Annotated in this window: 55 protein-coding genes (1 of these 55 running past the window's edge); 32 read left to right on the forward strand and 23 right to left on the reverse strand. The window is 54.0% G+C overall.

All coding sequences use genetic code 11. From position 1 onward, the window contains the following. From pilM to HOJ95_01000, 12 genes are all read left to right on the forward strand, one after another. Positions 1–762: pilus assembly protein PilM (gene pilM, locus HOJ95_00945; protein MBT6393246.1), on the forward strand; the 762-nt coding region annotated here is incomplete at its 5' end. Next, on the forward strand, positions 759–1,850 hold the full coding sequence (aroB, locus tag HOJ95_00950) for a 3-dehydroquinate synthase (GenBank protein MBT6393247.1): 1,092 nt from the start codon (positions 759–761) through the stop codon (positions 1,848–1,850). The genes pilM and aroB, both read left to right, overlap by 4 nt. Before the next feature lie 117 nt (positions 1,851–1,967). Next, positions 1,968–2,468, forward strand: coding sequence for a 3-dehydroquinate dehydratase (locus HOJ95_00955; protein ID MBT6393248.1), 501 nt, complete (start codon positions 1,968–1,970; stop codon positions 2,466–2,468). After that, positions 2,465–3,535, forward strand: a complete 1,071-nt coding sequence (locus HOJ95_00960; protein MBT6393249.1) for an aminopeptidase P family protein — start codon at positions 2,465–2,467, stop codon at positions 3,533–3,535. Before HOJ95_00955 ends, HOJ95_00960 begins: the two co-directional genes overlap by 4 nt. Positions 3,536–3,564: 29 nt before the next feature. Next, positions 3,565–4,131, forward strand: a complete 567-nt coding sequence (gene efp, locus HOJ95_00965; GenBank protein MBT6393250.1) for an elongation factor P — start codon at positions 3,565–3,567, stop codon at positions 4,129–4,131. 196 nt (positions 4,132–4,327) lie between these two features. Further along, the gene (locus tag HOJ95_00970) at positions 4,328–5,458 is read left to right on the forward strand and encodes a branched-chain amino acid ABC transporter substrate-binding protein (protein MBT6393251.1); all 1,131 of its coding nucleotides are present in this window, start codon (positions 4,328–4,330) and stop codon (positions 5,456–5,458) included. Positions 5,459–5,539: 81 nt separating this feature from the next. Further along, on the forward strand, positions 5,540–6,445 hold the full coding sequence (locus tag HOJ95_00975) for a branched-chain amino acid ABC transporter permease (protein ID MBT6393252.1): 906 nt from the start codon (positions 5,540–5,542) through the stop codon (positions 6,443–6,445). Between the two features lie 6 nt (positions 6,446–6,451). After that, the gene (locus HOJ95_00980; GenBank protein MBT6393253.1) at positions 6,452–7,636 is read left to right on the forward strand and encodes a branched-chain amino acid ABC transporter permease; all 1,185 of its coding nucleotides are present in this window, start codon (positions 6,452–6,454) and stop codon (positions 7,634–7,636) included. Further along, positions 7,633–8,406 carry an ABC transporter ATP-binding protein gene (locus HOJ95_00985; protein ID MBT6393254.1) on the forward strand — a complete coding sequence of 258 codons (774 nt, stop codon included), beginning with the start codon at positions 7,633–7,635 and terminating at the stop codon, positions 8,404–8,406. The genes HOJ95_00980 and HOJ95_00985 overlap by 4 nt, the downstream gene beginning before the upstream one ends. Beyond that, the gene (locus HOJ95_00990; protein MBT6393255.1) at positions 8,399–9,103 is read left to right on the forward strand and encodes an ABC transporter ATP-binding protein; all 705 of its coding nucleotides are present in this window, start codon (positions 8,399–8,401) and stop codon (positions 9,101–9,103) included. Before HOJ95_00985 ends, HOJ95_00990 begins: the two co-directional genes overlap by 8 nt. A gap of 80 nt (positions 9,104–9,183) precedes the next feature. Then, positions 9,184–9,798, forward strand: coding sequence for an NIPSNAP family protein (locus HOJ95_00995; GenBank protein ID MBT6393256.1), 615 nt, complete (start codon positions 9,184–9,186; stop codon positions 9,796–9,798). Positions 9,799–10,033: 235 nt separating this feature from the next. Continuing rightward, positions 10,034–10,651 (forward strand): NIPSNAP family protein, encoded by a 618-nt coding sequence (locus HOJ95_01000; protein MBT6393257.1) that lies wholly within the window; start codon positions 10,034–10,036, stop codon positions 10,649–10,651. A 74-nt stretch (positions 10,652–10,725) separates the two neighbouring features. On the opposite strand, the gene HOJ95_01005 is transcribed toward HOJ95_01000, so the two are convergent. The 4 genes from HOJ95_01005 to HOJ95_01020 are packed head-to-tail and all read right to left on the reverse strand — an operon-like array spanning position 10,726 to position 14,649. After that, positions 10,726–11,529, reverse strand: a complete 804-nt coding sequence (locus tag HOJ95_01005) for an undecaprenyl-diphosphate phosphatase (protein ID MBT6393258.1) — start codon at positions 11,527–11,529, stop codon at positions 10,726–10,728. 27 nt (positions 11,530–11,556) lie between these two features. Beyond that, positions 11,557–12,687: an NTP transferase domain-containing protein gene (locus tag HOJ95_01010; protein MBT6393259.1), complete on the reverse strand. Its 1,131-nt coding sequence runs from the start codon at positions 12,685–12,687 to the stop codon at positions 11,557–11,559. Between the two features lie 2 nt (positions 12,688–12,689). Further along, a complete protein-coding gene (locus HOJ95_01015) occupies positions 12,690–13,277 on the reverse strand; it encodes a DedA family protein (protein ID MBT6393260.1) in 588 nt (195 codons plus the stop codon). Further along, positions 13,270–14,649, reverse strand: coding sequence for a phosphomannomutase/phosphoglucomutase (locus HOJ95_01020; protein MBT6393261.1), 1,380 nt, complete (start codon positions 14,647–14,649; stop codon positions 13,270–13,272). The genes HOJ95_01015 and HOJ95_01020 overlap by 8 nt, the downstream gene beginning before the upstream one ends. Positions 14,650–14,905: 256 nt before the next feature. Between HOJ95_01020 and HOJ95_01025 the strand changes: the two genes are divergently transcribed. The 20 genes from HOJ95_01025 to secF all read left to right on the forward strand — a co-directional run bounded on the left by HOJ95_01025 (position 14,906) and on the right by secF (position 34,131). Next, on the forward strand, positions 14,906–15,604 hold the full coding sequence (locus tag HOJ95_01025) for a 1-acyl-sn-glycerol-3-phosphate acyltransferase (GenBank protein ID MBT6393262.1): 699 nt from the start codon (positions 14,906–14,908) through the stop codon (positions 15,602–15,604). 2 nt (positions 15,605–15,606) lie between these two features. Next, positions 15,607–16,146, forward strand: coding sequence for a DUF721 domain-containing protein (locus HOJ95_01030; GenBank protein ID MBT6393263.1), 540 nt, complete (start codon positions 15,607–15,609; stop codon positions 16,144–16,146). Then, positions 16,143–17,891: a tetratricopeptide repeat protein gene (locus HOJ95_01035; GenBank protein MBT6393264.1), complete on the forward strand. Its 1,749-nt coding sequence runs from the start codon at positions 16,143–16,145 to the stop codon at positions 17,889–17,891. The genes HOJ95_01030 and HOJ95_01035 overlap by 4 nt, the downstream gene beginning before the upstream one ends. A 14-nt stretch (positions 17,892–17,905) precedes the next feature. Then, positions 17,906–18,751 carry a hypothetical protein gene (locus tag HOJ95_01040; GenBank protein ID MBT6393265.1) on the forward strand — a complete coding sequence of 282 codons (846 nt, stop codon included), beginning with the start codon at positions 17,906–17,908 and terminating at the stop codon, positions 18,749–18,751. Beyond that, positions 18,748–19,653: a 4-(cytidine 5'-diphospho)-2-C-methyl-D-erythritol kinase gene (gene ispE, locus HOJ95_01045; protein ID MBT6393266.1), complete on the forward strand. Its 906-nt coding sequence runs from the start codon at positions 18,748–18,750 to the stop codon at positions 19,651–19,653. Before HOJ95_01040 ends, ispE begins: the two co-directional genes overlap by 4 nt. Positions 19,654–19,896: 243 nt before the next feature. Then, positions 19,897–20,859, forward strand: a complete 963-nt coding sequence (locus HOJ95_01050; GenBank protein MBT6393267.1) for a ribose-phosphate pyrophosphokinase — start codon at positions 19,897–19,899, stop codon at positions 20,857–20,859. A gap of 44 nt (positions 20,860–20,903) precedes the next feature. Then, positions 20,904–21,587: a 50S ribosomal protein L25 gene (locus tag HOJ95_01055; protein MBT6393268.1), complete on the forward strand. Its 684-nt coding sequence runs from the start codon at positions 20,904–20,906 to the stop codon at positions 21,585–21,587. Between the two features lie 31 nt (positions 21,588–21,618). Further along, positions 21,619–22,164: an aminoacyl-tRNA hydrolase gene (locus tag HOJ95_01060; GenBank protein ID MBT6393269.1), complete on the forward strand. Its 546-nt coding sequence runs from the start codon at positions 21,619–21,621 to the stop codon at positions 22,162–22,164. A 94-nt stretch (positions 22,165–22,258) separates the two neighbouring features. After that, on the forward strand, positions 22,259–24,253 hold the full coding sequence (locus HOJ95_01065) for a sodium-translocating pyrophosphatase (GenBank protein MBT6393270.1): 1,995 nt from the start codon (positions 22,259–22,261) through the stop codon (positions 24,251–24,253). 169 nt (positions 24,254–24,422) lie between these two features. Then, positions 24,423–24,800 carry a 30S ribosomal protein S6 gene (gene rpsF / locus HOJ95_01070; GenBank protein ID MBT6393271.1) on the forward strand — a complete coding sequence of 126 codons (378 nt, stop codon included), beginning with the start codon at positions 24,423–24,425 and terminating at the stop codon, positions 24,798–24,800. A gap of 30 nt (positions 24,801–24,830) precedes the next feature. Then, entirely contained in the window at positions 24,831–25,280 is a 450-nt protein-coding gene (gene ssb, locus HOJ95_01075; GenBank protein ID MBT6393272.1) for a single-stranded DNA-binding protein, read from the forward strand. A gap of 34 nt (positions 25,281–25,314) precedes the next feature. Continuing rightward, positions 25,315–25,587, forward strand: a complete 273-nt coding sequence (locus HOJ95_01080; GenBank protein MBT6393273.1) for a 30S ribosomal protein S18 — start codon at positions 25,315–25,317, stop codon at positions 25,585–25,587. Positions 25,588–25,604: 17 nt separating this feature from the next. Further along, entirely contained in the window at positions 25,605–26,240 is a 636-nt protein-coding gene (locus HOJ95_01085; protein MBT6393274.1) for a 50S ribosomal protein L9, read from the forward strand. A 275-nt stretch (positions 26,241–26,515) separates the two neighbouring features. After that, the gene (gene dnaB, locus HOJ95_01090; GenBank protein ID MBT6393275.1) at positions 26,516–27,901 is read left to right on the forward strand and encodes a replicative DNA helicase; all 1,386 of its coding nucleotides are present in this window, start codon (positions 26,516–26,518) and stop codon (positions 27,899–27,901) included. Then, positions 27,898–29,115 (forward strand): alanine racemase, encoded by a 1,218-nt coding sequence (alr, locus tag HOJ95_01095; protein MBT6393276.1) that lies wholly within the window; start codon positions 27,898–27,900, stop codon positions 29,113–29,115. The genes dnaB and alr overlap by 4 nt, the downstream gene beginning before the upstream one ends. Positions 29,116–29,129: 14 nt before the next feature. Further along, complete coding sequence (locus tag HOJ95_01100) at positions 29,130–29,873, forward strand: ABC transporter ATP-binding protein (GenBank protein ID MBT6393277.1); 744 nt, start codon at positions 29,130–29,132, stop codon at positions 29,871–29,873. Continuing rightward, the gene (tgt, locus tag HOJ95_01105; GenBank protein MBT6393278.1) at positions 29,870–31,072 is read left to right on the forward strand and encodes a tRNA guanosine(34) transglycosylase Tgt; all 1,203 of its coding nucleotides are present in this window, start codon (positions 29,870–29,872) and stop codon (positions 31,070–31,072) included. The genes HOJ95_01100 and tgt overlap by 4 nt, the downstream gene beginning before the upstream one ends. A gap of 150 nt (positions 31,073–31,222) precedes the next feature. Then, complete coding sequence (gene yajC / locus HOJ95_01110) at positions 31,223–31,561, forward strand: preprotein translocase subunit YajC (GenBank protein MBT6393279.1); 339 nt, start codon at positions 31,223–31,225, stop codon at positions 31,559–31,561. Between the two features lie 99 nt (positions 31,562–31,660). Continuing rightward, a complete protein-coding gene (secD, locus tag HOJ95_01115; protein MBT6393280.1) occupies positions 31,661–33,208 on the forward strand; it encodes a protein translocase subunit SecD in 1,548 nt (515 codons plus the stop codon). Further along, entirely contained in the window at positions 33,208–34,131 is a 924-nt protein-coding gene (gene secF / locus HOJ95_01120) for a protein translocase subunit SecF (protein ID MBT6393281.1), read from the forward strand. The genes secD and secF overlap by 1 nt, the downstream gene beginning before the upstream one ends. An 84-nt stretch (positions 34,132–34,215) precedes the next feature. Here secF and HOJ95_01125 read toward each other — a convergent pair whose 3' ends face one another. From HOJ95_01125 to mrdA, 19 genes are all read right to left on the reverse strand, one after another. Next, positions 34,216–34,521, reverse strand: coding sequence for a TlpA family protein disulfide reductase (locus tag HOJ95_01125; GenBank protein ID MBT6393282.1), 306 nt, complete (start codon positions 34,519–34,521; stop codon positions 34,216–34,218). Positions 34,522–34,557: 36 nt separating this feature from the next. Continuing rightward, on the reverse strand, positions 34,558–34,827 hold the full coding sequence (locus HOJ95_01130) for a hypothetical protein (protein ID MBT6393283.1): 270 nt from the start codon (positions 34,825–34,827) through the stop codon (positions 34,558–34,560). Positions 34,828–34,974: 147 nt separating this feature from the next. Beyond that, positions 34,975–36,183 (reverse strand): argininosuccinate synthase, encoded by a 1,209-nt coding sequence (locus HOJ95_01135; GenBank protein MBT6393284.1) that lies wholly within the window; start codon positions 36,181–36,183, stop codon positions 34,975–34,977. Next, complete coding sequence (argF, locus tag HOJ95_01140; protein MBT6393285.1) at positions 36,173–37,111, reverse strand: ornithine carbamoyltransferase; 939 nt, start codon at positions 37,109–37,111, stop codon at positions 36,173–36,175. The genes HOJ95_01135 and argF overlap by 11 nt, the downstream gene beginning before the upstream one ends. Beyond that, positions 37,108–38,301, reverse strand: coding sequence for an aspartate aminotransferase family protein (locus tag HOJ95_01145; GenBank protein ID MBT6393286.1), 1,194 nt, complete (start codon positions 38,299–38,301; stop codon positions 37,108–37,110). The genes argF and HOJ95_01145 overlap by 4 nt, the downstream gene beginning before the upstream one ends. Positions 38,302–38,330: 29 nt before the next feature. Beyond that, positions 38,331–39,206 (reverse strand): acetylglutamate kinase, encoded by an 876-nt coding sequence (gene argB / locus HOJ95_01150; GenBank protein MBT6393287.1) that lies wholly within the window; start codon positions 39,204–39,206, stop codon positions 38,331–38,333. 247 nt (positions 39,207–39,453) lie between these two features. Beyond that, positions 39,454–40,812 carry an ATP-dependent protease ATPase subunit HslU gene (gene hslU / locus HOJ95_01155; GenBank protein ID MBT6393288.1) on the reverse strand — a complete coding sequence of 453 codons (1,359 nt, stop codon included), beginning with the start codon at positions 40,810–40,812 and terminating at the stop codon, positions 39,454–39,456. Beyond that, a complete protein-coding gene (gene hslV, locus HOJ95_01160) occupies positions 40,812–41,345 on the reverse strand; it encodes an ATP-dependent protease subunit HslV (protein MBT6393289.1) in 534 nt (177 codons plus the stop codon). Before hslV ends, hslU begins: the two co-directional genes overlap by 1 nt. Before the next feature lie 5 nt (positions 41,346–41,350). Next, positions 41,351–42,346 carry a tyrosine recombinase XerC gene (locus HOJ95_01165; protein MBT6393290.1) on the reverse strand — a complete coding sequence of 332 codons (996 nt, stop codon included), beginning with the start codon at positions 42,344–42,346 and terminating at the stop codon, positions 41,351–41,353. Continuing rightward, positions 42,322–43,647 carry a methylenetetrahydrofolate--tRNA-(uracil(54)-C(5))-methyltransferase (FADH(2)-oxidizing) TrmFO gene (gene trmFO, locus HOJ95_01170; protein ID MBT6393291.1) on the reverse strand — a complete coding sequence of 442 codons (1,326 nt, stop codon included), beginning with the start codon at positions 43,645–43,647 and terminating at the stop codon, positions 42,322–42,324. The genes HOJ95_01165 and trmFO overlap by 25 nt, the downstream gene beginning before the upstream one ends. Next, on the reverse strand, positions 43,644–46,211 hold the full coding sequence (gene topA / locus HOJ95_01175) for a type I DNA topoisomerase (GenBank protein ID MBT6393292.1): 2,568 nt from the start codon (positions 46,209–46,211) through the stop codon (positions 43,644–43,646). Before topA ends, trmFO begins: the two co-directional genes overlap by 4 nt. Next, positions 46,192–46,695, reverse strand: coding sequence for a DUF494 family protein (locus HOJ95_01180; GenBank protein MBT6393293.1), 504 nt, complete (start codon positions 46,693–46,695; stop codon positions 46,192–46,194). Before HOJ95_01180 ends, topA begins: the two co-directional genes overlap by 20 nt. Before the next feature lie 72 nt (positions 46,696–46,767). Continuing rightward, positions 46,768–47,946, reverse strand: a complete 1,179-nt coding sequence (gene dprA, locus HOJ95_01185; protein MBT6393294.1) for a DNA-protecting protein DprA — start codon at positions 47,944–47,946, stop codon at positions 46,768–46,770. Between the two features lie 278 nt (positions 47,947–48,224). Next, a complete protein-coding gene (locus HOJ95_01190) occupies positions 48,225–48,893 on the reverse strand; it encodes a class I SAM-dependent methyltransferase (GenBank protein ID MBT6393295.1) in 669 nt (222 codons plus the stop codon). Between the two features lie 394 nt (positions 48,894–49,287). After that, positions 49,288–50,109 carry a tol-pal system protein YbgF gene (ybgF, locus tag HOJ95_01195; GenBank protein ID MBT6393296.1) on the reverse strand — a complete coding sequence of 274 codons (822 nt, stop codon included), beginning with the start codon at positions 50,107–50,109 and terminating at the stop codon, positions 49,288–49,290. 50 nt (positions 50,110–50,159) lie between these two features. Further along, positions 50,160–51,740: an Rne/Rng family ribonuclease gene (locus HOJ95_01200; GenBank protein MBT6393297.1), complete on the reverse strand. Its 1,581-nt coding sequence runs from the start codon at positions 51,738–51,740 to the stop codon at positions 50,160–50,162. Then, the gene (locus HOJ95_01205; GenBank protein MBT6393298.1) at positions 51,730–54,531 is read right to left on the reverse strand and encodes a TIGR03960 family B12-binding radical SAM protein; all 2,802 of its coding nucleotides are present in this window, start codon (positions 54,529–54,531) and stop codon (positions 51,730–51,732) included. The genes HOJ95_01200 and HOJ95_01205 overlap by 11 nt, the downstream gene beginning before the upstream one ends. Positions 54,532–54,694: 163 nt before the next feature. Continuing rightward, on the reverse strand, positions 54,695–55,849 hold the full coding sequence (gene rodA, locus HOJ95_01210; GenBank protein MBT6393299.1) for a rod shape-determining protein RodA: 1,155 nt from the start codon (positions 55,847–55,849) through the stop codon (positions 54,695–54,697). Further along, a protein-coding gene (mrdA, locus tag HOJ95_01215; protein MBT6393300.1) for a penicillin-binding protein 2 crosses the window boundary here: on the reverse strand, positions 55,846–57,671 show its 3' portion. The gene runs 79 nt beyond the window's last position; only the last 1,826 of its 1,905 coding nucleotides appear in the window; the start codon falls outside the window, past its right edge; the stop codon is at positions 55,846–55,848. Before mrdA ends, rodA begins: the two co-directional genes overlap by 4 nt.

The raw sequence follows: 57,671 nt of genomic DNA on the forward strand, positions 1-57,671 counted from the left end.
GAGGAGGCGGTGGCGGCCGAGGCGGATCAAATTCTGCCATTTTCCATCGATGAGGCACGCCTGAGAAGTCAAAAAATTAGAAAGGTCGAGGTGGACGGTGAGACGATGGACGAATATCTAATCATCGCCGTAAGGAAAAAAGCGATTGCCGACACGATCGATCTCTTCAAGCATCTGAAATTTGAGCCCATGCTCGTTGATTTGAATTTTCTTGCCATTGAAAGTGCTTATGCTCTTTCGGGGATGGATGAGGACGGTGAGCCCACAGCTCTTGTAGATATCGGTGCCTCTGAAACGATGATTCATATTGTTCAGGGGAGCCGTACTCTGATGACTCGCTATGTGCCTTTGGGTGGTGCATCTGTTACGCAAAAAATAGGTGAAAATTTAAAAGTAAATAGGCTTGAAGCCGAGGGAATTAAAACGGGCTCAAAACCATCTCCGAGCCCTCGGGCGGTGGCCGACGCGATTCGCTCTGAGGTCGAACGTCTTGCGCGTGAACTTGGTCGAACCTATCAGATGCATGCTCAAGCATATCCAGAGTTTCAGGTTCGGCGGATGGTGCTGAGTGGTGGTGGGGTTCACCTTGACGGACTGCCAGGCTATTTGGCTGCTTCTCTCGATATTCCCGTCGAACTAATCGAGCCTTTTCGAAAGGTGGATGTGCCCTCCAATTCATTTGATCCTGATTTCGTTGACTTGCTGTCACCCATCGCCGCTGTTGGGGCGGGGTTGGCTTGGCGTGCTATGGCTGCGGCATGAAAAACGTACGGGTAAATTTTGGGGATCGCAGCTATACGATCACAATCGGTCGCGGTGCGCTCAATAATCTGGGAAGTGCAGCAAAAAAATATTTTCCAGGTGGTCGCGCGCTAGTTGTCACAGATAAAAATGTGGGCCCTTTGCTGGGTGAGAGGGTGCTTGAATCGCTCAAGCAAGCCGGATGCGATGCCGCACTTTATGCTGTGCCTCCGGGTGAGCGGAGTAAGTCGCTTGTCCAACTGTCGAAAATATTTGACCGGCTCGCTGCACTGAAAATTGAGAGGGGCTGCGGTGTTGTTGCTCTGGGGGGCGGGGTGGTTGGCGACCTCGCCGGTTTCGCGGCGGCAACATATCTCAGGGGGCTGCCATATATCCAGGTTCCAACGACGCTGCTGGCCCAGGTGGATAGTGCCGTTGGTGGGAAAACCGCCGTTGACCACAAGGCGGGGAAAAATCTTATTGGTGCGTTTTATCAGCCGGCTGCTGTGTTCGCAGAATTGGGTGCCTTCAGGTCACTCCCCGAGCGACACTATCGCGCAGGCCTTGCCGAGGTCGTTAAGCATGCTGCGATAGGTGATCCTCGGCTCTTTAGTTTTCTTGAGAAAAATGCCGCTCGGGTGCTCAGGCGCGAGGTGGCGGTGATGGCGCATGTTGTGGCCGTGAATTGCCGCCTCAAGGCACGCGTTGTCGAGGCCGACGAGCGTGAGTCGGGCCTCCGTGAAACCTTGAATTTTGGTCACACCCTTGGCCATGCCGTTGAGTTGATGGCTGGCTACTCGGACAGTCTTTTTCATGGAGAGGCCGTGGCCATTGGAATGTCGGCGGCGGTGCGGCTGTCCTTGGCCGCCGGGCGTTGTCGTGAAGATGATGTTGAGCGCCTGATAGCTCTCATTGAGCGTTTTGGGCTACCCACGGGCATGAAAAAGCCCCCCGAGACGCGGGTGCTTAGGGCTGCCTTGGCCCGTGATAAGAAAACAAGGAAAGGTCTTCCAAAGTTCGTTCTCATGGATAAAATTGGTGGTGTGAGCACGGGACAAGAGGTTCCGGCCTCTCGGTGGCGGGCGGCGCTGGCGCTTGCTCGGCGGTAATTCCATCGTCCCCGGTGGCTGCATTCCTGGCCCCCGCTCTCTCGTTGACGATTCGGCCACCACTGGCCTACCATCCCCATTCTTAAGGTCGATTCTTGCTATATGGAAGGTGACGAGTTGCGAATTTTATTGTTGAACGGCGCGAATTTGAATCTCCTGGGAACAAGGGAGCCCGAAATTTACGGCGATACAACGCTAGCTGATCTTGAAGCCTCGCTCGCGGTTGTTGCACGCGCCGAAGGGGTGGAACTTGATTGTTTCCAGTCTAATGTCGAGGGTGAATTAGTGGACGCACTCCAGCGCGCCGGGGGCGCATTGGCCCCTGAGCAGGGGAAGCCTCCCGCTGGACGGTGCGCTGCATGCATTTTTAATCCGGGTGGATATACCCATACGAGTGTTGTGCTTAGGGACGCCATCGGTGGCCTCGACCTTCCTGTTTACGAGGTGCACATCTCGAACGTACTCACCCGCGAGGAATTTCGTCATCTTTCGATGATCGGCCCCGTATCGGCGGGCTCGTTCATTGGACTTGGCAACTATGGTTATCTCTCGGCACTACGAGCGGCTATCGACAAAAATGTAAAGGGAGAAGAGTTTCCACCGAGCGAGGCGAGATGAGCGAGCGTCTTAAGGCCCTACGGCGAAAAATGCGGAGGGAGGGCGTCTCAGCTCTTGCGGTGACTGATCTTCGGAATCTCCGCTATCTGACAGGCTTTACTGGAACTGCCGGTGGATGTTTCGTGACAGAGCGCTCGGCGGTGTTTATCACCGATTTCAGATACCGCTCCCAGGTTTCCCGCCAGGTAGATAAGGCATTTAAATTTTCTGAGCATAATCACCCGATCATTGGAATTGCTGCCGAGGCGAAAAAGAGCAGGGTGAAAACCCTTGGGTTTGAGGAATCGGCTCTTACCTACAATTTATATAGCCGGCTCAAGAAAGAGGTTCGAGGCGTTCGGCTAGTGCCTGTCCAAGGTCTTGTGGAGGGGTTGAGGCTCCTGAAAGATAAAAAAGAAGTGCGTCTCCTCCGTCGGGGAGCGAAGCTGAATAAAGAGGCGCTCTCGGAGGCTGCGTTGATGATGGGCCCCGGCGTTACAGAACTAGAAGTCTCTCTAGCGCTCGAGGTGGCTATGCGAGAGCGAGGGGCTAGTGGTCCGGCCTTTGATTTTATCGTGGCCTCGGGGACGCGGGGGGCGCTTCCGCACGGGGTCGCCTCGAGCCGATCTTTGCGTCGAGGAGATTTGATTACTATAGACTACGGGGCCGTGGTGGAAGGCTACCACGCGGATACAACCCGAGTTTTTTCGCTTGGAGAACCATCGAAGAAAGCCCAGAGAATCTACGATATTGTTCTCAAGGCGCAAATGGCGGCGGTGGATACCGTTGGTCCGAATGTGAAATGCGGTGATGTGGATGAGGCTGCTAGGCGCGTAATTCGGGAAGAGGGTTTTGGTAAGTTTTTTGGGCACGGTACGGGACACGGAGTGGGGCTGGACATTCATGAGGGCCCTCGTCTTGGGCCGGGTGTCGAGGAGCGCCTCAAGCCGGGTATGATGGTTACAATTGAGCCGGGCATCTATCTGCCGGGCTGGAGCGGCGTTCGCATCGAGGATATGGTGCTTGTCACGGAGAGGGGCAAGGAAGTTCTTACAAGAGCCATTACAAAGGACCTGGTTGTTTTATAGCGTATTATACGCAAGGAGATTGATGGCTTATGCCTTCGACAAGCGATTTTAGAAACGGTCTCAAAATCGAGATGGATGGCACACCGTTTATCATGGTTGAATTTCAGCACGTCAAACCGGGCAAGGGGGGTGCCTTTGTTCGAACGAAGCTCAAGAACCTCAGGTCAGGACGCGTCATCGAGAAAACTTTTCGCTCCGGCGAGTCGGTGGAAGCCGCCGATATCGACCAAAAAGAGATGCAATACCTCTACCGGGACGGAGACATGTTTGTTTTCATGGACACCTCGGACTACGACCAAACCTCTCTTACAAAAGAAAGTATTGGTGAGGGCGTCAAATGGCTCAAGGAAGAGTCGGTTTGTGACATCATGTTTTATAAAGGTGACGCAATTTCGGTCGATCTCCCAACATTTGTCGAGTTGGCTATTGCAGTAGCTGAGCCCGGCCTGAAAGGTGACACGGCGGCCGGGGCCACGAAACCTGCTGAACTAGAGACGGGCGCTACGGTGAACGTCCCGCTATTTCTGAACGAGGGCGATATTCTCAAGATCGACACCCGAACAGGAGAGTATATCGAACGGGTAAAATCGTCCTGAGTGGCCATGGTTGCCATCTCGGGGGAACTGGTTTTTTCTTGCCTTCGTTGAAACGCATGTTATTATTTTGATATTCCTGGGCAGATAATGTTTCTGCCTGATTGTAGAATCTTAATGCAATTCACGGGTGTTGGCCGGATTTAGCCTATTCCGATTCGAAGCCGGTCTTAAAAAATGGATTGAATGGAGGTCATAAATGTACCGGACGATAATTCGCATAGTTGTTTCCATGGTGTTTATGGCACTCCTGGCCCTTCCCTCGGGAGCGGGAGCTGCGGTGATAAAGATTGGTGTAGCTGGTCCGCTCACTGGAGATCAGGCTGCATTCGGGGAGATGTTGAAAAACGGGGCGCTCCTCGCCGTATCGGAGTGGAACAATAAGGGCGGGGTATCGGTCGGCGGCAAGAAAATGAAGGTGGAAATTCTCTGGGGTGATGACAGGCACGACCCCCGTGAAGGTGTTTCCATAGCGCATAAGTTTGTGAACTCTGGCGTGGTGGGTGTAGTCGGCCATTTCAACAGTTCTGTCTCCATCCCCGCCTCGACGGTATATGCCGAGTCCGGTGTTGTTCAGATTACCCCCGCATCGACGAACCCCAAGCTGACCGAGCAAAATTTCAATACCGTGTTCCGTGTTTGTGGGCGGGACGATCAGCAAGGAGAGGTGGCCGCCGCTTTCATCGTGGGCAAACTCAAAAAAACACGAGTGGCCATTCTCCACGATAAGACGACCTATGGGCAGGGTCTTGCAAACGAGACAAAACGTTTTCTTGAGGCCAAGGGAGTCAAGCCGGTTTTCTACAGCGGAATTATTCAGGGCGACAAAGATTTCTCGCCCGTGCTCACAGCGATGAAACAGAAAAATCCCGAAGTCGTTTTCTTCGGAGGTATTCACCCCGAGGCTATTCTTTTGGTCAAGCAGATGCGCGAGCACCTTGGCATTAAGGCTGATTTCGTCTCGGGAGACGGTGTGTTTGTCGATGAGTTCTACAAGATTGCCGGAAAATCCGCCGAGGGCAGTTATCTCACCTTCACGCCCGATCAGGCCAAGATTCCCGCCGCTAAAGGTATTATCAAAAAACACCGTGAGCGATTCGGAAAAGAGGTCGGCGCCTACACGATATACAGCTACGTGGCGGCCAACATGATTCTCTCCTCTATCGCCGAGACGGGTTCAACCAAGGGCGCGAAGATGGCGAAGTACATGCGGAGCAAGGTGTGGAGTACGGCGCTGGGTAAGATTCAGTTCAACAAAAAGGGCGACGTGCTTGAGAGTCCATATGTCTTTTGGCAAGTGCGGGGGAGTAAGTTTGTACAGATCGATTAAGAAGGCACGAGGTATGAATTCATAAACAAAAAGGGGAGACTGAAAAGTCTCCTTTTTTTGTGACTTCAAGAAAGGTGCCGCATGTTTACGCAGCAGCTTGTCAATGGCGTTGTCGTTGGTGCCGTCTACGCCTTGGTTGCGCTGGGCTATACGCTAGTCTACGGAATTCTCAAGCTCATTAATTTTGCCCACGGCGAAATCTACATGATTGGCGCCTACATTGGCATTGCGACTCTCTCCGTTCTAGGCTCGATGGGTATTACCCAATTTTCCGTCGCTCTTACCATTGTTCTCGTTTTTTTTATTCCTATGATTTATTGTGCCGCCTATGGCGTTACCATGGAGCGAGTCGCCTATCGGCCACTTCGAAACGCGCCTCGGCTCTCTCCACTTATTAGCGCCATTGGCATGAGTATTTTTCTTCAAAACTACGTTCAAGTTGCACAGGGGGCCCGGGACAAGGCGTTTCCCAACCTTCTTGCGCTGGGCGGTTTCGAGCTATGGGGCGCCTACATCAGCGGCCTGCAAATCTTTATTCTCTTGACGGCGTTAGGCATCATGGCCGCGTTACAGTTGTTCATCCAGAAAACGAAACTAGGTCGGGCCATGCGGGCGACCGCCCAGGACCGCACCATGGCCTCCCTCGTTGGTGTGGACGTTAATCGGGTCATCGCCGCCACCTTTGCCATCGGCTCGGCTCTTGCCGCCATCGCCGGGGTGATGGTGGGCATGTACTACGGTCTTGTTAATCACTACAGCGGTTTCATTACAGGGATGAAGGCATTCACGGCGGCTGTACTTGGCGGTATTGGCAGTGTGCCAGGGGCGCTTCTGGGTGGATTTTTACTCGCTATGCTTGAGAGCTTTTGGGCGGGCTATGTTTCGGCCATCTATAAAGATGTATTCGCCTTCGCCGTGCTGGTCGTCGTTCTCATCTTCCGGCCCGAGGGTCTTCTCGGCGCTTCGGAAAATACGGATAGGGGGTAGCGCGGCATGCGTATGGCATCGGTTCCCCTTGTCGGTCTCTGGTTCGCTTTTCTGGCGCTTCCCCTTTCTGGGCCCCGGGGAGCCATTGGTATTGGAATTGCCTGTGCGATATGTGTCTTGATCGTACATATCTTGCGGGCCGCCTTGAAGGCAGGACCCATAGCAGAGCGAGCCGCCCGTCTTCAAAGAGGGGCCGCACGATTTTGGGAGCGCTTCGAGGAGACGATACGCAACAAAAAATTCGCGCCTTTTTTCCTCCTCGGCCTTTTGCTGCTTCCATGGATGCTTGATCGATATTCAACGGATGTTCTTGTCGTCACGGGTATTTACGTTATGCTCGCCCTCGGGCTTAACGTTGTCGTGGGTTTTGCCGGTTTGCTCGACTTGGGTTATGTCGCTTTTTATGCTGTGGGTGCATATACATATGCACTCTTGAACGCATGGATTGGATTGTCTTTTTGGCCTGCACTTTTTGCGGGCGGTGCCCTGTCAATGATTTTTGGAATTCTTCTCGGCATACCGGTGCTTCGGCTCAGAGGCGATTACCTTGCCATCGTGACGCTCGGTTTTGGCGAAATCATCCGTCTCGTACTCAACAACTGGGACGGCTTGACCAATGGGCCGAACGGCATCCTCAATATAGGTCGCCCCTTCATTGGGACTCATAAACTTTATCAACCGATGCATTTTTTCTACCTCGTTGTTGTGCTCTGCTTTATTACGTTGTTCGTCGTTGGTCGTCTGAACCGTAGCCGCCTTGGCCGTGCCTGGGCGGCCCTTCGTGAAGATGAGACGGCGGCCGAGTGCATGGGCATTAACATTACCTATACCAAGCTGACCGCCTTCGCCTTTGGTGCCACTTGGGCAGGTGTGGCGGGAGTCGTGTTCGCCGCCAAGCAGACATTCGTATCGCCCGAGAGTTTTAATTTCTTCGAATCGGTGATTATCCTCTGCATGGTGGTGCTCGGCGGTATGGGCAGTATTCCGGGCGTCATACTCGGGGCGCTGGTGCTCACGGTGCTGCCCGAGGCGCTACGCGATTTGACCCTCTATCGCCCTATGATTCTCGGTGGGTCAATGGTTCTCATGATGGTTCTTCGGCCCCAGGGATTTATCAAGATGAGTGGCCAGCGTCTTTCTGTTGATAAGGCCCGGCTACCCGATGCGGCTCGCGAGGAGGGTGGCGCATGAGCGGCGTACGGCTTTTGGAATGCGCTGGGCTCACTAAGCGCTTCGGGGGTGTGATGGCGCTCGAATCTCTTGATTTTGAAGTGAACGAAGGCGAAATTTTGAGTCTAATCGGACCAAATGGCGCAGGAAAAACAACCGCTTTTAACGTGATCACAGGCATGTCTCCCCCAACCGAAGGGGATGTCCGACTGCACGGCGAAAGTCTCGTCGGCCTTAAACCGGATGCTGTTGTGCGGTGCGGTATCACGCGGACCTTTCAAAACATCCGGTTGTTCCGCGGAATGAGCGTTATGGAAAATGTGCTGGTAGGTCGGCACAGCAAGTTGAAAACGGGGCCTGTTGGCGCCGTTCTGAGGACTCCTGGCGCTATTGAGGAAGAGCGATCAGCTGTTGAATTTGCTTTGGCGCTTTTGTCTTTTGCAGGCATCGCGTCTCACGCCACAGATCGTGCCGGAGCGCTTTCCTATGGGGACCAGCGTCGTCTCGAAATCGCCCGGGCCTTGGCGAGCGAGCCCCAGCTTATTCTTCTCGATGAGCCCGCCGCCGGGATGAATCCCCGTGAGAAGAGCGAACTGAACGAATTGATGCTCGCCATCAGAGCGCGCGGGGTGACTGTGCTTTTAATAGAGCATGATATGAAGGTCGTCATGGGCATCTCGGACCGCATCGTCGTCATCGATCATGGCGAAAAGATTTTCCAAGGGGATCCGGCAGACGTTAGGCGGGACCCCAGGGTTCTCGAAGCTTATCTGGGGGCTTCGTATGCTTGAAGTGGATGACATTCATTTCTACTACGGGCAGATTCATGCGCTTCAGGGGGTGTCCTTTGAAGTCAGGCCGGGCAAGGTTGCTTGCCTGATCGGAAGTAATGGGGCGGGAAAATCTACGACTCTGATGTCGATCAGTGCGGTGAATCCTGTGTCGCGAGGCGCTATCCGCTTTGAAGGAGAGCCAATACATGCCCTCAAGCCTGAGCACATTGTCCAGCGAGGTATATGCCAGGTGCCCGAGGGGAGACGTATATTCCAGACACTCTCGGTGCTCGAAAATCTTGAGATGGGCGCTTTTCTTCGGAATGACGCTGAGGAGGTGAGCCGGGACCTGGATCATGTATATTCCCTGTTCCCAATTCTTTTTGAGCGCCGCCGCCAACGGGGGGGCACGCTCTCTGGCGGGGAGCAGCAGATGCTCGCCATTGGCCGGGCACTCATGGCGCGGCCAAGGCTCCTTCTACTTGATGAGCCCTCGCTTGGTCTGGCACCTAAGATTGTCGAGACAATTTTCGAGGTATTGGGAAAAATTAGGGAAGAGGGAACCGGCATTTTCCTCGTCGAGCAGAATGCGCACATTGCCCTTGGTTTCGCCGATTGGGGTTATGTCATGGAGGGTGGGCGCATTGTCATGAGTGATCGGCCCGAGGTCTTGCGCAACTCTCCCGAGGTCCGAGAGGCGTATCTGGGCGAGTAGTTAATTGTTAAGGCGCATCTCCCGCCGACGGATGGCGGGTTGTCCGACACAGAAGTTCATTTTTTGAAAAGGAGAATTCGATGATCTACGAGTTGCGGATTTATACGATTAAACCGGGCACCACGCAGGAGTATTACGAAAAATTCCACGAGTCTTTTGAGGATCGACAGAAGCTCTCTCGAATGATCGGAATCTTCCATACTGATGTCGGCGACCTGAACAAGATTATGCACATTTGGGAGTACGAGGACCACGGCCAGCGGGCCCAAATTCGCGCCGAAACCTCTAAGCACGAGTGGTGGCCGCCCCCCATCGGCCATCTGCTTGAGAACCAGACCACCAAGATCGTGACCACGCCGCCGTTTCGTCCAGAGCCTCGTCTCGGCGAGTACGGAAGCGTCTATGAGGTGCGCACCTACTCCGTCATACCGGGAAAGATTCCCAACGTAATTGAAAAATGGACCGAGAATCTGCCGCCTCGTGAGGAACTCTCCCCGCTCGCTGCCCTGTTTATGACCGAATCCGGGCCGCTTAACGAATGGATTCACATGTGGGCCTATAAGGACATGAATCATCGCACCGAGATGCGCGATAAAAGCCGCGAGCTGCCCAACTGGCCTCCCGGCTCAAGGCCCTTCCTCCTCAAGCAGAACTCTGAGATTTGGGTGCCGGGCCCCTACTCGCTCATGAAATAGAGCGGGGTGTTTGAGTAGCTTAGAGCAAGATCGTTATCAACTAGCCCTCGGTCTTTAATGTAAAGGCCGGGGGCGTTTTGTATTACCTCTGGCGCGGGCTCCTCAGTTTCGCTATTCTTAGGCGTGCACATTAATAATTTTTTTTACGGGGAGGGCGGACATTTGTCCGGGCGCGAGCCGCCACCTCCCCGGGCGATTTGTGGTTTTATGCCGATTTATTTAAAGGAGATTTTCGATGATCTACGAGATTCGTACCTACACCGTTCCCCCGAGAGGGGTTCCCGAGTATTACGACAAATTTGGCGAAATCTTTGAGCGTCGCCAGGCCATCACCCGTATGGTGGGTATGTTCCATGCTGATTTTGGCCAGCTCAACCGCATTATGCATATCTGGGAGTACGAGAATGCGGCCCACCGTGAGGAGACCCGACGGGCCGTTGCCGAGCACGAGTGGTGGCCGCCCCCGACAGGTCATCTTCTCAGGAAACAAATTACAAAAATTGTGATGACCCCCGCCTTTCGGCCCGAGCCCCGCCTCGGCGAATACGGAAGCGTCTATGAATTCAGAACCTATACGCTGTTTCCAGGCAAGCTGGGCGAGATGGCAGAAAAGTGGACCCCAAACATCGCTGCCCGTGAGGAACTCTCGCCGCTCTCGGCCGTGTTCATGACCGAGTCGGGGGAGCTTAATCAGTGGATTCATGTCTGGGCCTACAAGGATGCGAACGAGCGCAATGAAATTCGTGAAAAGACAAAGGCGATGCCCAACTGGCCCTCGCCAGCCACGGGTGAGCTCATCGAGTCGCAATTATCCGAGATTTGGATACCAGGTCCCTACTCGCTCATGAAATAGCCTGCGATTTGGAGAAAAAAGCCCCCTCCTGGGTCAAATAGGAGGGGCTTTTTTCGTTGGTTGTGTAGACCTCATTAAAAAATAAATGTCCCTACTATCCCCAAAGTCCCCAGCGCCCAACAGTAGTAGGCAAAGCCCCTGAAATATCCCCGCTGCACGTGCCGAAGCAGCCAGCGTAGCGCAATGACGCCAGCGAGGGCGGCGGCGACGGTGCCGATGATGAGGGGAATCATGTCCGATGGTGAGGCGTCGGCGAGGTGTTTCGCCTTGAGGACGAATGCGCCTCCGATAGCGGGAATCGAGAGCAGGAAGCTGAAGCGGGCGGCCATCTCGCGGTCAATACCACGAAAGAGGGCCGAGGTGATTGTCGAGCCTGAGCGCGATATACCGGGAATGATGGCGAGGGACTGAAACAGGCCAATGATGAGGGCGTCTAGCCAGGAAATCTCCGCCTCGCTCTTACCTCCGGTTTCGGAGAATTTTGAGAAGAAAAGAAGGGTGCCCGTGGCGATGAGTCCGAGCGAAGTCATGCGCGGGCTGGCGAAGAGGCTTTCGATAAAATCGTCGAAAAAAATACCCACCATTCCGGCGGGGACCGAGGCAAAGATGATGAGCCAGGCGGTGCGCAGGGAGGCGCGATCCTCGTTCTTGCCGATGAGGGATAACAGCCAGGCCTTGACGATACGCCAGGCATCCTTTCCGTAAACGGCCAGAACGGCAACAAGGGTTCCCATGTGAACAAGGATGTCGAACAAAAGTTGGGGTTTTGCGAATCCAAGGATTGCCTGGCCGAGGACGAGGTGGCCCGAACTGCTGATAGGCAAAAATTCGGTCACCCCCTGAAGGATGCCCAGCAGTACCGCATCAACCCATCCGATAGCCTCGTTCATGTTCGCTCCCCAGGGCTAGAGGTGTTGCCCGAGTCCCTTGGCCTTTAGTTGTTTAACAAGATCGCCCACGGATTGTGCGCGGTCTGCATGGCACAGTAAAAGGGCGCCTTGTGTTTCAATCACGATGAGATTTTCCACGCCAAGTGCTGCGATGAGTGGTTTAGACGAGCGAACAATAAGCCCTCGCGTCTCATCGGCCAAAACGTTCCCCTCATCGGGGATCATCCATAGATTCCCCTTCTTATCGAGGGGTAAAACTTCCCGGAGCGCTGCCCAGCTACCAACATCATTCCAGCCCATATCGGCGGGCAGGACGATAATATCGCGTAATTTTTCCATCACGGCATAGTCGATGCTAATCGATTCGGCCGCCTTGAAGGCGCGGGCGAACTCCGCAGCTTTTCTTTTGTTTAGGGCCCGGGCGGCTCGCTCTATGTGGCGAGAAGTTTCCGGTAGGCGGCGCCCGATCTCCTCAATGGCCCGTTCGGCACGCCAGATGAAAATTCCGCCGTTCCAGTAAAAGTGACCAGATGAAACAAATTTCCTGGCCCGGGCAAGGGTAGGTTTCTCCGTGAAGCGGCGGACGCCGTAGGCCTCTGTTTTTCCGGGTACCGGTAGTTTTTTCCCTCGTTCGATATAACCGTAGCCGGTTTCGGGGCCGGTGGGCTTAATGCCGAGGGTGACGACTGCATCGCGCTCCCCTGCGAGGCGGGCCGCCGCCCGTATAAGCCGTCTCAAGGTTCCGGGCCGGGCAATGTGGTGATCGGCAGGGAAAGCGGCCATCACTGCGCCGGGCTCGCGCCCCTCGATGATATGTGCCGCGAGGCAAAGGCAGGGAGCAGTGTTTCGTCCCTCGGGCTCAAGAATGACATTTCGCCGAGGAATGTCGGGGACCGTTTCAGCGATAAGGCGGCGATGTGCCACCGATCCGATGATGAGAATGCGCTCGGGCGGCACAAGGCCATTCATACGATTAGCCGATTGCGCCAGCAGAGATGCGGCTGTCTTTTTTTCTGACTTTTTTCCGGGCGGAAGTCCGCCTGGCGGCAAGAATTGTTTCGGGCGCCCGGCGCGGCTCTCGGGCCAGAAGCGCGTTCCGCTTCCGCCAGCCATGATGACGGCCCAGATTGGGGGTGTCTTTGGCATCGCTATTTCACCAGTTTAAGGAGTAGGAAACCGCCCGTTAGTAGGGCAATGAAAACAAAAGTTAGTATATTGAAATAGTGATCGATGAAGCTTCGGATGGGCCCTCCGAAATGTTTGATTAGTCCGGCTACGATAAAAAAACGGGCCGATCGGCTGACCACCGAGGCTAGAACGAACACTAAAAAACTGATACGGAAAGCCCCGGCCGATATGGTGAATACTTTGTAAGGAATCGGTGTGAAACCAGCGACGCCGACAGCCCAGGCGTCGTAGGTGCGAAAGTAGGTCTGGACGAGGAGGTATTTATCCATCGCCCCGTAGAAATCGAGTATTGGTTTTCCAATTACATCGAACAGAGTAAGGCCGATGTAGTAGCCGGCCACGCCGCCCACGACCGAGGCCGCCGAGCATATGGTTGCAAAAAAATACGCCCGCTTTGGTTTTGAGAGAGAAAGCGCCATGAGGAGCGGGTCAGGGGGAAGCGGGAAGAAAAACGACTCGGTGAACGAAAGGGTCGCTAGCGCTGGCGTCGCATAGCGCGAATCCGCCCAGCCGAGTACCCAGTCGTAGAGCCGTCTGATGTTATTCATTTGGTAGTTTCACCGAAGGAAAACGCCCGAGTTGCTCGAAAACCTCTTGCCTGTATGCGTCGAGGGAGGCATGGTCCTCGGCCTCGAAGCGGCAGACGATGACGGGTTGTGTGTTCGAGGCACGAACGAGTCCCCAGCCTTTCTCAAAAATGATTCGGGCACCGTCTACTTCGATGGTCTCGTATCTGGATCGAAAGTGCGCGCGAAGCGTATCGACAATTTCGAATTTTTCTTTATCCGTGCATTCAATCCGAAGCTCAGGAGTTGAAATCGATGCAGGTATATGAGCCATTCTTTCGGCGAGTGTTTGATTGCCGGATGCCACAAGGTGGAGAAGTCGGCCCGCCGCGTATATGGCGTCGTCGTAGCCGAGATAGCCGTCCGAGAAAAAAATGTGGCCCGAAAGCTCGCCGGCAAGCGGTGCTTTTTCTTTGACGAGATTCGCACGGACCAAGGAGTGGCCGGTAGGCGACATCACGGGGCGACCACCCATAGATTTGATCGCGTCGGCGAGGCGGGAGGAGCATTTTACGTCAAATACGATTGCCTCCCCGGGTCGACGCGCCAAAATGGGCTCAGAGTAAAGGATTAGTAATTCATCGCCCCATATGATGCGGCCATTTGAATCGACGGCGCCGATTCGATCTCCATCGCCGTCGAGTGCGATGCCAACTTCCGCCCCTGTTTTCCTTACTGTGGCGATTAGCATTTCGAGATTTTTCGGAATTGTTGGGTCGGGATGGTGGTTGGGGTATGTGCCGTCGGGCTCGCAGTATAGCTCGACGACTTCGGCTCCGATGGCGCGAAGAGCGTCTCCGGCTATGGGCCCTGCGACGCCGTTCCCAGCGTCAAGCACCATCTTGACTGGCCTCTGGAGGGTAAGATCTTTCGCTACGCGGTCGATGTATTCGGCGTGAATGTTTTGCTCGGAGAATGTGCCAGGCGACTCAGCGGTGTGAAGACGACCCTCTTCGATGATTCGTCGTATTTCCTGTATTTCATCACCGTGAATTGATTCGTTGCCGCGCGTTATTTTAAAGCCATTAAATTCGGGCGGATTGTGGCTTCCTGTAATCTGAATGCCGCCGGCGACATCGAGGTGGTGTGTTGCGAACGATAGGCAGGGAGTGGGACCCATGCCCACGCCTACGACATGGCAACCAGAGGCGCACAGGCCCTCTCGAAGGGCCTCGTAATAGCATGGTGACGAGAGGCGATTGTCACAGCTGATGGCAATTTTGGGTCCCTGTTTGCCACTGAGGTGGGTGCCGAGGCTTTGCCCAATAATTTTGACAATTTCCGGGGAAAGGTCCGTATCAACAATGCCGCGTATATCGTATTCACGGAAAATCAGAGGATTCAGCGGTACCACAAAACACTCCGGTGGGCAGAAAAGCACAAAATGAGTTGATAGGGCGAGCCCGTGGATTATGGCATTGCCCTAAGCCTGGAGCAAGGCAATCTCCCTCCAATTAGGCCTAAAGTAAGAGTAAAAGAGTGTGTGCCTAAAGGAATGTGGTTGTATAATGATCAGGTTGGTGGCTTGCCCTTGAATAAGGAAATCTCGGGGTGGCCTAAAGTGTTGAGAAAGATGAACGTGCGTAGAGCCCCAAGTAAAAGGAAGAAAAATGGGTGGCCCAGGCCCTTTTGTCGAGCGGATGGTGATTTTATTGACCTATTATACGGTGACGCTGTTTCTGCGCTGGGTTGGTCGTGTGCGGGTGGTGGGGAAAGAGCATATTCCCTCAGGAGGTGGAGTGCTTTTTCTGGCCAATCACATCTCGGCGCTCGATGTCTTCTTCCTCCCTTGGGTCATTTATGGGAAATTCCCGCAGGACAGGATTTACATTATCGCGAAAGAGGAGCTCTTGGAAATCCCCTTGATCGGTTGGTGGCTTAGCAAGCTGAGGGCCTTTCCCATAAAAAGGGGTAAGGCCGATTTGGGCGCGATTCGTACAATTGAGGAATTTATCCGAAACGACAAGGTGCTTATTTTTCCCGAGGGGACGCGAAGTCTTGACGGAAAATTGGGGCCGGGAAACCGGATGGTGGGAAGGTTTATTCGGGCGGCCAGACCCACTGTAATTCCGGTTGGGATTAAAGGGACGAATGGTATTGTTCCGGTGGGTAAGAAGTTTCCTCGTCGGGGTGCTGAAATTGAAGTGGTGTTCGGGCCGCCGTTGGAACTCGGCGATGAGCTGGCGATTGAGAACACTAAGGAGTCAAGTGTACGAATCGTTGAGAAGGCGATGGCGACGATTTCAACTCATCTCGATGGTTCAATTGAAGTGGCTGATGTACTTACAAAGGCATCGGGGAGGGATTGAGAATGAATCCCTCTAATAAATGGCGCCAACCGAAGGGACTTTCAGGTATTTTGTCCGAGTTGCGGCGCTCTGAAAAATGGGGCCGGAAGCTTTCGGGGCATTTTGTTTTTCGCATTTGGGATGAAGTGGTGGGAGAGGCGGTGGCTAAAGTGGCACATCCCGTTTCACTCAGTAGTGGGTGCCTGAGAGTGGAAGTCTCCTCTTCAGCTTGGTTGCAGGAGTTACACCTGATGAAAGCCGATATTCTATTTAAACTTAACGATTCGATGGATGATGCGATAAAGGAAATAATATTTGTCGCAGGGAGCGGAAAGCCAGATGGTGACGGTATAGATCGCAGCTCTCATTCAGGATACGCTACTAGGTCGGTGCCCACGGAGGCTGAAATTTCCGCGGATGATGAAATTGCATCGAGGGCGGTGATGGAAGAATTTAACGACCCCGAGCTTCGTGAGGGCATTGAAAAGCTGATGACGCGGGCTAGGCGGCGTGTTTCGGAGGATGTGTTGAACGAGCATTCGGAAGGGAACGGACCGGAATGAGAAAAATTACTCTCCGCCTCGTCTCGTTTTTTGTGTTGGTGACGGCTCTTGCTGCCTGCGCAACACCTGAAACCAAGGTGGAGTTAGAGGTAGATGTCCCAAGAAAAAGCGCTGGGACTGCCGAGTCTTACTATTACTATATTGACGGCTACCTCAAAGAGCTTGACGGAAAGCTTGAGGATGCGGGAAAAATTTATTCTCGTTCATTGGAAAAGGATCCCAATTCCCCACACTTGTTAACGCGTCTTGCATCAATTCTTATTCGTCAGGGAAAGCTGAAGAGGGCGGAGAAGCTGGTACGCCGTGCGGCGTCCCTTGATCCGACGAATAAACAGGCCTTTTTCCTTCTAGGCGGCATCTATACGGCTCGAGGAAGGCTCAAGAGCGCGGTGGACGTTTACGAAAGGCTTCTAGAAATAGCCCCCGATGAGCGCGAGGCGCGTTTACTTCTCGGGACGTCCTATATTGAGTTGAAGCGCTTCAAGGATGCTGTTCGGGCGTTCTCGAAGCTCATTGAACTGAATCCAAGCGATATTCTCAGTCGTTTGTATAGGGCGCAGGCTAATTTTCAACTTAAGAAGTTCGAGCAGACCGAAAAAGATCTTAAGTTCCTCCTTGAGCGGCGTCCCCGGAATACCCAGGCGTTATTGTTTCTCGCCCGTATTGCCGAGCATCGGGGGAATTTCGAAAAAGCCGAGGAGACCTATAAGCGTATATTAGGCATCGACCCCAAGAACCGATTTGCGAGGGCAAGGCTTGGGCAGGTGTATATTCGCAAGGACAATCTAAAGGAGGCCCTTAAAGAATATGAGCACCTAGCCAAGGATGAGCCGGGCAACAGAGAAGTTCATCGCACACTTGGTTTCCTCCATTTTGATAGAAGAAATTTTCAGAAGGCGCTTCAAGAATTTCAATTTGTGCTCGCACGAAATCCCGAGGACGATGTAGTTCGCCGGTATGTGGCCGCGATATACGAGGAACTCAACCAACTGACCCGGGCCGAGGAGGAGTTGAAGCGGATTCTTTCTCGGCAAAAAAAGGCCAGTAAGGATAAGGCCAGGTATCTTGAGGCGTATATCCAACTGGCGAGACTCTACGGGAAGCGGAAGGATTGGGCGGAGGTTTATTCTGTTCTAGACAAAGCGGCCAAGAGCCATGAAGAGAATGACCGCCTTTCGTTTATACGCGGCGCCTTTCTGGCTCAGCAAAAACGCTACGACGAAGCTATTCCCTTCTACCAGTCCGCCGTTCGCATCAACCCCAAGCGATCGAGTTATCTGTTTAATTTGGCGGTCGCATACTATGAAACACATCAATGGGATGATGTAGAGAAGTCTGTGCGGGCGGTCCTCAAGATTCAGCCTAAACATGCTAATGCGCTGAACTTGTTGGGCTTTATGTTCTCAGAGTTGAATCGTAATATTGACGAGGCAGAGAAGTTGTTGAACCGTGCGCTGGAGATAGAACCCAACAACGCGGCTTTTCTCGATAGCCTCGGTTGGATTTACTATCGCATGGGGAAATTTGATCTGGCGCTTAAAAAAATTCAACATGCGGCGAATCAAATGCCCTTAGATGCTGTTATCTTAGAGCATTTAGGTGATGTCTATTTTGCACTAAAGAATGTACCAAAGGCGCTTGAATACTGGCAGAAATCAAATAAGACGAATCCAAAAGAAAAAAAAGTGGTTGAAAAAATTCTCAAGCATGGTGGAAGTCTGACGCCCGTCCCTAAAAAATTGTAGGTCGATTGAATCTCTTGAGATTTTATGCCGTTGTGGTTTTGCTCCTCGTATTGGCGGGCTGCGCTTATAAGGGTTCAGATGCGCCCGTCAGGCTTCCTCTTGCCGCCGAAATCGACACTCATTTGCGTTCACGTAAATTTCCCTCGTCGTCTCGTTCTCTTGTTTTCGTGGAAGTTGACTCGACTAGTGAGGAAAGTTCTTTTTCTCCGCTTCAAGACTTAATGGGTGGAGAGGGCGACACCTACGCTGGCAAGGCAGTCCTTTTGTGGAAGCAACCTGCTTCACTACGCATGGAGTTTCTCTCGCCGTTCGGTGCTCCCATGTTTGTCATTGTGGCGGCAAAGGGAGAGCTTCGTGCATTTTCAGTTGCGCGCGGAAGATATTATGAAGGGCGGGCAAATAGCGAGACGATGGCGAAATGGTTGGGACTTCCTATCACGCCAAGTTTGATGATTCGAATTCTTCAGGGTGCATTGCCATATTTGGGTGGCGAGGTGGGGGCCGCTCGGGTGGGGCGTGATGAGGAAGGTGGTGCTGTTCGCCTTGAATTGCCTCCGGGGGCGGGTCTTGACCGCCGGCAGGTGGCCCACCTGGGTCGAAAGAATTTTATGCCCGACCGTGTATTACTCGGAGAAAGAGGCGCAGAACTTGAAATACGCTATGGGGATTTTCGGCGCACAGGAAAATATGTTCGACCTCTTTGGGTGGAACTCAGGGACTCTCGTCGTGGTCGTCGGGTCCGAATACATTTGAATGATGAAAATCCTTCATTGGGGGAGACTCTGCCGGACGATTTGTTTCAGCTTGAGATTCCGGTGGGCGCTCTCGTGGCGCCACTCTCAAAGGGGCGTGGGCGATGAGTGATTTTGATCGTGCGCGTGAAATTCGTCTCAATTCTCCAGCCAAAATTAATCTTTCCCTCAGGGTACTTGGTTCCCGACCGGATGGTTTTCATGAGATTGAAACCCGGGTGCAGCAGGTTTCGCTCTTCGATAATATCCGCATTAGGCCGGCTTCGGGTGCAATTCGGGTGAGCGCTGATCGTGGTGATGTGCCGTCAGGGAAGAAAAATCTAGCCTATCAGGCCGCTGTCGCACTAAGAGAGGCTGCCGGGATCGCCAGGCTAGGCGCTTCGATTTATTTAAAAAAAAATATTCCTTCCGGCGCTGGACTCGGGGGAGGAAGTGGTAACGCCGCAGCTGTGTTGTGGGCCCTTAACCGCCTCTGGGCTCTCAAATTTTCACCCTCGACTCTTTCGCGCATAGCGGCGGGTGTCGGCTCGGATGTTCCTTTGTTTCTTTCCGGGGTCGCCTCCCTGTGTCGGGGCCGAGGGGAGTTAGTCTCGAGGCGCGCGCCGCTTCGCACGGGATGGATATTGCTGATCAAACCCTCTTTTTCTTTACCAACTCCTCGGGTATACGAATGGATGCGAAAATATTTGAAAAAAGAGAAGGGAGCGACTAGTATTGGTCTACGCCCAGGAAATTCTAAAATTCTCGATTTTCGAAATGACCTTGAGCTAGTTGTTTTCGATAGGTACCCGGCGTTGAAGGAGTGCCGGGATGCTCTTTTATCGTCTGGTGCGAGGGTGGCATTAATGAGCGGATCGGGTGCGGCAATGTGGGGGCACTTCGGTCGCAAGGCCGATGCCGAGGCAGCGGCCGATAAGTTTTCCTCAAAACGGGGGTGGCGAATTTTTATGGTTAGGCCGTTGGTATCTTCCCCACTTACGGTTGCTAGTCTTGAAATCGATACAAATTAAGGATTTTGGGCAGTTTTTCTCTCTCTTTCGTCTATTTTCATAGATATACACTCTGTTTTTTCGACGGGCGACACGGCTCGTCGATATCTGCTAAATATTTGAATTGTATTGTTTTATATAAGAATGACGATTTAGGTATATGGGGAATTCACTGAAATTTTCTTTAATTTGATGGAGAGACTTGACCAGAGTTTCCTAAATGAGTAACAAAAGCCGTCTTTTGTCTTTGATTTTACCGTTCTCATGGGGTGCGTGGGTGTGAAGGGATATCAGCTAAAAGTTTTTTCTGGTCGTTCCAATCCTGCCCTGGGCAACTCCATTATTAGTGAGCTTGGCATTGCGCCTGGTGAAGTCGAAATCATTGATTTCAGCGATGCTGAGACTTTTGTTCAGATAAACGAGAACATTCGCGGCGCAGATGTTTTTGCGGTCCAGAGTCTCTGCCAGCCGGGCAACGCGAACCTCATGGAATTGTTGATTATGATGGACGCGTTTCGACGCTCCTCGGCTCAGCGAATTACGGCGGTGATTCCTTATTATGCATACGCCCGCCAGGACCGAAAAGTGCAGCCTCGGGTGCCGATCACGGCTAAGCTCATCGCCAATTTGCTTGTGGCGGCGGGCGCTGATCGGGTGATAACGATGGATCTCCATGCGGGTCAGATTCAAGGATTCTTTGACATCCCCGTGGACCATCTTTACGCGGGCCCCATTGTGATGGATTATTTTCGCACCCGGGAAGGGGTGAAGGATCTGACGGTTATCTCGCCCGACGCAGGGGGCGTGGAGCGTGCCCGTGGATACGCGAAAAGACTCAATGCCGAACTCGGAATCATCGACAAGCGGCGCGAGCGGGCAAACGTCTCCGAGGTCCTGAATATCATCGGTGAAGTAAAGGACCGTGATGTTCTGATCGTGGATGATATAGTGGACACGGCTGGGACCTTGACCCAAGGTGCCAAAGCCTTGATGGATGCCGGGGCCAGGCGGGTGTTTGCCACATGTAGCCATCCGGTGCTCTCGGGGCCTGCCATTGATCGGATTAAAAATTCGCCGATCGAGGAGTTGGTCGTTTCCGACACGATTCCGTTGACGGAACAAGGAGCAGCTTGCAGTCAAATTAAAGTAATCTCGGTCGGAACCCTTTTGGCCGAGGCGATTCGCCGCATACATGATGATGAATCCGTGAGTAGCCTTTTTGAATAAGGTCCTCAACGAATGCCGGGCAAACCGGATTGGAGATAATGAAAATGGATAATCTTAAGCTCGAAGTAGAGCCGCGCCAGGAAACAGGAACAAAAGCCGCCCGACGCCTGCGGCGCGAAGGCAAGGTGCCGGGTGTCGTTTACGGAATTCAGGATTCTTCTCCGGTGACGGTCAATCCATCGGAGCTTGAGAAGATTTTTTCCTCGGGTGCGGGTACGAACGCCATTATTCAACTCGATGTCGCGGGCCAGGAAAAAGCTGTGCGTCCCGTCATTGTGAAAGAGCTTCAGCGCGACGCGATGAGCGACCTAATTGTTCATGCCGATTTTCTCGAAATTCGGATGGATGAGAAAATCAGGGTTAGTGTGCCCCTCATCTTGGAAGGCGAAAGCCCTGGCGTAAAGCTCGGTGGTGTACTTTCCACTCTTTTACGCGAGCTTGAGATTGAATGCCTACCGAATGCTATCCCCTCCGAAATTATGGTTGATATCAGCGCCGTGGAAATTGGTGATGTCATCCATGTACGAGATCTTACGCTTCCGGGCGATGTGGGTTTGATTACAGAGGCGGATGATCCGATCTTCACCGTTATCACTCCGGTAGAGGAAGAGGAAGAGACTCCCGAGGAGGGCGAAGAGGGCGAGGATGCAGAAGGTGCCGCGCCCGAGGGTGCAGAGGGCGCAGAAGCTGCTGCCGCCCCGGAAGATGGCGAGAAGAGCGGAGATTAGCGGAATGCTGGCGGCCTGAACCGGCGAGCCGATGGGACTTTCAAGAGTCATTGTTGGTCTTGGTAATCCTGGGCCCGAATACGTCTTTACCCGGCACAATCTGGGTTTTTGGGCAGTGGATTTACTCTCGGAGATGTACCGTATCCGGGCAGATAAAAGTGCAGCGCACTCTTTAGTTGGATACGGTTCGATTCGTGGACACAATATAGCCTTGGTCAAGCCCAAGACCTATATGAACGATTCGGGCAAGGCGGTCAGGGCGATTCTCAATTCAGAGGGCCTAGGACCGGAGCACTTGCTCGTCATGCACGATGACATGGATATCGCGCTCGGGCGGGTAAAATTAAAGACATTAGGCGGAGACGCCGGCAACAACGGAATTGCTAGCATTATTGAGTCCTTGGGAACCCGCGATTTCGCCCGGCTTCGAATTGGTCTTGGTCCCAGGCCCAGAAATATTGGCGGGGCAGATTGGGTGCTCTCCGAGTTTCCTGAAGAGCAAATTGAGATTGCACGGGAGGGCGCTCAGCTAGCTGCTGAGCGGGCCGTGGAATGGGTGGTATTGAATAAGAAATAGCATATTCGCTAATTTGGGAACGCGTCTTTAGTTTGCGCGCTCCCTGTTTGGCTCTTTAGCCCGTAATCGAGATCGGGAGGAGGTTTCAGAAACAATGATTGCATTTTCTAATTGGGCCGCAATTTTCGGAATCGCGGGTCTTGGCTTGGCCGCCGTTATTTACAAGTGGATAGTTGGCCAGCCCGACGGTAACGATCTAATGCGGAAACTGGCAGGACAGATCCATGACGGCGCGATGGTTTTCCTTCGCCGGGAATACAAGATCCTTGCTATTTTTGTCGTGGTTGTATTTCTACTTCTTGCTGCGTTTCTGAATCTCAGCACGGGACTTGCCTTCATCATCGGCGCGCTTTGCTCGGTTATGGCCGGTTTCTTTGGAATGAAGGCTGCCACGAAGGCGAATGTGGCGACCGCCGCCGCCGCGAACGATAAGGGGCAGGCCGGGGCGCTTTCGATGGCTTTCTACGGCGGGACCGTTATGGGTCTTTCGGTGGCGAGTCTCGGTCTTCTGGGAGTTGGATTTCTTTTCTGGTACCTCGATGTCCTCAACATTGCCTCGAATGCCAACATCATCACCGGGTTCTCCATGGGTGCCAGCTCGATTGCACTCTTTGCCCGTGTCGGCGGTGGTATCTTCACCAAGACTGCCGACGTTGGTGCCGACCTTGTGGGTAAGGTAGAGGAGGATATTCCCGAGGACGATCCGCGAAACCCCGCCGTCATCGCTGACAACGTGGGTGATAACGTGGGCGACGTGGCTGGAATGGGCGCCGACCTTTTCGAGTCCTATGTAGGTGCTGTGATATCGACCATCTTCATCGGCTCAACGACGGGTGTTCTTCTGGGTACGTCCAACCAAGGGGCGATGGCCCTTGCCATGATTCTTCCGATGATTGGTCTGGTGGCGTCCGTAATCGGTATCGGTTCGATGAAGATTCTCGCCTCATCGAAGCCGGCCGTGGCACTTCGGACCTCGACGTTCATCGCGGCTGGAATTTTCGTTGTGCTCGCGTATTTTGTGACAAATGCCATTGGTATCAATATGGGTGTATTCGGTGCCATTGTTCTCGGCTCGGTGGGCGGCATCGCCATCGGCATGCTGACCGAGTATTACACTGGAACGGGCACCAAACCTGTAAGCAAAATCATTGACGCCTCTGAAACCGGTGTGGCCACCAACATCATCGCCGGCTTCGCGGTTGGCCTCGAAAGCGTGTGCGGCCCGCTCATTGTCATAGCTCTTATCACACTTTTCGCCAACAATATGGCCGGTCTTTACGGTATCTCGGTCGCGGCAATCGGCATGCTGGCCACTATCGGCATCACAATGTCGGTGGACGCCTATGGGCCCATCGCCGATAACGCTGGCGGCATCTCGGAGATGAGTAATCTCGGACCCGAGACTCGCGATATTACCGACAGCCTAGACGCCCTCGGAAATACGACGGCGGCCATGGGCAAGGGATTTGCCATCGGCTCGGCGGCGCTTACGGCGCTGGCTTTTTTCGCGGCCTACACCCAGGCGGCAGATCTGAAACAAATTGACCTTACCAACGCAAGTGTTGTCGCCGGTATGTTGATTGGCGGCGCTATTCCGTTCGTGATCGGCTCGATGACGATGAGCGCAGTTGGCAGGGCGGCTTTCATCATGATTCAGGAGATTCGTCGCCAGTTCCGCGAGAATCCCGGCATCATGGAGGGAACTGCGGAGCCTGATAGCGCAAAATGCATTGACATCAGTACGCAGGCGGCGCTCAAGGAGATGGTCCTGCCGAGTGTCACGGCAGTGGTGGCGCCTATTCTCATCGGTTTCCTGATGGGCAAAGAAGCGCTTGGCGGTATGTTGGCTGGTGCGCTGCTCTCTGGCGTGCTTCTGGCGCTCCTGATGGCGAACTCTGGTGGCGCGTGGGACAATGCGAAAAAAGAGATTGAGGATGGCAAACTAGGCGGGAAAGGCTCGGATGCTCACAAGGCATCCGTAGTGGGCGATACTGTGGGCGACCCGATGAAAGACACCTCGGGTCCCTCGATGAACATCCTCATCAAACTGATGTCCATCGTATCGTTGGTCCTGGCTCCCTTGTTCTAAAAGGGATTCGGGGTGACTATAGAGCGATTTTGATTCGGCCTCGGGGCCCGGGGCATTGTTGTCCGGGCTCTCCCGGTGGTCGGGTATAATTGAATATGATAGGGTTCTTCGGAACTCCTCGCTCCGGGCAATAGGGTTCCGGGGCCGTTCAGACCGAGAGGAGAAGTAGATGCGTCAGTACGAGACAATGGTGTTGCTCTCACCCGACCTCGAAGAGGATGCGGTTGAGGAGCAAATTGCCAGGTTCGAGAAGCACATCACAGAAAAAGGCGGCGAAATTCTAGAAGTTGAACGGATGGGCAAAAAACGCCTCGCCTACGAGATCAATGATCAGCGCCACGGAATCTATTTCGTCGTCACCTATAAATCTGAAGATGAGATTATCAAAGAGCTTGAGCGCCAACTCACGCTTGATGAGAATTCGTGGCGGCATATAACCGTTCGAATGGACGAGGCTTTGCTGCGAAAAATTGATAAAAATATTAAAAGCGCCGCCGCAAGGGCTGAGGCACGCAACAACGGAGATAGCCGCGACGACGACGATTAAGACCGTTTACCCCATACGAGAGAGTGTGCCATGGCCCAGATGAATCAGGTTTATCTTAGAGGCAATCTCACGAGAGACCCGGAAAAACGTTTTCTGCCCTCGGGAACGTCGGTGGTCAACTTTGGGTTGGCCGTTAATCGCCGATATCGCTCAGGAGAAGACTGGAAGGAAGATACCTGCTTCGTCGATATCGTTGTCTTCGGGCGACAGGGCGATTGGACAATGGAAAATTGTAAGAAAGGCAGCCCGGTACTTGTCGAGGGGCGGCTGAGTTTCAACTCTTGGGAAGCCAAGGATGGCACCAAGCGCAGCAAACATGAGGTTGTGGCCTTCAACGTCCACTTTCTTGCCCGGCGCGATGAGGGTGGCCAGGGTGTCGGAAACTATGCCCAGGAGGGGCAGTCCTCTGGTGGCTGGTCCGGCGGTGGATCGGATCAAGGTGGCCCGCCCCCAATGACCGACGACGATATCCCATTTTAGCCTATAGGTAATTAATTAGGTTCTGGAGGAAGATATGGCATTTGCTCCCAGCCGAAAATTCGGCGACAAGAAAAAAGGAAAGAAAAAGCGCTTCAATCGTAAGAAGGTCTGCCGCTTCACTGCGGAAGGCGTTGCTTATATCGACTATAAGGATGTGAAAACGCTCAGGAACATGGTGAGCGAGCGGGGCAAGATTATTCCCCGTCGTGTGACGGGTACATCGGCCCGCTTTCAGCGACAGCTTACGGTCGCTATTAAACGGGCGCGCTTTATGGCTCTGATGCCCTACACCGTGGACCATTCATAGGGCGAGGAGAGAGAATAATGCGTCTGATTTTAAGAAAAGAAGTTGATGCACTGGGCGATGTAGGTGATGTGGTCGAGGTCTCTGACGGCTACGGCATGAACCACCTCATACCCCAGGGCTTGGCCATTCACGCCACCGCCAATTCGGTGCGTGCCGCCCAGCACGAGCAGATGCTCCGTGATGCACAGATTCAAGCCGCCAAGAGAGGCTCGGAGGAAGAGGCCCAGAAATTCGCTGGTATCGAGTGTGAATTCACCGTCCGCGCCGGCGAGGATGGCCGGCTCTTTGGCTCGGTTACGAATCGCGATATCGAAGCCGCTCTGGCTGAGAAGGGTCTCGAGGTAAGCCGCCGGAAAATATTGTTGGAGGAGCCAATCCGTCGCCTGGGCGAGCACTCTGTGCAGATTCGTCTCCACCCCGAGGTGCGAGCTGAGATAAATGTTCTTGTCATCGCGGATGAATCTGAGCCCTCGGAGGAGGAAAAAGTTGAGGGTGCGACTGAGGATGCTGAGGCGGCGGCTGATGAAGCCCCTTCCGATGAGGCCCCTGAGGCTGGTGACTCTGAGGCCCCTGAGGCTGGTGACTCTGAGGCCGGAGACCCCGAGGCTGGGGATGCCGAGTCCGTTGGCGAGGAAAAACCAGTCGAGGCATAATTTTTTTTGCTGGAGGGGGAATCTCTCTTTGGCTTTGAAATTCCGATACCTACAGTGAGAAGGGCTGCTTGAGGGCAGCCCTTTTTGCTTGGATTTGACTGTATATATAGGGATTCCTCTGGTTTTTATGTTTCGCTTTTTAGTGATCTGCGGTACCCTTTAGGGGCTCGATGAGCATCCCTACAAACCGCCCGTAACATGATGTTTCGTTCTCCTCGGAGCCCTTTTTCGTGGAAGCACCCGGTAGTTCCCAGCGTACGGATAATGGCGGCAATCTGCCGCCTCAAAATATCGAGGCAGAGCAGCGTGTCCTCGGCGCAATTCTGCTCGATGGGGGCGAGGGGGGCACTGTTGCCAATGTCATGGAAGTACTCCGCCCTGAGCACCTCTATCGCCTGAGCCATCGTGTAATCTACCAGGCGATGATCTCACTTTTCGAGAAAAACGATCCGATCGACATTCTTACCGTCGTCGATGCTTTGAAGAAAATGAGCAAACTCGAGGAGGCTGGCGGCCCCGAATACGTAGCTCGCCTCTCGGACGATGTTTCTAGTTCGCGAAGGGCCGCCACATACGCCAGGCTGGTCCGTGCCACCGCCCTTCAACGCAGCCTCATACAAACCTCAAACGCCATTGCCGAGCGCGCCTTCCAGGATTCCGAGGACGTGGACACCCTCATCGACGATGCCGAGCGCGCCATATTTGAAGTCTCCTCGGACCGTTACGAGCAGAAAATTGGCACCATGAAAGAGATCGTCAAGACCACATTTCCCCATCTTGAGGAGCTTTACGACAAAAAAGAACTCGTCACCGGGGTGCCCACTGGTTTTACCGATCTCGACAAGTTGACGAGTGGATTCCAACCCGGTGAACTCATTATTGTTGCGGGGCGGCCCAGCATGGGGAAAACAGCCTTTGCCCTTTGTATTGCCGAATACGCGGCGATTAACGCCCGGGTGCCCACTGCTATATTTAGTCTTGAGATGAGTTCTCGTGCACTGGCAATTCGTATGATGTGTGGGCGCGCGATGGTAAATGCCAAGCAGCTCCAGAGCGGCTACATGCCTGCGCGGAGATGGCCCGATCTCATTCGGGCCGCGGGCGAGTTGTCCGAATCCCAGATTTTCGTGGACGATTCCACCGAGTCCTCCGCGTTCGACATCCGGGCGAAATGCCGCCGCCTTCAGGCCGACCAGGGCCTCGGTCTTGTCATCGTCGATTATCTCCAGCTGATTTCTAATCGCACCAGCGGCGGTCGCTATGAAAGTCGCCAGCTTGAGATCAGCGAGATCACCCGAAGTCTCAAAGGAATGGCCAAGGAGTTGGATCTCCCCGTTGTGGCGTTGAGTCAGCTTTCTCGCGCCGTTGAATCGAGAGAGGGCAAGCGCCCCGGTCTCGCCGATCTACGCGAGTCTGGTTCCATCGAGCAGGATGCCGATCTCGTGGCCCTGCTTTATCGCGAGGATTACTACGACCGGGAGTCTGACAAAAAGGGCGAGGCCACGGTCATAGTTGCAAAGCAGAGAAACGGCCCCACCGATGACGTTCAGCTCAGGTTTTTCCAGGATTACACACGCTTCACCAACCTGGACACTTTTCACGAAGGCTCCCCGGTTCCCGCCGCCGAGGTTTTTGAAGAAGAGGAGGAGGTGGGCTTTTGACCGCCCCTCTCCCGCATCCCGCTCTCGGAGAATATTCCACGGAATCTCGCCCCACAGTCGCCTTTGTTGATTTGGTTGCGCTCGCAGATAATTTTAAATGTCTTGACGATTTGATAGGTACAGGGCGCGAAGTGCTCGCCGTGGTCAAGGCCGAGGCATACGGCCACGGCGCTCCGGAGGCTGCCGCCGCTTTTGTTGGTGCGGGAGCCCGCTGGCTCGCTGTAGCAACGGTGGAGGAGGGAGAGGCCCTAATCGGGGGCTCGGCCCCCGGTCTGCTCGACGAGGTCCGTGTTTTGGTAATGAGCGGCGCTCTGCCCCAACTGGCTTCCCGAATTGCTTCGGGTGGTTTTGAGGCTGTGGTCTGGGATATGGCCCAGGCCGAAGCGCTGGCGGCTGCTGCTACCTCTGCGGGGCGCCTCGCGAGGGTTCATGTGAAAATCGACTCGGGGATGCACCGCTTGGGAATCCCGCCGGGAGAGGCGCCTGATTTTTTCAGGCGGCTTGGCGATATGGCGGGCGTCGAGGCCACCGGCTTAATGAGCCATCTGGCCCAGGCCGATGAAGAGGGGGGTGGTGAGCCCACGCGAGAGCAATTCGCGATTGTCCGTGCTTTGATGAGTGAGCTTGAGGCCGACGGATTACTGCCTCCCACAATTCATACGGCGAATAGCGCAGGGGGCATTTCCTACCCTGATGCGCCGGGCACGCTGGTCAGATGCGGTATCGCGCTTTATGGCTGTCCTCCGCAAGGGGAGGGTGGTGCCCCTCTTCGAGCCGCGTTGACACTCAAGAGCGCGCTCATTCAGATCAAGGATGTTCCGGCGGGTGAGGCCATTGGCTACGGCGGCACCTGGCGTATGAAAAAGCCGGGACGCATCGCGGTCGTTCCTGTCGGATATGCGGATGGATATCCGAGAATTTTATCGAGCCGGGCCGATGTTCTTGTGCGCGGACAGAGGGTGCCTATCGCCGGACGGGTGTCGATGGATATGATCACCGTCGATGTGAGTGAAATTGAGGATGCTGTGGTGGGCGATGAGGTGATTTTGATCGGTACGCAGGGGGATGAGACAATCCCCTGCGAGGCGCTAGCCACCCTTTCCCACACGATTACCTACGAGATATTATCGAGGCTGGGACACAGGGTCCCCCGGGTGTTTTTTGAGGCGGGTGGCGTTGCAGGGCACAGGATTATTGGAGGCGGGGTGGTTTGAGCGCAAAGACAAAGATTGAAATCAAGGGAGTCGAAAAATCCTTCGGCGACATTAAAGTCCTTCGGGGTGTCGATCTTGAAATCCGGGAGGGTGATATCACTGTCATCATCGGACGGAGCGGGGAGGGGAAAAGTGTGCTTCTAAAGCACATTATCGGGCTCCTGCGGCCAGACCGAGGGGAGGTTTGCATCGACGGTGAGAATATTTCTGTCTTGCGGGGTGCTGAGCTCAACCGTATTCGCTCAAAATTCGGCATGTTGTTCCAGAGTGCCGCTCTCTTTGATTCGATGACGGTGGGCGAGAACGTGGCTTTTCCATTAAAAGAGCACACCCAGCTTTCCGGTGCCGAAATAGCCGAGCGGGTGAGCGAAAAACTACATCTCGTGGGGCTCGATGGCATCGAGGGGCGGATGCCCTCCCAGCTTTCGGGTGGAATGCAAAAACGAGTGGGGCTGGCGCGAGCGATTGTCCGAGAGCCCGAAATTCTTCTTTACGATGAACCGACGACAGGCCTGGACCCGATACTCTCGGACTCCATCGACCGACTAATAGTCCATATGGAGCAGTCCATCGACATCACTTCGGTCGTGATCAGCCATGACATCAAAAGCGCGCTTGAGTATGCGCACTCTGTGGCCATGCTCCACGAAGGAAAAATCATTGCTCACGGAACCCCCCAGGAGATCATGGCCGAGGAGGATCCCATCGTTCGTCAATTTATCGCGGGAACCGCCGAGGGCCCGATACAGGTCGTATGAGTGGTGCCGTCCGTATCGAGATTCTTGCATCCAAGATGGGCGAAAAAGCCCGCCTGGGGAGGTTGGATACCCCTCACGGGGCCGTTGATACACCTGCCTTCATGGCGGTGGGCACCCAAGCCACAGTCAAAACGCTTGATCCAGCCGATCTAAGGTCTTCGGGCTGTCAAATCATCCTTGCCAATGCCTACCATCTCTCTCTTCGCCCTGGCGCCGAGCTCATTGGCCGTCTCGGTGGACTACACGGGTTCATGGGATGGGAGGGCCCCATTCTCACCGACAGCGGCGGTTATCAGCTTTTCAGTCTGGCGCCGCTGGCCAAGGTCACGGATGAGGGTATTGATTTCCAAAGCCATCTCGATGGGACGCGCCTGAAACTCACCCCCGAGCGGGTGGTCGAGATACAAGAAGCCCTCGGACCCGATATCGCGATGGTGCTTGATGAGCCGCTGGGGTTCCCTCATACGAGAGAGCGGGCCGAGGATGCCCTCGGGCGCACGACGGCGTGGGCCGAGCGCTCGAAGGCGGCCCACAGCCGGGCGGATCAGGCTTTATTCGGCATTGTGCAGGGAGGGGCGTTCCCTGACTTGAGACAAGAGAGCGCCCGGCAGCTGGTGGCGCTGGATATGGATGGCTACGCCGTGGGCGGGCTGAGCCTGGGGGAGGGAAAGAGCCAGACCGACGAGTTGCTTGACGCTGCGACGGATATTCTTCCGGCGGATAAACCCCGCTATGTCATGGGGATGGGAACTCCGGCCGATCTTGTTCGCGGCGTTGGACGTGGGGCGGACATGTTCGATTGTGTCATGCCCACTCGCCATGCCCGAAGGGGAAATCTTTTCACATGGGAGGGACGCATTTCAATTAAGAACGCGGCGAATGCCGAGAATCCAGATCCCATTGGTGAGGGGTGTGGATGTCCCACCTGCCAAAAGGGCTATAGCCGGGCGTATCTGCGACATCTTTTCAAGGCCGAAGAAATGCTGGGCTACCGGCTGATGACGGTGCACAATCTGTTCTTTTACCAAGAGGTTCTTAGCAGGGCGCGAGAGGCGATAGGAGAAGGGAACTTCACCTCTTGGGCCAAAGAGATTCTTTCTGGGCCCCTGGGGGCCGATCCTGGACCCTCTGGCGGTAGTGAGGGGCGACCTGAGGCGAGTGGACGACCGCTTGCTGGGGGCAAAAAGAAATCAGAGTAAATCCCTGATTATGCAAGCGTTTGCTTGACAAGGTCCCCCTGCTTTGCTACCAAACGGGGGGCGCCCTGCCGGGCGTCTTTTTTTTGAGAGGAGAGGTGCAAAGTGAATTTTTTGACAGATGTTCTTGGCGGTGCGAGAAACGCTTGGGCCATGGCGGCGCCGGGCGGTGCTGGCGGAGAGTCGCCGAGTATTCTGGTGAGTCTTTTCCCATTTCTGATCGTTTTCGTCATTATTTATTTTCTGATGATACGGCCCCAGCAAAAAAAGCAGCAAGCGCAGCAGGAAATGCTCAATACGCTCAAGGCTGGAGATCAGGTGACGGCTGCCGGGATGTATGGTGAAATCACCCGCGTCAAGGATGATGTGATACAGGTTCAGGTGGCTGATAATATACGCCTTCGTTTCGTGCGCTCGGCGGTCTCGAAGTTGCCGGGCGAGAGTGGGGCGGAAGAATCGAAAGACAAGTCTTCGGACAAAGAGAAGTCCTAGAAACGCTTTGCGCCGCATAGCGCGGGATTTGCCCGCGAAGGGTTTTCCCCCTCGCAGGGGTGTCTGCGGCGGCAGGAGATGAGCGATGAGGAGAAGTGAATGAAGGGGCTGGGTTGGCGAGCGGGATTGATAGCCGTGATCGTGGTTGTTGCGGCTTATTTCATGATTCCTCCCAAAGAGCGAATCAATCTGGGGTTGGACCTTCAGGGCGGGATTCATTTGGTCCTTGAGGTGCAGGCAGAAAAGGCGGTTACGGCGAAAGTTGACCGCTATTTTGGTGAAATCAAAGATCGCCTTGTCTCGGACGATATCCGCACCCGAAGCCTCAAGCGGAAGGGAAGGCAGGTCACGATCGCCCTGCACAGAGAATCGGACCGCGCGAAACTGGTGGCCCTGATGGGGGGGTATGCCGACCTTGCGCTTCAGAGCTCCGAGGGCAATCCCCCTGTTTTCGTTTACTCATATCCCGATGAAGTGGCCCGCCAGACGATGGAGCAGGCCATTTCCCAGGCGCTAGAGACGATTAGAAACCGCATCGACCAGTTTGGGGTACGCGAGCCTACTCTACAGCGCCAGGGCGAGCGTCGGATCATCATCCAGCTGCCGGGCGTGAAAGATCCCTCGCGGGCCAAGGCGCTTATCGGCAAGACGGCGCTCCTTGAATTTAAAATGGTGGATCCGAACGCCGATACCGCTCAGGCGGAAAAAACAGGCGCTCCCGAGGGTCTTGAGCTTATTTATCAGATCACCCGAGACAAGACGTCGGGCGAGATCGTTCGCCGGCGGCCGGTGCTAGTCAAAAAGGAAGCCTATCTCACTGGTGATAACCTTACGAATGCGCGTGTTGAGATTGGCGACCGCTTCAGCGAGCCCTACGTCACTGTGAGTTTCGATTCGGTCGGCGCCCAGGCGTTTGATCGAATTACGGCGGCGAACGTGGGCCGCCAGCTGGCCATCGTTCTAGATGGCGTGGCCTACTCCACCCCGGTGATTCAGGAGCGAATCTCGGGGGGGCGAGCGCAGATATCGGGAAGCTTCCAGATGGATGAGGCACGAGATTTAGCCATTGCCCTCAGAGCGGGTGCGCTTCCTGCACCGGTCGAGGTGCTCGAGGAGCGCAACGTCGGTCCATCGCTTGGCGCCGACTCAATCCGCCAGGGAATCGTCAGCATTATCGTGGGCTTCTTGCTCGTCATGGTGTTCATGGCGATTTACTACAAGTGGAGTGGTGCGGTCGCGATACTGGCGCTTTTGTTGAACCTGCTCTTGTTGGTTGGGGCGCTCGGGTTTTTCGAGGCGACGCTTACCCTTCCGGGCATCGCTGGCGTGGTGCTCACGGTGGGTATGGCGGTTGACGCTAACGTATTGATTTTTGAGCGGATACGAGAAGAGCTGCGCCTTGGAAAAACTATCCGCTCGGCCATCGACGCCGGCTACGGTAAGGCATTTTTCACAATACTTGATGCGAACGTGACGACTTTGATCGCCGCGCTCGTTCTTCTTCAATTTGGCACCGGCCCGATTAAGGGCTTTGCCATCACGCTGAGCATAGGAATTATTGCATCGATGTTTACCGCGATTTTCGTTACGCGGTTCATCTATGATTTTGTCCTCACACGCAGCGACATCAGGAGCCTGAGCATCTAATGCAAATCTTCCGGCCGGATACAAATTTTGATTTCATTGGAAAGTGGAGGATTTTTGCGGGCGGCTCGGGTGTGGCTGTGTTGCTCTCGCTCGTTTTACTCGCCTCGGTCGGAATTAACATGGGCATCGATTTTACAGGCGGCACCCTGGTCCAGGTGCAATTCAAGGAAGTGCAGCCCATCGCTAAAGTTCGCTCGGCTGCTGCCTCGCTAGCGCTGGGTGACACGGTGGTACAGAATTTTGGTTCCGATAAAGAGTTTCTCATCCGCGTTGAGAAGAGCATTGGCTCGACACGCGGGGTGGGCGAGCGGGTTGCCGGTGCGCTCGCTAAAAGTTTTGGTAAGGGTACGTTCGATGTGCGCCGCACCGAGAGCGTGGGCCCCCAGATTGGACGCGATCTCAGGGAAAAAGCGTTGAGCAGCATGCTCTTTGCCCTGGTCGGCATTCTTATTTACGTGAGCGTTCGCTTTCAGTTTCGGCAAGCTGTTGCCTCTGTCATTGCCCTGCTGCACGACGTCATTGTCACCCTGGGTGTTTTCTCCATCTCGGGCAAGGAGTTCTCTCTTCCTATCGTGGCGGCGCTGCTGACGATAGTGGGCTACTCGCTCAACGACACAATTGTCGTCTTTGATCGGATTAGAGAAAATACGCGGCTCTCGCGCCGATCTGAGTTTGCTGATCTCATCAACCAATCCGTGAACCAGACGCTCTCGCGCACCGTTCTCACCTCGGGGACCACGCTGGTCGCTGTCCTCGCATTTTTATTCTTGGGGGGAGAGGTGATAGCCGATGTGGCCTTCACGTTGGTTATCGGCATTATTGCGGGTACTTATTCTTCAGTTTACGTCGCGAGCCCACTGCTTTTAGTTTGGCCTGAGAAGTCCAAGGGCGGTTCGGGCAAAAAAACGGCGGCAAAGGCGTAAACAACTCTGGCTACACCTGAAAGGGTACAAAGCCGGAGCCCGAAAAAAATCCTGTTTAAATCTCTAGGAACAACATTGACGCGGCTAGTTTTTCGCGGCTGATTCTTTCGGCTTCGCCTCGGCGAGAAGGGCCTCGATAATGTGGATGCCCTGGGGAGAGCCCCAATCGCGGTAGCCAAGACTTCCGCCGATGACTTGTCCTGCCCGGTTCACCAAAAAATTAGTGGGTGTGTAGCGTGCGTTGAATATGGGGCTCACTTTTCCGCTTGGGTCCAAAAGGTTGGGGAAGGTGAGTTTATTTTTATCGACATAAGGTTTCACCAGCGATGAGTTTCTGTCCATTGATATGGCGAGGATGGTGAATCCTTGGTCTTTGTACTTGTTGTAAATCTTCTCGAAAGCAGCCCGCTCTCGTAGGCAGTAGGGTCAGTGAGTCGTCCAAAAGTTGATGAGTATGACCTTGCCGGTCTGATCTTTTGTGTTGAAATTTTTACCAAAAATATCGGGAAGAGAAAACTCAGGGAGAGGAACCGGCTTGATGACCTGGACTTTAAGATCGCCCATAAGAGAGGCCAGGGTGCGGTCCATGAGGGTCTTTTCATGTTTGGCTGAAGCCGAGATAGCGCCCCCGAGGAGCAAGCTGGCGATAATGGTGATACCCAATAAGCTATTGATAAATAATCGAAAACGTCTCAATTGCCCTTCTCCATGCCTGATGAATTCATAGCGAATCAAAACTTGCCTAATTATCTAACAATGGTGGGCCGGAAAGATTCCCGGTGGAGAGCAGGTGCCTTCTTGCTATCTAAGCCATTTTAATTAGCAGAAAAGATTATTCTTGGACTATTTCTCCTGTGAGCGAACGCCGAGGCGGAGCGCATTCAAGCGGATGAAGCCCTCGGCGTCCTTGTGCGAGTATATCGAATCCTCCTCGAAGGTCGCGAGCTCTGGCCGGTAGAGGTTATTCTCCTCGGGCGCTTTTCTTCCGACTGCCTGGCAGCTTCCTTTGAACAGCTTGATTCGCGCGACACCTGTTACTGATTTTGCGGCCTCATCGATAGCGCTTTGTAAAAATTCCCGCTCGGGAGCGAACCAGAAGCCGTTGTAAACGAGTTCGGCGTATTTGGGGATGAGCGAGTCCCGCAGATGCAGCACCTCGCGGTCCATCGTCAGCGACTCAACCGCTCTTCTAGCGCAATGGATTACGGTGCCCGCAGGTGTTTCGTACACCCCCCGGCTCTTCATGCCCACGAAGCGATTTTCCACCAGATCCACTCGACCGACGCCGTGTTCGCCAGCGATTATGTTGAGTTTTTCCATGAGCACCCTCGGGGTGAGTTTTTCCCCCTGGAGCGACACGGGATCGCCTGCCTCGAAGCCAAGTTCGACATAGGCAGGCGTATCGGGGGCTTTCTCAGGGGAAACCGAGAGGCGGAACATGTCCTCGGGCGGCTCGGCCCAGGGGTCCTCAAGAATGCCCCCCTCGAAGCTGATGTGTAGAAGATTGCGGTCCATCGAATAGGGTTTTTCCGCCGTCACGGGAACGGGGATGCCGTGGGCCTCGGCGTAGGCGATGAGCTGTTGTCTGCCGCCAAAATCCCACTCCCGCCAGGGAGCTATGACGCGAATCCTCGGGTCCATCGCCCGGTAGGTGAGCTCAAAGCGTACCTGATCGTTGCCCTTGCCGGTGGCTCCATGTCCGACGGCATCGGCCCCCGTTTTTTTGGCGATATCCATCTGCCCCTTCGCAATTATGGGCCGTGCGATGGAGGTGCCCAGCAGGTAGCTTCCCTCGTATACGGCGCCCGCCCGAAGCATCGGGAATACATAGTCGCTCGCGAACTCATCCTGAAGGTCGAGGACGTAGCATTCATCGGCACCCGTTGAGAGGGCTTTTTCCTCAAGTCCCTCTAGCTCCTCATCTCCCTGGCCGACGTTGGCGGCGTAGGCGACGATTGCGCAGTCATATTTTTCCTTGATCCACTTGAGCATCACGGAGGTGTCCAGCCCTCCGGAGTAGGCGACAACAACTTTTTTTGGATTAGAGGGCATTTTTTCCTCCGGCAAGAATCTCGAGAAGGATCTTCTGGGCGTAGAGGCGGTTTCCCGCCTGCTCGAAGACCGCGCTTCTCGGCCCGTCGATCAATTCGTCTTCAACTTCCTCGCCTCGGTGGGCGGGGAGGCAGTGCATAAAAATGGCGTCAGGCTCGGCATTTCGAAAGGCAGCCTCATTTACCTGGTAGGGGGCGAGGGCCTTCATGCGGCGGTCAGATTCTGATTCCTGGCCCATGGACACCCAAACGTCAGTATAAATGGCGTGAGCGCCTTCCGTGGCACTCTGAACGTCGCTTGAGATATCGATCGAGGCCCCCGATGCGGCCGCAAGCTCGCGGGTTTTTTCAATCACCCCGTCGTCCGGCTCAAACCCCGGTGCGCAGGCCGCACTGACGTTGACGCCGATCAGGGCGCCCACGAGCATAAGGGAGTGGAGAACGTTGTTCCCATCGCCTAGGTAGGCAATTTTTAGCCCTTGTGTTTTTCCGAACCGCTCGCGCATGGTGAGATAGTCGGCGAGTGCCTGGCAGGGGTGGTGCAAATCGGTGAGCCCGTTGATAACGGGTACCGAGGCATGCTTGGCTAGCTCTTCAATCCGGTCGTGGCCAAACGTGCGCACGATGATGCCGTCCACATATTCACTCAGAACCTTCGCGCTGTCCGCCAAGGTTTCCCCGCGGCTGAGCTGGGTATCTTTAGGTGAGAGAAACAAGCTGCTACCGCCAAGTTGTGAGACACCCACCTGGAAGGAAACCCGCGTACGCGTCGAGGTCTTCTCGAAGAGCAGGGCAAAGTTTTTCCCGGCGAGGGAGGTGTGGGTTTTTCCCGCCTTGGTTTCTTTTTTCTGAACGACGGCTCTCTCGATGAGGCCGAGCGTTTCATTCGCAGTGAGTTCAAGGCCGGAGAGATAATCTCGTTTCGTCATGCCGCCATTTCCCCTAGCGCGCTGTCGAGAAACTCGAGCACCTTTTCAATCATTTCCTTTTCGACGACGAGAGGCGGGAGAAGCCGGAAGACCGAAGGGCCGGCGGAGATCAGCAAAATGCCAGCCGCAAGCGCTTTACCTACAATGACAGAGGCATCGCCATCGAGCTCGCAGCCGATGATGAGTCCCTTGCCCCTGACTTCTTTGATGATCGAATGGCGCGTGGCCAGCTCACGAAGGCCTGCCATGGCAAATTCACCCATCTCGGCTACGTGGTCGAGAAAACCGGGGGAGAGGGTGACATCCATAGCTGCGCAGGCGGCCGCTGTGGCGAGATAGTTTCCGCCGAAGGTGGCCGCGTGGTCGCCCGGCTCGAAGGCCATGGCCTTATCTGTGGCCACGATGGCCCCGATGGCGGTCCCGCCTCCTAGGGCCTTGGCGAGGGCCATGACATCCGGCTGGACATCGAAGTGCTCGTGGGCCCAGAGCTTGCCTGTGCGGCCCATGCCGACCTGAACTTCATCGAAGATAAGGAGCAGGTCGTTGGCGTCGCAAATTGCCCGCAAGCCCTTGAGGTAGTCATCTGAGGGGACATTGACGCCGCCCTCGCCCTGGATGGGTTCGACCATGATGGCGCAAGTCTGGTCCGAGATGGCAGCGGCGGCGGATTCGACATCATCAAAGGGTAGATACCTGAAACCGGGCAGAAGCGGCGAGAAACCTTTGTGGAATTTCTCTTGCCCTGTTGCCGAGAGCGAGGCCATGGTCCGTCCATGGAAGCTTTGCTCGAAGGTCAATATTTCGTGGCGACCCTCACCGTATTTTTTGAAGGAGTATTTTCGGGCGAGTTTGATCGACGCCTCGCCTGCCTCGGTTCCGCTGTTGCAGAAAAAGGCTTTGTCGGCAAACGAATTTTCGGCTAGCCGCTGGGCAAGCTTAATCTGAGGCTCGATGTGGTAGAGGTTCGAGACGTGAACCAGCTCGCCTGCCTGTTTGCGTATGGCCTCGGTGACGGCTGGATGGCTGTGGCCGAGGCTGCAAACGGCTAGCCCGGATACGAAGTCGAGGTATTCTCTCCCATCAGCGTCCCAGAGGCGGCAACCCTCGCCCCGCACAAAGGCAACCGGAAAGCGGCCATAGGTGGGGGCAACGTATTTTTCTGCCAGGGCGATCAAATCTGCGTTCGACATCGGCTTTCCTTTTTTTTTGCGTTTTGGAATCAGGCGACGATTTCGGTCCCAATTCCCTCGTCGGTGAATACTTCGAGCAATACGGCGTGGGGAACGCGCCCGTCCAGTATATGGGCCTTGCTCACGCCCTGGGAAAGGGCGTCGAGGCAGGCATCCACCTTGGGGATCATGCCGCCCTTGATGACGCCGGATTTTTTCAGCTTCTCCACTTCGGCCCTGTCCAGCGTGCTGATTAGCTTGCCGCTATCGTCCAAAATACCTGGGACGTCGGTCAGGAGTATGAATTTTTCGGCCTCGAGCGCACCCGCAACAGCTCCTGCCGCCGAGTCGGCGTTGATGTTGTAGACCTTTGAGTCCTCACCAACGCCGAGGGGAGCGATGACGGGAATGAAGCCGCCGTCCGCGAGGTGGTGGATGATGTCCGGGTTCACTTCTTTGACCTCGCCAACCTGGCCGAGGTCGTATTGTTCATCCTCGCCGTCCCCGCCCTTTCGGGTCAGGGTGAGTTTGGTGGCCGAGGTGAGACCGGCATCCGAGCCCGAGAGGCCCACGGCCTTGCCGCCGTGGTGGTTGATGAGGCGGACGATACCTTTATTGGTCGAGCCGGCGAGCACCATCTCGACGACGCCGACTGTTTCCTCATCGGTGACCCTGAGGCCTTCGATGAACTCGGAGTCTTTGCCGAGTTTCTTTAGCGTCTCGCCGATCTGAGGCCCTCCGCCGTGGACGACGACGATGTTAATGCCAATGTATTTGAGCAAGATAATGTCCTGGGCAAAGGGGTCGTGGAGCTCCTTTTGCACCTGTGCGGCGCCACCATACTTGACGACGACGGTCTTGCCAGCGAACCGCTGCATGTAGGGCAGGGCTTCGACGAGGGTTGCGGCTCTTTCTCTCGGGTCCATGTTCTTGCTCCCTGCGCCTTTGCTCGACGCGTGGGGGACTTCAAGCGGAGGCTGATCGAGAATCTCTCTGGGCACCTTCCGCCAAACAAAGAGGGGAATATACACCGCTGGATTGCCATGTCCAAGGGGGAAATGGGTGCGGGAGGGGAAGTTTATGGGTTTGAAATCAATGGGTTAGGGGAGAGATGGTGGTGTGTTTGAGAGGTGGATCTCTAAACTAAATAAAATCAATTATTTGCGTTGATTTCTAGAGGATGTAGCGGCTCAGATCGAGATTCTCGACCACGTCCGTGAGGCGGCCTTTGACGTACTCGGCGTCGATGGTGATCTCCTCGCCCGCCATATCCGGCGCATCAAACGAGATGTCCTCGAAGATTCGCTCCATGATGGTGTACAGCCGCCGTGCGCCGATGTTTTCCATCTGCTCGTTGACCTGTGCCGCGAACGAGGCGACTTCATTCACCGCATCGTCCGTGAACGTAACTTTAACGCCTTCGGTTTCAAGCAGAGCAGGGTATTGGATTACGAGAGCGTTGTCGGGCTCTGTCAGTATCCGCACAAATTCATCAAGCCCGAGCGAATTTAGCTCAACACGAATAGGGAAGCGCCCCTGAAGCTCTGGTAGAAGATCCGAGGGTTTCGCCATGTGGAAGGCGCCAGCGGCAATGAAAAGAATGTGGTCGGTCCTGACGGGTCCGTGTTTCGTTTGAACGGTGCTTCCCTCGACGATGGGCAGTAAATCACGTTGCACCCCCTCCCGCGAAACGTCGGGTCCCTGGTGTCCGCTGGCGGCCGAGGCAATTTTGTCCACCTCATCGAGAAAGACGATGCCCGACTGTTCTGTGCGCGTTATGGCCTCGGAGTTGAGTTTGTCGGGGTCGATAATCTTGTCGCTCTCCTCTTGGGTGAGGAGTTTGAAGGCATCGGGGACCATCATGCGCCGACTGGTTGTCTTGGAGGGGAACATTCCACCGAGCATGTCTTGAAGATTAATCCCCATTTGCTCCATATCCATGCCGCCCATGAGATGAATTTCGGGTGCTTTGTCTGCGACCTCGAACTCCACCTCACGATCATCGAGCTTGCCCTCAAGGAGCATGGCCCGAAATTTCTCCCGGGTGCGACCATAATGCTCCTTCCCAAGGGGATCATCGGTTTGCCCTAGGTCATCGCTTTCGCCGAACCCGGGTGGTTTTGGCAAAAGCAGATCCAGCAGACGCTCAAGGGCCAATTCTTCGGCCTTGGCAGCATTATCTTCCCGAAGTTCTTCTTGGACCATGGTGCGGGCCAGCTCGGCCAGATCACGGATCATACTTTCCACATCTCGCCCAACGTATCCAACTTCCGTGAATTTGCTCGCCTCTACTTTAATGAACGGGCTTTTTGTCAGGCGGGCCAGGCGCCGGGCGATTTCCGTTTTTCCCACACCGGTGGGCCCGATCATAATGATATTTTTGGGTGCCACCTCGTCACGCATCTCGTCGGGAAGCTGTTGGCGTCGCCACCGGTTTCGCAATGCGACGGCAACGGCGCGCTTAGCTTCCGCCTGTCCGATGACGTAGCGGTCTAGTTCCTGGACGATATTTTTTGGTGTGAGATTTTCCATTAGAGCTCTTCTACGGAAATATGGTTGTTCGTGTAAATACAAATCTCGGAGGTAATTTCGAGCGCCTGCTTTACTATCTGCGCAGCGGTTAGGTCCGGCTCAAGCGAGAGTATGCCTCTGGCCGCTGCCGTGGCGATGGGGCCGCCGCTTCCGATTCCGATTACGCCGTCATCGGGCTCAATAATGTCTCCGGTTCCCGAAAGAATCAGTGTCGATTCTTTATCCGCAACTGCGAGGAGGGCCTCAAGGCGGCGAAGCACCCTGTCCGTGCGCCAGTCTTTCCCCATCTCAACGGCAGCCCGCATGAGGTTGCCGTGGTATTCCTCCAGTTTGCTCTCGAATCGCTCGAACAGGGCGATGGCGTCCGAGGCCGATCCTGCGAAACCGGAGAGGACTTGAGAGCTTCCAAGGCGGCGAATTTTCACGGCGCCGTGCTTGACGGCGGTATTGCCCATCGTGACTTGGCCATCGCCGCCAAGGGCGGTTTGGCCCTTGTAGCGGACGCCAAGTATCGTGGTCGAGCGGATTTGCATAGTCATTATTTTGTTTTCCTCGAAAGGCGTTTTTTATCTGTCTGGCCAGCCTTTGCCGTATGCGCGCGCGGGTGACTGTCATCGTATACAGCCTGTAGATGGGCAAAGTCCACCTGGGTATAGCGTTGGGTGGTGGAAATACTTGAGTGCCCCAATAACTCTTGTATTGAACGGAGGTCGGCGCCATCTTCGAGAAGATGTGTTGCGGCGCTGTGGCGAAGTGAATGCGGGGTGAAATGGTAGGAGAAGCCGCCTTTTTTTTCATAGTGGCGCAGAATCTTTCGGATATCACCCGTTGATAGCCTGTTGCCCCGGTTGTTTTGAAAAAGCGGGTGCCCCTCGTCTCGATGCTTTCCTTTGTCTGATGTCGTCTTCATGGACGCTCTGCTGGAAAGACACTCTTCAATCGCCGCCACCGCTTTTCGCGTTAACGGAATGATTCTTTCCTTTCTTCCTTTTCCCTGGACCCTAACGAGACGCTCTGGAATATTAGCGTCCTCATCGTTCAGGGCGACCAACTCTCCCACGCGAAGCCCTGAGCCATAGAGAAGCTCCAAAATGGCTTTGTCCCGTTTACCCTCTTGGGTATTAATGTCCGGAAGATCCATGAGTCGCGATGCGTCATCCACCGGCAGGTATGTTGGAAGCTGGTGAGGGGTTTTTAGAGACGGTGTTTCAGACGCCGGATCGGCCGCTGTATATCCTTCTCTGCGAAGAAATCGATACATGCTTCGTATGGTGGACAAGCGGCGGTTTACCGTTGTCGCCTGGAGGCCTCGCCGGTAGAGATCGCCCAGATACGATCTGATGGCGACAGGGTCCACTTCGTCAGGCGATAGTGTTTTTCCCGACCAATTGGCGAGGAAGTCGCAAAAGTCGGTGAGGTCGTTCATGTAGGCGCGGATGGTATGTTCCGATGCGTTACGCTCGTCTCGCAGGTAGGCCTTGAATTTGTCGATGGCGGCGCTAATGCTTGTTATGGTTTCACGCTCTCGCACCACGGCGTCATATCCTTTAGCGCGCGATCGGCAATGCGTTTTTTTCTCTCGCTCTTGGGTACGCGCTTTTCAAAGGGCGGGTATAGGCCGAAATTAATATTCGTGGGCTGGAAGTTTTTTGGATTCGCCGAGGTGATGTGTTTGGTCAGGGCGCCGAGAGAGGTGGTGGCCGGTGCCTCTACGATAGGCTCTCCGTTCAACGTCGAGGCGGCGTAGACGCCGGCGAGAAGGCCCGTTGCGGCAGATTCGAGATATCCCTCGACGCCGGTAAGTTGTCCAGCGACGAAAATATTTGAATAGCGTTTTATCTGAAGGGTGTTTCGAATCAGCCTTGGAGAGTTGAGATAGGTATTGCGGTGCAGGCTGCCGTAGCGAAGAAACCCTACTTTTTGGAGTGCGGGAAGCTTTTGGAAAATACGTTTTTGTTCCGGGTATTTCAGGCGTGTCTGAAAGCCGACCATCGAGTAATACTCGCCGGTTAAATCCTCGCGGCGCAGTTGAATGACGGCATGGTACGTTTCGCCGGTATCGGGATGCTCGATCCCAACGGGCTTCAAGGGCCCAAAGGCAAGTGTTTCTTTGCCGCGTTGGGCCATCTCTTCAAGGGGAAGGCAACCTTCAAAGAAAATGGCTTTCTCAAATTCACGCAACGGGACTTTATCGCCCTCTAAAAGGTCGGAATGAAATTCGCTGTATTCCTCCTCGCTTAGGCCGATATTGATGTAGTCGCCCTGCCCGCCATCTTCTATGCCTTTGCCATAGCGTGAGCCCAGAAACGCGGTGGTCATATCGATGCTGTCGGCATTTAGAATGGGAGATATGGCGTCATAAAAATAAAGATATTTCCCCTGGGTGAGCCGTGCAATTTCAGCCGAGAGGGCGGGGCTGGTTAGGGGGCCGGTAGCGATTATTGTTGTCTGGGAATCGTCGAGAGAGGAAACCTCTTCGCGTCGAACGGTTATTTTTGGGTGATTTTCAATACTGTCCGTTACTTTTTTACTGAAGAGTTCACGATCGACGGCAAGGGCGATGCCGGCGGGCACGCGGGACTCATCGGCGCATTTTAGAATGAGTGAATTGGCCCGGCGCATTTCCTCTTTGAGAAGCCCGGAGGCATTTTCCAGGGCGTTCGAGCGAAGGGAATTTGAGCAGACGAGCTCGGCGAAGCCCTCGGTGTGATGTGCCGGCGTCGTTACTTTGGGGCGCATCTCCGTGAGTTCAACTTCGATGCCGCGCTCTGCTGCTTGCCATGCTGCCTCTGAGCCCGCCAATCCGGCTCCGATTACAATGAGTTTAGTTGTCAAACTGTTTCCTTTTCTACTTTGACTGTTTCGGCGCCATTTGCATTGGCAGCCTGAGCGGCAAGGGCGGGGGTAGCTTCGATAGCGTAATCGCACGAATTAGTGGGGCAGACAAGTTGTGTGCCATTTTTCTTCGTGGTTTTGACCGTGAGATGGGGGTGCGAGCAGGTTGGGCATTCTTGCTCGATGGGGAAATCCCATATGACATATTTACACTTGGGAAACTGGTTGCAGCCGTAGAATTTTTTCCCCGTCCTTCGGGAATTACGCGATACGAGCTCGCCCTTGCAATCTTTAGTGGCGCAAGCGATGCCTGTTGATTCGGGCGGCTGTACCACCTGGCCCGAGGCATCAAGCTTTCTGGTTTTATGCTCCTTGGGTGATACCGAGCAGCATAGGTAGAGCCCGTAGGGGCCTCGTTTGGCCCGCATGGGCTCGCCGCAGTCCTCACAAGGAGGCGCTTTTTCCTCAATCTGGGCAATCTCTTCGTCCGTTTCGGCGTCCTCGCCCTCGGGCACCAGGCTCTCTGAGTGCTTGCAGTCAGGATAGTTAGAGCATGAGATAAACCATCCGTTGCGGCTGAATTTTTTAACGAGAGGATTTTGGCACTCGGGGCACTCGCGCCCAATCTCCTCGGTCTGCGTTTTTAAGTTCGGAAGGGTGGTTTTTGCCTCCTGAATTTTTTTATCGAATTGCTCATAAAAAGTTTTGAGAATTGGAAGCCATGCCTGATTGCCATTCTCAATGTCGTCGAGATCGTTTTCCACCTTGGCGGTGAATTTTACATCGATTTCTTCCGGGAAACCTTGGACAATCATTTTGTTGACTTCAAGGCCCAGCGATGTGGGCGTGAATTGGCGGTTCTTTCGCTCCAGCGTGACATATCTGCGTTTTTCCAGCGTATCAAGAATGGAGGCATAGGTGCTGGGGCGACCCACACCGTCTTCTTCAAGTTCTTTGACGAGCGCCGCCTCGGTGTAGCGCGGGCGCGGCTGGGTGAAATGCTGCTCGGGGAGCACGCCGGTGCTGGTGTTCTCCGAGGCCACGAGGGTTATTGGGTCATTATTCTCAAGTGGCGGCAGCAGCCGATCCCGGCCAGAGGAGTTGCTCGCGGCCTCGCCATCCCCGTTTTGGGATTCGGGGGTGTCGTCTTGATAAACTTTGAGGAATCCAGGAAATTTCAAGATGGAGCCGGATGCCCGGAGAAGTAAATCATCGGCCATGATATCGACGCTCGTCTGATCGTATACGGCTGGTGTCATCTGGCTGGCCATGAAGCGCTGCCATATGAGGGTGTAGACGGCCAATTGCTCTGGCTTCAAGCGGTCTTTAATAAGGGCAGGCGTGAGGCTCGAATCCGTGGGGCGCACGGCCTCATGCGCATCCTGGGCATTTTCCGCTGCCTTATAAACTGGGGGGCTCTCGGGAAGATATGGCGCGCCATAGTGTTGGGTGATGTGTTTTCTCGCCATATCAATGGCCTCGGGTGCAAGCCGCCTTGAGTCGGTGCGCATGTAGGTGATTAAACCGACATTTCCGCGCTCTCGACCAAGGTTCACGCCCTCATAGAGAGACTGCGCGAGGGACATGGTTCGCTTGGCGCCGTAACGCAATTTTGTTGAGCACTCTTGCTGCAGGGTGCTGGTGATGAACGGGGTAGGGGGCCTTCTGCGGCGCTCCTTGCGCTCGACCTTCGTGATCTTTAAAGCGGCGCTCTCGATAATTTTCGTGAGTTCAAGGGCGCGGGCTTCGTTGGGAATCTCTGGCTCCTCACCATTGATGCGATGCAGTTTCGCCTCGAATCCTGGCTGGGCGCCTGTTTTTTCCATGAATGCGGCAATGGTCCAATATTCTTTTGGAACAAACGCCTGTATCTCCGCCTCGCGCTCTGATATCAGGCGGAGGGCGACCGATTGAACCCGGCCGGCACTGAGCCCGAAGGCGACCTTGTTCCACAAAATCTCCCCTGAGAGTTTGAAGCCCACTATTCTATCTAGCTTGCGGCGGGTTTCCTGGGCATCAACCTTTTTTTGATCGATAAGACGGGGGTGGGCCAGGGATTCTCGAACGGCGCGCGGGGTTATTTCATTAAAGGAAACCCGGTACATCTCATCGCTATGGCCTCCCTCCTTGAGCAACTCCTGTATATGCCAGGCGATGGCCTCGCCCTCGCGATCCGGATCAGGGGCCAGATAAATTTCCTTGGCGACCCTGGCCGCGTTGCGCAGTTCACTGATGGCTTTTTTCTTGGTGGGTATTTCCCCGTACTCGCCCTGAAAATCTCCGTGGACATCGATTCCCATCTTGCGCTCGCCTGTTTTCAGCAAGTCGCGCACATGGCCCTTTGAGGCGATTATCTCAAAGTCAGAGCTCAAAAACTTCTTGATTGTTTTTACTTTCGTGGGTGACTCGACAATCAGCAGTTTTGTGGCCGCAGTTTTTTTCGTGGATTTCGCGGTGCCCACTTTCTTGGCGGCGGCTTTTCTTCTGGCTCCTTTTTTGATGACATTCTTGGGAGCCGTGCTCTTTTTCTTGGCCGTTTTCTTTTTAGTTGTTTTCTTTACCATTTTTCTCTGTCGTTTTAGGGGGAATCTCGATTCCCAGGATTTTCATTATATTTTCACTTAACGCATCTTTGCGTTCTTTTAGAAGCAACAGCAGGGCTACCGTTTTTACTTCTTCAAGTCCGATTTCGCCGGAAGCCAAATCGATGCATCGCTGAATTATCTCCTCGCGCTGTATTTCATCCACTGCGCCATCATAGTAAAGCTTATGAATCAGGCCGTGAGCGGCTGGCGAGAAGGCTAGCCGCTCCTCTGGGTGCAGAATTCTGATGACCTTCCCGCGCCCAGATTCATATATGCCCTCATTATATTCTTCCCGTGCGCCAGGAAGGTGATGCACCCAGGAGATTGCCTCAAAAATTTCGTCCGCCTGGAACCCTTTATTTTCAAGCATCAGGGTCAATTCGCGCTCGTCAACCAAAACATTACTGCCTCGAAGAGACGCCTCCACGAGAATTCGCATCATGTCGTACATTCTTTCCCGCAAAATTTCCACCCCGGTTTTACAACTTTTTTCAGTTGTGTTGAATAAACTTTATTTTGCATCAATAACAATGCGCTAACTTCTCTCGTATAAACCACCCTTTGTTTGGCGTAATAAACCTTGAAGCTCTAAGTTTAACAAAATATTCGATACCGCTTCGGGCCGAAGTTTCGTTGATTTTGTTAGGCCTTCAGTGGTGTTGGGCGCGTTTTCGAGTTGCTCGAAGATGATTGTTTCCTCGGCAGATAAATTGGTGGTATCGGCTGCCGAGGGCCGCACCTCTGAGTCTTTGATGGATTTTTCGGAAATTTCCCGAACAGGAGGAGAATCCAGCGACTCAAAGACATAGGCGGGCAAGGCGTTGATGATGTCATCCGCCGTTTCCACCAGATGAGCGCCTTCTTTAAGTATGCGGTGGCATCCCGAACTGCGCCCCGAATCGACGGGACCCGGCACCGCCATTAGCTCGCGGCCCTGCTCCATCGCAAGGCGCGCCGTTAATAAAGCGCCGCTGCGTTGCGCTGCCTCGACGACGACGGTCGCAAGGGAGAGGCCGCTGATCAGACGGTTACGGCGAGGGAAATTCTCTGGCCGGGGTGCGGCGTCTCTGGTTAACTCCGTGATGACGGCGCCGCTTTTGGCGATATCGCGCCTTAAATCGGTATGCCCGGCTGGATAGTTGATGTTCAGGCCACATCCCAGAATGGCGATGGTTCGCCCCCCCACCTCAAGGGCGGCCTCGTGCGCCTCTTTGTCGATGCCGCGAGCAAGGCCGCTGACTACTGTAATACCTCGCTCGGCAAGGGCGCCGGACAATTCTCTGGCCATACGTTTTCCATATGGGGAGGGTGTTCGCATTCCAACAATCGCAACGGCCAGCGTATCTCGCGGCTCGATTCGCCCTTTTACGAATAGTGCGCCGGGGGGGGCGTAAATATTTTGAAGAGAATCGGGATATTCAACGTCGTTTCGGCAGAAAATTGAAACTTCATCTTTTTGAGCCTGGCTTCGTAATTTTCGCGCTTGATCAGACGGAGATTCGCGTTTCAGATATTCCAGGGCTTTTTTGCCAGCCAGACGGGCCAGTTCCTCATCAGGGGCTCGAAGCGCCTCAACCGGGTCTTGAAATATCTCGATTATTCGGTGGAGGCGCTCGGGGGTCATGCCCGGCAAAGTCTGGAGAACAAGCCAGGCATCAGTCACCTCGGGAATGCCCCGGCCCCAATCATGGATTTTGTCGGTCATAACTTGCATGTCGATCGGCCCTTTTAAAAGGTAAATAGGCATCCCGAAGCACGGGATACCTGCTATCTGATAACACGGCGGATGTGTTGTATGTCAAGGAGAAAAATTCTTAAGGGGAGTGAAGTGCAATGAATTGGGGCAAAAAAACCCTTGAAATTGCTTTATTTACATGATTTAAAGCCCGGCAAACCATTTAACTCACAAAATGAACCGGAACAACACGAGATTTGATAACTCTGGGCCGATCACTATAAAAGCAACCAAAAGCGGGGAAACAACCCCCGTGTTTAAGCGCTTGCTAACTTTCTTGCTACATATAAATGGACACTACCAAAACCGCCAATTTCTTCTTCCGTATATTCAAAAGGAAACTCTTGAAGTATTTTCGGAATATCTCTTATGGTGTCTCCTGCGGACTCCATCAATTTTGTCAGCCAATAGCCAAATACGTTTCTATCTGAGGGATAATCAAAATCAACAATGATTAATTTTCCCCCGTCTTTCATCACCCGATAAAATTCTGACATGGCCTGTTTTCCATTTGGATATCCCGTAAATGCCATTGTGTTAACGATAGTGTCAAAATAATTCTCCGGAAAAGGAAGTTTTTCGGCATTGGCCTGCTGCAGCGTTGCTTTTATGCCTTTTCGGGATAAGTTTTTTTGGGCGACTTCGACCATGTTAGCGTTGAAGTCGATACCATATGTTTCGTAATTTTTGGCATAGTGCATTAGCAAATATCCAGTTCCAAACGAGGCTTCCAAAACACGCTTGCCTTCAATGTACGGGATAACTGTCTTAATCCAGGTTTTCCAAACAGGAAGCAGTTTTACAGCGACATCATATGTTCTTGCGTATTTTGAATACGCCTTATCGATCTTTTTTGTATATTCAATCGAATTTTCAGGTTCTTTTGAATAGACAATCTTTTCTACAGGAACTTTTAAAGCTGACATAAATTTACTCAGAATTATGCGGCATTGCTCTCCATTTAACCGGCATTTTCCATATGCTTTCTTGAATAAAGATAATGTATTCTCAAATGGTCATTCCAGGCCACGATTCTTTTCTGAGTGACCTCCTCTGATCTGAAATACCCCCTCTATCCCTGGACAACAGCTAACCATCGCCTCATCTTCAAGCATTTTGACGGTCCCCGAAACTCCAGCTTCAGTTGGCGAATAAAATTGAGCCGAAGAGGCTTTTATATTAGCTCCACCCACCGGGGGTTCTTCGCCTAGGGGTGGGAGGAAAGGTAAGCCATTGAATTTTAAGCTGATAGGAAACTAGGTATTGGATGAATCGCGGGTCTAGACGGGAAATGCGAATTAAAATATGGATGAAGTTATTTTACCGCTGGGTGCTGATTCCTGCTTGATGTAGCGTTCTGAGCCGTTTTTTTGCCTTTTCCGTAAGCCTGTCTTTGGGAAACTCCTCGATGAGTTTTTCGAATTCAAGAGCCGCCAGACGCGGATTTTTTATTCGAAGGTAGGTGAGAGCTCTTTTGTAGTAGGCGTCGGGGCCCTTTCGGCTATTCGGGTAGCGGGTCAGGACTTTTTTGAATTCCTCGAGTGCGGCCGGATATTCTCTTAGATCGTAATAACTCTCGCCCAACCAGTACTGTGCGTTGGCGGCAAGCTTGTTCTTGGGGAATTGTCTTAAAAAACTCCTGAAATAAAGTATTGCCTCCTCGCTTTTTCTTGCGCGAATCGACCTGTAGGCAATGTTGTAGGATTCTTGGGCCGTTAGGATGGCTTTTGTCGTAATAAAACGACGCGCCTTTGCCGTGGATTTTTTCTTCTCTCTCCGGGGCTGTGGCGTTTTCTTATTTGGGGTTCGCGGGCGAGAGGCTTTCTGGATGCGAGGCGCACTGGGCGTTTTTTCAATTGCTCCGCTGGTTCTTTGTAAACGCTCAATACGCTCCTCAAGTCCGTTTTGTTGTTTTGCGAGTTTACGAACCAGTTGACCAAGCGTCCCAATTTTTTTCTCGAAATCGGAAAGGCGAACTTCAAGACGGGCGCCTTGCTCCTGCGCGGACACTACCTGGCGGCTTAGCAAGGTTTCAGGTTGCTGCTCTGCGGGTGCCGGGGTCGTGGCGGATTCTTCATCCGGGACGGAGGCACAGGCGCTCAGGGCGAGGAGAAGTATCGCTAGAGCGAATTTGTTACGCATGCTCAAGAGCCCTCTGGGCAAGTCAATCAATAGAACATAATACACAAAAATCAGATGGCGATAACCTCGAAGCCTTCAATATGCAACTCCGGGTCTGCCTTGATGACCAACTGAATATTGAGGTAGCCCTCTATTTCCTCGACATGGGGCCGCTCCTCCTCGAGGAGTCGGTCGGCGACATCCGGATGAACGTTGACCATGAGTTTCCGGCTTTCCTGGTTCTGAGCGCGCACCCGCCGCACTTCGCGAAGCGCCTCATAGCTCACAGTTGTCGTGCTTTTCACCCGGCCGCGTCCTTCACAATAGGGGCAGTGGTCGGTGAGTACATGCTCCAGGCTCTCCCTGACGCGCTTTCGGGTCATCTCCACCAGGCCAAGTTCGCTGATTTTTGAGATCTTCGTGCGCGAGCGATCCTTGTTTAGTTCTTCCTTGAAGGCATTGATGATCTTATCCCGGTTCTCCTCGCGCTCCATGTCGATATAATCGACAATGACTATCCCGCCCAAATCCCTGAGTCTTAGCTGGGCAACGATTTCGCGGACAGCCTCGAAATTGGTCTGCGTGATCGTCTCCTCGGGGCTGCGCTTGCCAACGAAACGGCCCGTGTTGACGTCGATGGTGGTCAGCGCCTCGGTCTGATCGATGACGATGTATCCCCCGCTTTTCAGCCAGACGCGCCTACCCAGGGCTCGTTCGATCTCAAGTTCCACACCGTAATAGTCGAAGACAGGCTCCTCGCCCTTGTAGTGGTGAAGCTTGGGCACCAGATGCGGATAGTAGGCGCTCAGAAAATCACGGCACCGTGTGTATTCTTTCTCCGAGTCGATCACCATGCGCTCTATCGAGGAGCCGAAGACATCGCGCACCATGCGTTGAATGAGGCTGAGATTGGCGTGAATGAGAGAAGGCGCCGAGGCGTTATTGCTTTTCTCGAAGATGTCATCCCATAGCGCGTGGAGGAACATCATGTTGGCCTCGATGTCTTCGATGTTCATGCTCTCGCTGGCTGTTCTGACGATGTAGCCGGCGCCGGGCTGGCGGAACTGCTGGACAAGATTTCGAAGCCGTTTCCGCTCGGTTTCATCATCGATGCGGCGGCTAATGCCTATTTGGCTGATTGTGGGCATGTAGACAACGTATCTGCCCGGAAGGGTGATGTAGCTGGTCAGGCGCGAGCCTTTGGTGCCCAGGGGCTCCTTGCTGACTTGGACAAGCACCTCTTGGCCGTCTTTGAGAAGCTCCTCTATGCTTTTGTCGTTTTCGCTGCGGCCGTGGCGTCGGCCCCATCCGTTCGGGCGGTCAAAGCCGTTTCGATCATCATCGTCCGAGGGCTGATCAAAGTCGATGTCCTCGTCTTCCTCGACATGCTCGGCGGCATGTTTGCGGTAGCTTTCAATCGACTCAATCGTGTCCACGTCGTTGACATGGAGAAAGCCCGCTTTTTCCAGACCGATATCGACAAAGGCCGCCTGCATTCCGGGGAGAACTTTCGTCACCCGCCCTTTGTAGACGTTGCCGACGATTCCCTGCTCGCTTTTGCGCTCGGTGAAAAGCTCCGCCGCCACGCCGTTTTCTAGAAGCGCAACTCGGGTTTCAAATGGTTCTGCATTTACTATGATTTCAGATGACATTTTCCAGAGCGCGGGATAGACCCGCCTTCCTTTGCACGCCTATCTTGCGTATTTGGGTCCGAAGACATTCCTCGGGAGATAGACCCAGGCAAGTGGCCAGTATGTCGAAAACCTTCGGCTTGGTTCCGTCGCCGTACCGAAGGGTAAGATACAGTTCAAGGAATGATTTCCCTTCCGCCCCCTGTGCTGTTTTTCCTGTTTCGAGACCCGCGATAGCTGGGCGGGCATCGAAAATTATTGTTTTCCCTTTTCTTATTCGAGACATCTCTATCGATTCGGAGGCCATAACCCCTAAAACCGCCGCCTCGATATTGTCTTGGTGCGCCGGGTTGCGCTCATCAAGTTCAATCTTAATCTCATAAACGGCGGCCAAAAGCGAGTTCGCCACGCCCTTGGCGCCGGGCGCGAGTTTCCAGGCCGCCCATGGTCGAAGCCCCTCGGGGAGCGCATTTTGGATGGCGCGGAATACGTCGAGAATCCTGAATTCTCCGTCGGTCTCAAGTAGAGGTATGTCCACGAATTCCGCTCGGCTCTCCACCCCCACGGGAAGTGCGCTAGAGAATACAATCTTCGGATGGGGGTTGAATCCCCTGGTATGCTCGACGCGGAGCCCCGCTCGCTGAATGGCGCGGGAGAATGTGCGGAGGATTTCGAGATGGCTTAGAAAACGCATGTCGCCCCATTTCTCGAACATGAAGCGGAAGCGGCTGACGGGGACATCTGGCTGCAAGGCGGCAAGCGCGGGATTGTCGTTGGCGGCATCCTCGAAACCCACGGGTACCGGGCCCGAGGGCTCGCTTTGCCTGCGGCCTTGGGATTTCCGGCTTTTTTGCTGGGCAGGTATTTTTTGCTCTTTTATGATGCTGAGTTCAACGGGCTCATATCCGGTTCCGCTCTTGTTATCTCCGATAAGGGGAAGACGATTCTCAAGGGGCGGCATCGGTTTTTCGTAGTGGTACTTCACGCCCTTGTAGTTATCCAGAATTCCGCATTGCCCGCATGACTCGTAGCGACAGTCGCCCACCGTAATTTCTCGAAGGGAGCGATTCCACTCGGCCAGTTGATATTCCTTTGTCACCCCGCAGTCGAGATGATCCCATGGCAGAGGCTCATCGGTAGGTATCTCCCTGTAGGCGTACCATTCTGGGTCCAGGTCATGCGCCTCGAACGCCGCCATCCATTTGTCGAACTGAAAAAACTCTCGCCAACCATCGAACTTGCAACCCATGTCCACGGCCGTTTCGATGACGTTGGCCAGGCGACGATCTCCCTTGGATAGGATGGCCTCGAAAAAACTGTTCTTCGGATCGGACCAGCGCAGTTTGATGCGGCGATCTTTAATGCGCTCGCGGATAAAATTGACTTTGTCCTTGATGAGATCCTGGCTATCTTGCGGGAACCACTGGAAAGGGGTGTGCGGCTTTGGAACGAACGTCGAAAGAGAGACATTGATAAAGCGGAATCCGTCGCCCGTGCCTTTTTGTTTCATTCTTGAGCAGGCATGAAGCATATCGACCATTTGCCGAAGGTCGTCAAAATTTTCTGTGGGAAGGCCCAACATGAAATAAAATTTCACGCCCGGCCAGCCGGCATCGAGTATGTCTTGAAGATTGCGATTTAAATCGGCCTCGGTGAGCACCTTGTTGATTACGTTACGAAGCCGCTCGCTCCCTGCCTCGGGGACCAGGGTGAATCCGGTTTTTCGAACACGGGCTATCTGGGCGAGAAGTTCAGGGTCCATGGCCCCCACCCGGAGAGAGGGCAGCGAGATGGAGGTGTTGATGGGGGCGAGGCGCTCCATCATTCTGGGCACGAGACCTTTGAGGGGCTGGTAGTCAGCGATGCAAAGAGACGAGAGGCTTATCTCCTCGTAGCCAGTGTTTAGAAGTGATTCCTCGGCCAGTTCCATGACCTTCTGGGGGTCCCTGTCGCGAACGGGCCGGTAGACCATACCGGCATGGCAGAACCGGCAGCCCCGGGTGCAGCCCCGCTGCACTTCGAGCGTTACGCGGTCGTGGACGACCTGCGTATATGGAACGATGGGTTTGGTCGGGTGGGGCGAGTTATTGAGATCCTCAAGGAGGCGCGAGAGAACCTGCCGGTGCTTGCCCGATTTGTGGCGGTAGGCCTTGAGCGCCCCCCCTGTTTCATATTCGGGGTGATGGTGCGCCGGGATGTATATTCCGGAAAGTTTTTCGAGCTCGTTCAATAGCTCCGCGCGCGGCTTCCCGGAGTTTCGCCACTGTTCATGAACCTCAATAATTTCAGGAAAAATTTCCTCGCCGTCTCCAAGCGCGACCGCATCGAAAAACGGGGCCACGGGCTCCACGTTGAAAACCACGGGCCCCCCTGCGATGACCAGCGGGTCTTTCGAGCCTCTGGCTGAGGCCCTTCGGGGAATTCCAGCGAGGTCGAGCATATGCACGACATTACTGGCCGAGAGTTCATAAAGAAGAGAGATGCCCAGTATGTGAAAATCCCGGACGGGTATGCGGTTTTCCAAAGAGGCGAGGGGGGCGTTTTTTTGGCGCAAAATGTCCTCAAAGTCCCCCCATGGCATGAACACCCGCTCGGCCGCCGTATCTTCGCGCTCATTAAGTAGATGATACAGAATCCGAATGCCGTTGTGCGACATTCCGACCTCGTAACTATCTGGAAATGCAAGTGCTACGAGATTACGAACCTTCTTCGGGTCCTTTCGGACGACATTTACCTCGTTCCCTAGGTAACGCGAGGGTTTTTCGACAAACGGGAAAATATCCCGTGAATAATCTACTGGATTGGTTGTCACGCATTTAACTCCGTCAAAAAAATTATCTGCCGTGTTCTTGGCAGGAAAAGGTATTAGCCATTGATCAACTATCGATATCTTGGCGGAATCCTTCCGCTTTTACAACTATTACCGAATGTATCAGATTTGTGGGTGAAGTAAAAAGTAATTAAAAAACAAATGGTTAGGAGGACTGATAAAGCGGGACTAAACTTCTTCTCCGGATTCGGACATTCATCACCATGCCTGCGGCGAGGAAGGAGGCAAGAGAGGCGCTTCCCCCATAGCTTACGAATGGCAAGGGGATACCCACGATGGGGAATAATCCGAGCGTCATGGCGATGTTCAGCGTTGAATACATGAAAAATGAGGCGCCAATCCCTGCGGCGATCAATGCACCTTCGCGGTCTGCGGCATTTAGGGCTGTGGTGAGGCATCTCTGAATGAAGATACAGAACAACAGAAGAAGTATCGTGCCACCGAAGAATCCGAGTTCCTCACTCAGAACGGAGAAAATAAAATCGGTGTGTTTTTCGGGCAGAAAATTCAAGCGGCTCTGGGTGCCCTGCAGAAGACCTTTTCCCCAAAATTCCCCGCTACCTACAGCTATTTTGCTCTGCATACTCTGGTAGCCTGCGCCAAGAATATCGGATTCTGGATTCAGTACCGTTAAGATTCGTTTCTTTTGATATTCTTTTAAAAATAGCCAGCCGATTGGCAAAATAGCGACGCACACGGACGAGAGGTAGACGAGAACACGCCGCTCCACGCCCACAATCAACACCATTACGGTGGCAATCATGAGTATCGTCATGGCGGTGCCTAAATCGGGCTGCTTGGCCACCAGTCCGACCGGGATAATAACGAGAATGAAGGGATAAATGAGATCGCGAAATTTCAGCGGCTCGGTGGATTCGCGTGTTCCGAAATGCCTTGCGAGGACGAGAATCACCACGAGCTTTGCCAACTCTGAGGGCTGAACCCTTAGAGGACCAAATACGAGCCATCTTTTTGCGCCGTAGACCACGCGACCGGCGATAAATACGAATATCAACGCCGCCACGACGATGGCAAACAATAAATAGGAAAGTCGGGAAATAAGATGGTAGTCAAAAAAGAGGATAACGATGAGAAGCGTAAGCCCGATGGTGGACCAAAGCGCTTGTTTCCAGTGGAGGGAATTGGCCAGTAGCCTGTCGTTGGTGTGTATCCCGCTGTAAATCATCAAAACTCCGATACCCGAAAGACCGATTATCGTCCCTAACATTAGCCAGTCCACTTCGTCGAGAAGACGCCGAAATGGCGACTTCGGGGTAATTGAGGCATCAACGCTTCTCATCGAGTGGCCTCCGCTGCGCGATTAGGAAGCACTGCTTGTCGTGTAGGGGTTTTGCTGTTGTAGGCAAGAACTTTCTTGGATTTTTTGATTTGCAGGTGATGCGAAATCAACTCCTTGGCGATGGGGGCAAAAAAAGAACCCGAGCGTCCCGCATGCTCGCCGAGGATTGCCACGGCTATCTTTGGTTCCTCGAATGGCGCATAGGCTACGAACCACCCATGATCGCGGAATTTGCGCGGTAAGGATTCGGGTTTTCTCTTTCTTCCGGTGATGGCGAGACGAACGGTCTGCGCGGTTCCTGTTTTGCCAGCAACAATCACGCCCGGGATCCGGGCTTTTTTCGCGGTCCCCCTGACTCCGTTGACGACCTCCTTGAGTCCGTTTTGAACCGCTTGAAATATTTTTTTATCAAGAGGGATTTTTCGGATGAGGGTTGGCTTGTGCTCAAAGACGATCGAACCGTTTTTTCCAAAAATCCGCTTCACGATATATGGCTTCCAAAGGTTGCCCCCGTTTGCCGTCGTCGCAATTAGGTTGGCCACCTGCATCGGTGTGACAAGATTGAACCCTTGTCCGATTGAGACGCTAATGGTTTCGCCGCGGTACCATTTTTCCTTGAATCGCCTTTTCTTCCATGCATTGGATGGCACGAGCCCGCCTTTTTCCCTTGGGGCAAAGCCGGTGGGCGATCCGAGCCCGAACATTCTCGAATATCTTGCGATGCGCTCGATGCCGAGTTTGTTGCCGACTTGGTAGTAGTAAACATCGCAGCTCTGGGCGAGTGATTGGGTGAGATCGACAGGGCCGTGCCCCCCCCTTTTCCAGTCATTGAATACTCTGCCGCCAAAGGGGAATGTGCCGTAGCATTGTATTTTTTCCGTGGGGGAAAGGATCTTTTCGGCCTGAGTGGCGAAAGCCATGACAATTTTAAAAATAGAGCCAGGCGGATATTGCCCTCTGGTTGCTCGATTCTGGAGGGGTTTGAGTGGGTCTGTCGTGAGAGCACGCCAATCTTCTTTCAAAATTCCGCTCGCGAATTTATTGGGGTCGAAAGATGGTTTGCTCACCATCGCGAGGATGGCGCCGTCTGTGGGGTCGATGGCGATGATGGAGCCTTCGTAGTCTTTGAAAAGCTCTTCCGCTTTTTTTTGAAGCCCGTAGTTGAGCGTGAGCTGAATGTTGTTCCCCGGTTTGTCGATGAACGGTTTGACGACTTTGAATTCGCGCCCGTAGGCATCGACCTCCACCTGTTTGAAGCCGGTTTCGCCGCGAAGATGTTTCTCGTGTGAGAACTCGACACCGTATTTTCCGAGCAGGTCGCCCTGGCGGTAGCTGAGTTTTTTTAATTTTTTGAGCTGCCGGCCATTCACCTCACCGAGATAGCCGAGTAGATGGCCGGCATGGTCTCCATAAGGGTAGTGCCGTAGCGGTGCGACCTGGATAAAGACGCCGGGCAATTCGGGGCGGTGCTCCTCGATGAAGGCAACGGAGCGGCGATCTGCATCGGCTTTGATTAAAAGGGGGCGAAAGGGGCTCGACTTTCGAACCCTCTGCCGTATCTTCTCGTATGGTTGATCCGTTGCGACGGCGAGAAGGCGGATCTCCTCTTTGAGGTTCGTGGTGTCCTCTTCGATGAGATAGATGTTGAACGAGGGACGGTTGTCGGCCAGGACTTTTCCTTCGGCGTCGAATATCACGCCCCGGGGGCTTCTAACGACCCGCGAGGCGATGCGGTTGTTTTCCGATAGGGAGCGGTATTTGTCGCCATTGATGATCTGCAGATTCCAGATTCGGAAAAATAGACCGAGCAAAATCAAGGCGG

Source organism: Nitrospinaceae bacterium (genome assembly GCA_018669005.1).
Taxonomy (GTDB): Bacteria; UBA8248; UBA8248; order UBA8248; family UBA8248; genus UBA8248.

Excerpts from the sequence above, each read along its gene's own strand:
- hslU (MBT6393288.1), bottom strand. The coding sequence starts at position 40,812 with ATGGAAAATCTCACACCAAAAAATATCGTCCAGGAACTAGACCGCTAC.
- secD (MBT6393280.1), top strand. The coding sequence starts at position 31,661 with ATGAAGGGGCTGGGTTGGCGAGCGGGATTGATAGCCGTGATCGTGGTT.
- rpsF (MBT6393271.1), top strand. The coding sequence starts at position 24,423 with ATGCGTCAGTACGAGACAATGGTGTTGCTCTCACCCGACCTCGAAGAG.
- HOJ95_01030 (MBT6393263.1), top strand. The coding sequence starts at position 15,607 with ATGAATCCCTCTAATAAATGGCGCCAACCGAAGGGACTTTCAGGTATT.
- aroB (MBT6393247.1), top strand. The coding sequence starts at position 759 with ATGAAAAACGTACGGGTAAATTTTGGGGATCGCAGCTATACGATCACA.
- argB (MBT6393287.1), bottom strand. The coding sequence starts at position 39,206 with ATGGACCCGAGAGAAAGAGCCGCAACCCTCGTCGAAGCCCTGCCCTAC.
- HOJ95_01145 (MBT6393286.1), bottom strand. The coding sequence starts at position 38,301 with ATGTCGAACGCAGATTTGATCGCCCTGGCAGAAAAATACGTTGCCCCC.
- HOJ95_01065 (MBT6393270.1), top strand. The coding sequence starts at position 22,259 with ATGATTGCATTTTCTAATTGGGCCGCAATTTTCGGAATCGCGGGTCTT.
- HOJ95_01135 (MBT6393284.1), bottom strand. The coding sequence starts at position 36,183 with ATGCCCTCTAATCCAAAAAAAGTTGTTGTCGCCTACTCCGGAGGGCTG.
- HOJ95_00995 (MBT6393256.1), top strand. The coding sequence starts at position 9,184 with ATGATCTACGAGTTGCGGATTTATACGATTAAACCGGGCACCACGCAG.
- HOJ95_00970 (MBT6393251.1), top strand. The coding sequence starts at position 4,328 with ATGTACCGGACGATAATTCGCATAGTTGTTTCCATGGTGTTTATGGCA.
- efp (MBT6393250.1), top strand. The coding sequence starts at position 3,565 with ATGCCTTCGACAAGCGATTTTAGAAACGGTCTCAAAATCGAGATGGAT.
- HOJ95_00990 (MBT6393255.1), top strand. The coding sequence starts at position 8,399 with ATGCTTGAAGTGGATGACATTCATTTCTACTACGGGCAGATTCATGCG.
- HOJ95_00960 (MBT6393249.1), top strand. The coding sequence starts at position 2,465 with ATGAGCGAGCGTCTTAAGGCCCTACGGCGAAAAATGCGGAGGGAGGGC.
- ispE (MBT6393266.1), top strand. The coding sequence starts at position 18,748 with ATGAGTGATTTTGATCGTGCGCGTGAAATTCGTCTCAATTCTCCAGCC.
- HOJ95_00980 (MBT6393253.1), top strand. The coding sequence starts at position 6,452 with ATGCGTATGGCATCGGTTCCCCTTGTCGGTCTCTGGTTCGCTTTTCTG.
- tgt (MBT6393278.1), top strand. The coding sequence starts at position 29,870 with ATGAGTGGTGCCGTCCGTATCGAGATTCTTGCATCCAAGATGGGCGAA.
- secF (MBT6393281.1), top strand. The coding sequence starts at position 33,208 with ATGCAAATCTTCCGGCCGGATACAAATTTTGATTTCATTGGAAAGTGG.
- HOJ95_00975 (MBT6393252.1), top strand. The coding sequence starts at position 5,540 with ATGTTTACGCAGCAGCTTGTCAATGGCGTTGTCGTTGGTGCCGTCTAC.
- HOJ95_01010 (MBT6393259.1), bottom strand. The coding sequence starts at position 12,687 with ATGCCAAAGACACCCCCAATCTGGGCCGTCATCATGGCTGGCGGAAGC.
- HOJ95_01060 (MBT6393269.1), top strand. The coding sequence starts at position 21,619 with ATGGGACTTTCAAGAGTCATTGTTGGTCTTGGTAATCCTGGGCCCGAA.
- HOJ95_01190 (MBT6393295.1), bottom strand. The coding sequence starts at position 48,893 with ATGTCAGCTTTAAAAGTTCCTGTAGAAAAGATTGTCTATTCAAAAGAA.
- HOJ95_01025 (MBT6393262.1), top strand. The coding sequence starts at position 14,906 with ATGGGTGGCCCAGGCCCTTTTGTCGAGCGGATGGTGATTTTATTGACC.
- yajC (MBT6393279.1), top strand. The coding sequence starts at position 31,223 with ATGGCGGCGCCGGGCGGTGCTGGCGGAGAGTCGCCGAGTATTCTGGTG.
- HOJ95_01015 (MBT6393260.1), bottom strand. The coding sequence starts at position 13,277 with ATGAATAACATCAGACGGCTCTACGACTGGGTACTCGGCTGGGCGGAT.
- HOJ95_01035 (MBT6393264.1), top strand. The coding sequence starts at position 16,143 with ATGAGAAAAATTACTCTCCGCCTCGTCTCGTTTTTTGTGTTGGTGACG.
- HOJ95_01050 (MBT6393267.1), top strand. The coding sequence starts at position 19,897 with ATGGGGTGCGTGGGTGTGAAGGGATATCAGCTAAAAGTTTTTTCTGGT.
- HOJ95_01055 (MBT6393268.1), top strand. The coding sequence starts at position 20,904 with ATGGATAATCTTAAGCTCGAAGTAGAGCCGCGCCAGGAAACAGGAACA.
- HOJ95_01000 (MBT6393257.1), top strand. The coding sequence starts at position 10,034 with ATGATCTACGAGATTCGTACCTACACCGTTCCCCCGAGAGGGGTTCCC.
- ssb (MBT6393272.1), top strand. The coding sequence starts at position 24,831 with ATGGCCCAGATGAATCAGGTTTATCTTAGAGGCAATCTCACGAGAGAC.
- HOJ95_01080 (MBT6393273.1), top strand. The coding sequence starts at position 25,315 with ATGGCATTTGCTCCCAGCCGAAAATTCGGCGACAAGAAAAAAGGAAAG.
- HOJ95_00985 (MBT6393254.1), top strand. The coding sequence starts at position 7,633 with ATGAGCGGCGTACGGCTTTTGGAATGCGCTGGGCTCACTAAGCGCTTC.
- dprA (MBT6393294.1), bottom strand. The coding sequence starts at position 47,946 with ATGCAAGTTATGACCGACAAAATCCATGATTGGGGCCGGGGCATTCCC.
- HOJ95_01200 (MBT6393297.1), bottom strand. The coding sequence starts at position 51,740 with ATGTCATCTGAAATCATAGTAAATGCAGAACCATTTGAAACCCGAGTT.
- HOJ95_01085 (MBT6393274.1), top strand. The coding sequence starts at position 25,605 with ATGCGTCTGATTTTAAGAAAAGAAGTTGATGCACTGGGCGATGTAGGT.
- topA (MBT6393292.1), bottom strand. The coding sequence starts at position 46,211 with ATGGTAAAGAAAACAACTAAAAAGAAAACGGCCAAGAAAAAGAGCACG.
- hslV (MBT6393289.1), bottom strand. The coding sequence starts at position 41,345 with ATGCAAATCCGCTCGACCACGATACTTGGCGTCCGCTACAAGGGCCAA.
- rodA (MBT6393299.1), bottom strand. The coding sequence starts at position 55,849 with ATGAGAAGCGTTGATGCCTCAATTACCCCGAAGTCGCCATTTCGGCGT.
- ybgF (MBT6393296.1), bottom strand. The coding sequence starts at position 50,109 with ATGCGTAACAAATTCGCTCTAGCGATACTTCTCCTCGCCCTGAGCGCC.
- argF (MBT6393285.1), bottom strand. The coding sequence starts at position 37,111 with ATGACGAAACGAGATTATCTCTCCGGCCTTGAACTCACTGCGAATGAA.